Source organism: Arthrobacter psychrolactophilus (assembly GCF_003219795.1).
Classification (GTDB): Bacteria; Actinomycetota; Actinomycetes; order Actinomycetales; family Micrococcaceae; genus Specibacter; species Specibacter psychrolactophilus.
The window spans coordinates 284547-341334 of the sequence record NZ_QJVC01000001.1; the positions used below are offsets into that span (position 1 = coordinate 284547).

Annotated in this window: 51 protein-coding genes (2 of these 51 only partly in view); 27 read left to right on the top strand and 24 right to left on the bottom strand. The window is 63.2% G+C overall.

Annotated elements, in window-relative coordinates; all coding sequences use genetic code 11:
- The 4 genes from CVS30_RS01330 to CVS30_RS01345 form a co-directional block, all read right to left on the bottom strand.
- A protein-coding gene (locus CVS30_RS01330) for an AMP-binding protein (RefSeq protein WP_110483513.1) crosses the window boundary here: on the bottom strand, nt 1-130 show its beginning. Its footprint begins 1013 nt before the window's first position; only the first 130 of its 1143 coding nucleotides appear in the window; its start codon is at nt 128-130; the stop codon falls past the left edge of the window.
- Between the two features lie 26 nt (nt 131-156).
- Entirely contained in the window at nt 157-1110 is a 954-nt protein-coding gene (locus CVS30_RS01335) for a 1,4-dihydroxy-2-naphthoyl-CoA synthase (protein ID WP_110483514.1), read from the bottom strand.
- Nucleotides 1111-1156: 46 nt separating this feature from the next.
- Nucleotides 1157-1591, bottom strand: a complete 435-nt coding sequence (locus CVS30_RS01340) for a VOC family protein (RefSeq protein ID WP_110483515.1) — start codon at nt 1589-1591, stop codon at nt 1157-1159.
- Between the two features lie 153 nt (nt 1592-1744).
- Entirely contained in the window at nt 1745-2179 is a 435-nt protein-coding gene (locus CVS30_RS01345; protein WP_110483516.1) for a DoxX family protein, read from the bottom strand.
- Between the two features lie 172 nt (nt 2180-2351).
- On the opposite strand from CVS30_RS01345, the gene CVS30_RS01350 reads away from it, so the two are divergent.
- The 4 genes from CVS30_RS01350 to CVS30_RS01365 all read left to right on the top strand — a co-directional run bounded on the left by CVS30_RS01350 (nt 2352) and on the right by CVS30_RS01365 (nt 7098).
- Complete coding sequence (locus CVS30_RS01350; protein ID WP_110483517.1) at nt 2352-2960, top strand: GNAT family N-acetyltransferase; 609 nt, start codon at nt 2352-2354, stop codon at nt 2958-2960.
- Nucleotides 2961-2962: 2 nt separating this feature from the next.
- Nucleotides 2963-3661, top strand: coding sequence for a tyrosine-protein phosphatase (locus tag CVS30_RS01355; RefSeq protein WP_110483518.1), 699 nt, complete (start codon nt 2963-2965; stop codon nt 3659-3661).
- 32 nt (nt 3662-3693) lie between these two features.
- On the top strand, nt 3694-4389 hold the full coding sequence (locus CVS30_RS01360) for a peptidylprolyl isomerase (protein WP_110483519.1): 696 nt from the start codon (nt 3694-3696) through the stop codon (nt 4387-4389).
- A 345-nt stretch (nt 4390-4734) separates the two neighbouring features.
- Nucleotides 4735-7098 carry a glycosyl hydrolase family 95 catalytic domain-containing protein gene (locus CVS30_RS01365; protein ID WP_110483520.1) on the top strand — a complete coding sequence of 788 codons (2364 nt, stop codon included), beginning with the start codon at nt 4735-4737 and terminating at the stop codon, nt 7096-7098.
- 21 nt (nt 7099-7119) lie between these two features.
- Here the strand turns inward: CVS30_RS01365 and yicI are convergent, their stop codons facing one another.
- Both yicI and CVS30_RS01375 read right to left on the bottom strand, forming a co-directional pair.
- Entirely contained in the window at nt 7120-9312 is a 2193-nt protein-coding gene (gene yicI / locus CVS30_RS01370) for an alpha-xylosidase (protein WP_110483521.1), read from the bottom strand.
- Nucleotides 9309-11318: a beta-galactosidase gene (locus CVS30_RS01375; RefSeq protein WP_110483522.1), complete on the bottom strand. Its 2010-nt coding sequence runs from the start codon at nt 11316-11318 to the stop codon at nt 9309-9311. The genes yicI and CVS30_RS01375 overlap by 4 nt, the downstream gene beginning before the upstream one ends.
- Before the next feature lie 163 nt (nt 11319-11481).
- On the opposite strand from CVS30_RS01375, the gene CVS30_RS01380 reads away from it, so the two are divergent.
- Nucleotides 11482-12510: a LacI family DNA-binding transcriptional regulator gene (locus tag CVS30_RS01380; RefSeq protein WP_110483523.1), complete on the top strand. Its 1029-nt coding sequence runs from the start codon at nt 11482-11484 to the stop codon at nt 12508-12510.
- On the opposite strand, the gene CVS30_RS01385 is transcribed toward CVS30_RS01380, so the two are convergent.
- The 3 genes from CVS30_RS01385 to CVS30_RS01395 are packed head-to-tail and all read right to left on the bottom strand — an operon-like array spanning nt 12507 to nt 16128.
- Nucleotides 12507-13451: a carbohydrate ABC transporter permease gene (locus CVS30_RS01385; RefSeq protein ID WP_110483524.1), complete on the bottom strand. Its 945-nt coding sequence runs from the start codon at nt 13449-13451 to the stop codon at nt 12507-12509. The two genes, CVS30_RS01380 and CVS30_RS01385, sit on opposite strands and share 4 nt — an antisense overlap.
- Nucleotides 13448-14440, bottom strand: a complete 993-nt coding sequence (locus tag CVS30_RS01390) for an ABC transporter permease (RefSeq protein WP_110483525.1) — start codon at nt 14438-14440, stop codon at nt 13448-13450. Before CVS30_RS01390 ends, CVS30_RS01385 begins: the two co-directional genes overlap by 4 nt.
- A 14-nt stretch (nt 14441-14454) precedes the next feature.
- A complete protein-coding gene (locus tag CVS30_RS01395; protein ID WP_110483526.1) occupies nt 14455-16128 on the bottom strand; it encodes an extracellular solute-binding protein in 1674 nt (557 codons plus the stop codon).
- A gap of 226 nt (nt 16129-16354) precedes the next feature.
- Between CVS30_RS01395 and CVS30_RS01400 the strand changes: the two genes are divergently transcribed.
- The 6 genes from CVS30_RS01400 (at nt 16355) to CVS30_RS01425 (ending at nt 23840) form a co-directional block, all read left to right on the top strand.
- Nucleotides 16355-19195, top strand: a complete 2841-nt coding sequence (locus tag CVS30_RS01400; protein ID WP_181419649.1) for a glycoside hydrolase family 3 C-terminal domain-containing protein — start codon at nt 16355-16357, stop codon at nt 19193-19195.
- A gap of 241 nt (nt 19196-19436) precedes the next feature.
- Entirely contained in the window at nt 19437-20582 is a 1146-nt protein-coding gene (locus tag CVS30_RS01405; RefSeq protein WP_110483528.1) for an ABC transporter substrate-binding protein, read from the top strand.
- Nucleotides 20563-21687: a FecCD family ABC transporter permease gene (locus CVS30_RS01410; RefSeq protein ID WP_110483529.1), complete on the top strand. Its 1125-nt coding sequence runs from the start codon at nt 20563-20565 to the stop codon at nt 21685-21687. The genes CVS30_RS01405 and CVS30_RS01410 overlap by 20 nt, the downstream gene beginning before the upstream one ends.
- Nucleotides 21677-22531, top strand: a complete 855-nt coding sequence (locus CVS30_RS01415) for an ABC transporter ATP-binding protein (RefSeq protein WP_110483530.1) — start codon at nt 21677-21679, stop codon at nt 22529-22531. The genes CVS30_RS01410 and CVS30_RS01415 overlap by 11 nt, the downstream gene beginning before the upstream one ends.
- Entirely contained in the window at nt 22528-23196 is a 669-nt protein-coding gene (locus CVS30_RS01420) for a hypothetical protein (RefSeq protein ID WP_110483531.1), read from the top strand. The genes CVS30_RS01415 and CVS30_RS01420 overlap by 4 nt, the downstream gene beginning before the upstream one ends.
- Complete coding sequence (locus CVS30_RS01425) at nt 23193-23840, top strand: hypothetical protein (RefSeq protein ID WP_110483532.1); 648 nt, start codon at nt 23193-23195, stop codon at nt 23838-23840. Before CVS30_RS01420 ends, CVS30_RS01425 begins: the two co-directional genes overlap by 4 nt.
- On the opposite strand, the gene CVS30_RS01430 is transcribed toward CVS30_RS01425, so the two are convergent.
- On the bottom strand, nt 23837-24595 hold the full coding sequence (locus CVS30_RS01430; RefSeq protein ID WP_110483726.1) for a M50 family metallopeptidase: 759 nt from the start codon (nt 24593-24595) through the stop codon (nt 23837-23839). The genes CVS30_RS01425 and CVS30_RS01430 overlap by 4 nt on opposite strands.
- 168 nt (nt 24596-24763) lie before the next feature.
- Here CVS30_RS01430 and CVS30_RS01435 point away from each other — a divergent pair, with 168 nt between their 5' ends.
- Genes CVS30_RS01435 through CVS30_RS01445 form a run of 3 tightly spaced genes read left to right on the top strand, consistent with a single transcriptional unit; the run spans nt 24764 to nt 27370 of the window.
- Nucleotides 24764-26431, top strand: coding sequence for an ABC-F family ATP-binding cassette domain-containing protein (locus CVS30_RS01435; protein ID WP_110483533.1), 1668 nt, complete (start codon nt 24764-24766; stop codon nt 26429-26431).
- Between the two features lie 10 nt (nt 26432-26441).
- Nucleotides 26442-26738 (top strand): hypothetical protein, encoded by a 297-nt coding sequence (locus tag CVS30_RS01440; RefSeq protein ID WP_146233284.1) that lies wholly within the window; start codon nt 26442-26444, stop codon nt 26736-26738.
- Entirely contained in the window at nt 26696-27370 is a 675-nt protein-coding gene (locus CVS30_RS01445; RefSeq protein ID WP_220033844.1) for a GDSL-type esterase/lipase family protein, read from the top strand. Before CVS30_RS01440 ends, CVS30_RS01445 begins: the two co-directional genes overlap by 43 nt.
- Here the strand turns inward: CVS30_RS01445 and CVS30_RS01450 are convergent.
- A complete protein-coding gene (locus tag CVS30_RS01450; protein ID WP_110483536.1) occupies nt 27341-28213 on the bottom strand; it encodes a serine protein kinase RIO in 873 nt (290 codons plus the stop codon). The genes CVS30_RS01445 and CVS30_RS01450 overlap by 30 nt on opposite strands.
- A gap of 181 nt (nt 28214-28394) precedes the next feature.
- Between CVS30_RS01450 and CVS30_RS01455 the strand changes: the two genes are divergently transcribed.
- Nucleotides 28395-28955: a GNAT family N-acetyltransferase gene (locus CVS30_RS01455; RefSeq protein WP_110483537.1), complete on the top strand. Its 561-nt coding sequence runs from the start codon at nt 28395-28397 to the stop codon at nt 28953-28955.
- A 12-nt stretch (nt 28956-28967) separates the two neighbouring features.
- Here CVS30_RS01455 and CVS30_RS01460 read toward each other — a convergent pair whose 3' ends face one another.
- The 5 genes from CVS30_RS01460 to CVS30_RS01480 all read right to left on the bottom strand — a co-directional run bounded on the left by CVS30_RS01460 (nt 28968) and on the right by CVS30_RS01480 (nt 35572).
- Nucleotides 28968-31151: a S9 family peptidase gene (locus CVS30_RS01460; RefSeq protein WP_110483538.1), complete on the bottom strand. Its 2184-nt coding sequence runs from the start codon at nt 31149-31151 to the stop codon at nt 28968-28970.
- 60 nt (nt 31152-31211) lie between these two features.
- Complete coding sequence (locus tag CVS30_RS01465; protein ID WP_110483539.1) at nt 31212-33194, bottom strand: HNH endonuclease signature motif containing protein; 1983 nt, start codon at nt 33192-33194, stop codon at nt 31212-31214.
- Between the two features lie 152 nt (nt 33195-33346).
- Nucleotides 33347-34180, bottom strand: coding sequence for an SDR family oxidoreductase (locus CVS30_RS01470; protein ID WP_110483540.1), 834 nt, complete (start codon nt 34178-34180; stop codon nt 33347-33349).
- Between the two features lie 25 nt (nt 34181-34205).
- The gene (locus CVS30_RS01475) at nt 34206-34748 is read right to left on the bottom strand and encodes a hypothetical protein (RefSeq protein WP_110483541.1); all 543 of its coding nucleotides are present in this window, start codon (nt 34746-34748) and stop codon (nt 34206-34208) included.
- A 35-nt stretch (nt 34749-34783) separates the two neighbouring features.
- On the bottom strand, nt 34784-35572 hold the full coding sequence (locus CVS30_RS01480) for an isocitrate lyase/PEP mutase family protein (RefSeq protein ID WP_110483542.1): 789 nt from the start codon (nt 35570-35572) through the stop codon (nt 34784-34786).
- Nucleotides 35573-35656: 84 nt separating this feature from the next.
- Here CVS30_RS01480 and CVS30_RS01485 point away from each other — a divergent pair, with 84 nt between their 5' ends.
- Complete coding sequence (locus CVS30_RS01485; RefSeq protein WP_370800232.1) at nt 35657-36856, top strand: MFS transporter; 1200 nt, start codon at nt 35657-35659, stop codon at nt 36854-36856.
- On the opposite strand, the gene CVS30_RS01490 is transcribed toward CVS30_RS01485, so the two are convergent.
- Nucleotides 36853-37755, bottom strand: a complete 903-nt coding sequence (locus CVS30_RS01490; protein WP_110483544.1) for a phosphatase PAP2 family protein — start codon at nt 37753-37755, stop codon at nt 36853-36855. The genes CVS30_RS01485 and CVS30_RS01490 overlap by 4 nt on opposite strands.
- 59 nt (nt 37756-37814) lie before the next feature.
- Here CVS30_RS01490 and CVS30_RS01495 point away from each other — a divergent pair, with 59 nt between their 5' ends.
- On the top strand, nt 37815-38852 hold the full coding sequence (locus tag CVS30_RS01495; protein WP_110483545.1) for an o-succinylbenzoate synthase: 1038 nt from the start codon (nt 37815-37817) through the stop codon (nt 38850-38852).
- Nucleotides 38853-38879: 27 nt separating this feature from the next.
- Nucleotides 38880-40610: a 2-succinyl-5-enolpyruvyl-6-hydroxy-3-cyclohexene-1-carboxylic-acid synthase gene (menD, locus tag CVS30_RS01500; protein ID WP_110483546.1), complete on the top strand. Its 1731-nt coding sequence runs from the start codon at nt 38880-38882 to the stop codon at nt 40608-40610.
- A 50-nt stretch (nt 40611-40660) separates the two neighbouring features.
- On the opposite strand, the gene CVS30_RS01505 is transcribed toward menD, so the two are convergent.
- The 4 genes from CVS30_RS01505 to CVS30_RS01520 all read right to left on the bottom strand — a co-directional run bounded on the left by CVS30_RS01505 (nt 40661) and on the right by CVS30_RS01520 (nt 44868).
- Nucleotides 40661-41431, bottom strand: coding sequence for an amino acid ABC transporter ATP-binding protein (locus CVS30_RS01505; RefSeq protein ID WP_110483547.1), 771 nt, complete (start codon nt 41429-41431; stop codon nt 40661-40663).
- Nucleotides 41431-42402, bottom strand: a complete 972-nt coding sequence (locus tag CVS30_RS01510; RefSeq protein ID WP_245934377.1) for an amino acid ABC transporter permease — start codon at nt 42400-42402, stop codon at nt 41431-41433. Before CVS30_RS01510 ends, CVS30_RS01505 begins: the two co-directional genes overlap by 1 nt.
- Before the next feature lie 4 nt (nt 42403-42406).
- Nucleotides 42407-43342 (bottom strand): ABC transporter substrate-binding protein, encoded by a 936-nt coding sequence (locus CVS30_RS01515; protein ID WP_110483548.1) that lies wholly within the window; start codon nt 43340-43342, stop codon nt 42407-42409.
- Between the two features lie 179 nt (nt 43343-43521).
- A complete protein-coding gene (locus tag CVS30_RS01520; protein ID WP_110483549.1) occupies nt 43522-44868 on the bottom strand; it encodes an isochorismate synthase in 1347 nt (448 codons plus the stop codon).
- Between the two features lie 125 nt (nt 44869-44993).
- Between CVS30_RS01520 and CVS30_RS01525 the strand changes: the two genes are divergently transcribed.
- Genes CVS30_RS01525 through CVS30_RS01535 form a run of 3 tightly spaced genes read left to right on the top strand, consistent with a single transcriptional unit; the run spans nt 44994 to nt 48175 of the window.
- On the top strand, nt 44994-45719 hold the full coding sequence (locus CVS30_RS01525) for a demethylmenaquinone methyltransferase (RefSeq protein ID WP_110483550.1): 726 nt from the start codon (nt 44994-44996) through the stop codon (nt 45717-45719).
- Nucleotides 45720-45752: 33 nt separating this feature from the next.
- Nucleotides 45753-47075 carry a geranylgeranyl reductase family protein gene (locus tag CVS30_RS01530; RefSeq protein WP_110483551.1) on the top strand — a complete coding sequence of 441 codons (1323 nt, stop codon included), beginning with the start codon at nt 45753-45755 and terminating at the stop codon, nt 47073-47075.
- Nucleotides 47072-48175, top strand: a complete 1104-nt coding sequence (locus CVS30_RS01535) for a polyprenyl synthetase family protein (RefSeq protein ID WP_110483552.1) — start codon at nt 47072-47074, stop codon at nt 48173-48175. Before CVS30_RS01530 ends, CVS30_RS01535 begins: the two co-directional genes overlap by 4 nt.
- On the opposite strand, the gene CVS30_RS01540 is transcribed toward CVS30_RS01535, so the two are convergent.
- From CVS30_RS01540 to CVS30_RS01550, 3 genes are all read right to left on the bottom strand, one after another.
- Nucleotides 48172-48768 (bottom strand): hypothetical protein, encoded by a 597-nt coding sequence (locus CVS30_RS01540; RefSeq protein ID WP_146233285.1) that lies wholly within the window; start codon nt 48766-48768, stop codon nt 48172-48174. The genes CVS30_RS01535 and CVS30_RS01540 overlap by 4 nt on opposite strands.
- Before the next feature lie 64 nt (nt 48769-48832).
- Complete coding sequence (locus CVS30_RS01545; protein ID WP_110483554.1) at nt 48833-49252, bottom strand: hypothetical protein; 420 nt, start codon at nt 49250-49252, stop codon at nt 48833-48835.
- A 43-nt stretch (nt 49253-49295) separates the two neighbouring features.
- Complete coding sequence (locus tag CVS30_RS01550; RefSeq protein WP_110483555.1) at nt 49296-49940, bottom strand: trimeric intracellular cation channel family protein; 645 nt, start codon at nt 49938-49940, stop codon at nt 49296-49298.
- A 145-nt stretch (nt 49941-50085) separates the two neighbouring features.
- Here CVS30_RS01550 and CVS30_RS01555 point away from each other — a divergent pair, with 145 nt between their 5' ends.
- The 6 genes from CVS30_RS01555 to CVS30_RS01580 form a co-directional block, all read left to right on the top strand.
- Entirely contained in the window at nt 50086-50799 is a 714-nt protein-coding gene (locus CVS30_RS01555) for a sirohydrochlorin chelatase (protein WP_245934378.1), read from the top strand.
- A 21-nt stretch (nt 50800-50820) separates the two neighbouring features.
- Complete coding sequence (locus CVS30_RS01560) at nt 50821-51882, top strand: thioredoxin domain-containing protein (protein WP_110483556.1); 1062 nt, start codon at nt 50821-50823, stop codon at nt 51880-51882.
- A 137-nt stretch (nt 51883-52019) separates the two neighbouring features.
- Nucleotides 52020-53789 carry a nitrite/sulfite reductase gene (locus CVS30_RS01565; RefSeq protein WP_110483557.1) on the top strand — a complete coding sequence of 590 codons (1770 nt, stop codon included), beginning with the start codon at nt 52020-52022 and terminating at the stop codon, nt 53787-53789.
- On the top strand, nt 53786-54499 hold the full coding sequence (locus CVS30_RS01570) for a phosphoadenylyl-sulfate reductase (protein ID WP_110483558.1): 714 nt from the start codon (nt 53786-53788) through the stop codon (nt 54497-54499). The genes CVS30_RS01565 and CVS30_RS01570 overlap by 4 nt, the downstream gene beginning before the upstream one ends.
- Nucleotides 54496-55440 carry a sulfate adenylyltransferase subunit CysD gene (gene cysD, locus CVS30_RS01575; RefSeq protein ID WP_110483559.1) on the top strand — a complete coding sequence of 315 codons (945 nt, stop codon included), beginning with the start codon at nt 54496-54498 and terminating at the stop codon, nt 55438-55440. Before CVS30_RS01570 ends, cysD begins: the two co-directional genes overlap by 4 nt.
- Nucleotides 55440-56788, top strand: the 5' portion of a protein-coding gene (locus CVS30_RS01580) for a sulfate adenylyltransferase subunit 1 (protein WP_110483560.1). 22 nt of this gene lie beyond the right edge of the window; the window shows 1349 of its 1371 coding nt (coding positions 1-1349); the start codon lies at nt 55440-55442; the stop codon falls past the right edge of the window. Before cysD ends, CVS30_RS01580 begins: the two co-directional genes overlap by 1 nt.

The window sequence follows — 56788 nt, forward strand, 5'->3', positions numbered from 1 at the left end:
CGCTTCCCTCGGGCAGTCCCAGCTCGTCGTGCGGGATGAGTTCGAAGCTGCCGTCGGGCGCGATCTGGACCGCGGGGCCCTCGCCGTGGAGCGCGTCGGAGAGTGCCTTGAGGAGGGGTTCAATAGTCATGGGTACCTATATATAGAAGTGCCGGATTAGAAGTAGTACGGGAAGGAAGACCAGTCGGGATCGCGTTTTTCCAGGAACGCTTCCTTGCCTTCCACGGCCTCGTCCGTCATGTAGGCCAAGCGGGTGGCTTCGCCGGCGAAGACCTGCTGGCCGGCCAATCCGTCGTCGGCCAGGTTGAAGGCAAACTTGAGCATGCGGATGGCCTGCGGGGACTGGCGAGCAATGTCTGCCGCGTATTCCAAGGCGACCTCTTCGAGGCGGGCGTGGTCCACAGCCTCGTTGACGGCACCCATGCGGACCATGTCATCGGCCGAGTATTCGCGGGCTAGGAAGAAGATCTCGCGGGCGTTCTTCTGCCCGATCTGGCGGGCCAGCAGGGCCGAACCATAGCCGGCGTCGAAGCTACCCACGGTGGCGTCGGTCTGCTTGAACTTGCCGTGTTCACGGGAGGCGATGGTCAGGTCCGAGACGACATGGAGGGAGTGTCCGCCACCGGCTGCCCAGCCATTGACGACGGCGATGACCACCTTGGGCATGGTGCGCATGAGGCGCTGGACCTCAAGAATGTGCAGGCGTCCGGCGCGCGCGGGATCGATGGTTTCCTTCGTCTCGCCCTCTGCGTAGCGGTAGCCGTCGCGGCCGCGGATGCGCTGATCGCCGCCGGAGCAGAAGGAATGGCCGCCGTCCTTGGGGGAGGGGCCGTTGCCGGTCAGCAGAACCGTTGCCACATCCGGGGTCATGCGGGCGTGGTCCATAGCGCGGTAGAGCTCATCGACGGTGCCGGGGCGGAATGCGTTGCGCACCTCGGGACGGTCAAAGGCGATGCGCACCGTGGGAAGATCCCGGACGATCTCACCCTTCGCGTCGCGTTCCACCTGGCGGTGATACGTCATATCGCTGAAGTCGAAGCCTTCCACCACACGCCAGCGGGTGGGGTCGAAGATGTCGGATACCTGGTCTGGAAGATTCGTTGCGCTCACGCTAACGATCTTAGCTGGCGGGCGTGCTGGCTGCGTGCCGTACGTCTCAGCTGATGCAGAATTCGTTGCCCTCGGGATCTGCCATGGTGAACCACGCATGCGGGCCCTGGCTGGCCTCCCATAGGAACGTGGCGCCGCGTGCCTCGAGCTTTTCGCGCACGGCGTCTTTGTCGTCGCCACCAAGACGCACATCCCAGTGGACGCGGTTCTTACCCACCTTCTCCTGCGTGCCGCGCTGGAACAAGATCCGAGGCTGGCCCTGCGTGGCATCCGGTCCGGCCGTGATAGCTTGGCCGTCTTTCCACACCAGGACACCGTTGTGGATGAGTGTTTGCTCCTCCGTGGCGAAACCCTGGGCGACCATGGAACGGATCAAGGGTTCATCCGATGGCTCGAGCTGCCAGCCCATGGTTTCCGCCCACCAATCGGCAAGCACGTGGGGATCGCGGCAATCGAGAACTATTTGCAATGAATAGGCCATGGGAAAAGTCTGCCGCGCCCGGCGCGGCGCGTCCAGTGCTGTAGGTGTGACTCCCCGTCGACTAGGCAGATAACGCCCTTTAGATCGTTCTAAGGGGCGTTATCTGGCGAGTCAACGGGCGGAAGCGGATAGTGCGCCTCCTGCGATGCATTTTTATGCGAGAACGCGCATCTTGGAGCTGCTGCGGCCAAAGAAGGCGTGGTCCAGGGAGAACTTGCCGGGGCCAGTCAGTGCCAGAGCGAGGGCTGCGGCACCCAAGATGAGTACGAGCTCGTAGCCGCCGGTTTCGACGAAGACGCCTGCCGAGGCGTGGACCAGGATGATCGCGCCGAGCATATCCAGAACCAGCAGCGCGGCTACGGGACGGGTGGCCAGGCCCAGGATCAGGGCAATGCCGCCGACAAGTTCCAAGGTGGCGATCACGGGAGCGGCGATATCGGCGGCCGGGATACCCATCTGGGCAAAGGCGCCCTGAGTTCCGGCGATGGTCCATTCATTGAACTTCTGCCAGCCGTGGGAGGCGATCAGGAAGCCAAGGACGACTCGGAGGATGGTGCGGGCTGCGGTGTTCAGGGCAATGTTATTCATGGGAATCTCAACGTTTCGTGGGGGTCATGGAAAGGCCTTCAGGGAAAAGCGCCGAGCGTCAATAAATTGAAGCTTCAATCAAAGTATGGCAATTATTGATTGATGCGTCAACTAAAGATCTGGTTGTGGACGGGACTTCAATTGCCGCGGCCCTCTCGGATAGTGTTTTTTCATGACCTCCCTTGAACCGGTGACCCTCCGTGGAAAATACGTAACGCTTGAGCCCCTGAGCTTGGATCATCACGACGGTCTCGTCGCGGCGGCCAAGGACGGCGAGCTGTGGAATCTTTGGTACACCACCGTGCCCCGCCCGGAGGCAATGCACGATGCGATTGAGACCCGCTTGGCGGCTCAAGAGGCCGGGACGGAGCTGTCCTTCACGGCTCGGAAAAACGATCCCGAGACGGGCGAAGCCGGGGAGATCATTGGCCTGACGAGCTACTACGCTATTGACCTCGCCGTGCCGCGCCTGGCCATCGGCGCCACTTGGAACGCGGCCAGCGCACACGGCACAGGAACCAATCCCGACAGCAAGAAACTGCTGCTGGAATACGCCTTTGAAACCCTGGGCTGCGAAGTGGTTGAGTTCCACACGCACTGGATGAACGAACAATCACGCGCCGCCATTGCCCGACTCGGCGCCAAGCAGGATGGCGTACTGCGCGCTCATCGTCGCCTGGCCGACGGCTCGCTGCGCGACACCGTGGTGTTCTCCATCCTGGCCTCGGAATGGTCGCAGGTCCGCAGTGGTCTCGACTACCGGCTAGGAAAACAGCGCTGATCATGTCCGAGGCGCAGGGCCCGAATCCGCACTGGGAAGGTGCCGTCAACGCCCGATTGCTGGCCGGAGATATTTATCGGATGGGACGCAGCGAGTGGCTCACCGAGCACGGTTGGGAACAGCTCTATGACGACGGCGTCCGCACAGTCATCGACTTGCGGAACCCTGCCGAGCGCCAGCGCAGGCCAAGCGACCCGGTGGTGAGCGAGAACGCTTTGGCGAGGTTCGTCGTCGTGCATTCACCGACGGAAGACCCGAGCCACCCGCGCTATGAGAAATTGTTCCACCCGTATATGAACCACCCGCGGCTCTATGCGGACATGGTGGAGCTATTTCCCGAGCGGATTGCCGGTGTTTTCAAGGAGTTGGCGGCGGCGCGGGGCAAGGTCGTGCTGCATTGTTCTGCCGGGCGAGACCGGACCGGGCTGATCGCGACGTTGCTGCTCTCGCTTGTGGGACAGACGGATCGGGCGGCGGATGAGGATGCCCTGGCCGCGCAGGGGATCAACGAGTGGCATTTGGTGGCGCCCGTGAAGCATCCTTATGAGCGGCATCTGGGCTCGGCAGAGTTGGCGGAGCTGGTGCGCGGCCGCGGCGAGGCGGTGGCGGCGTTTGCCGGAGGGCTCGATGTGCGGGCGTTCCTGCTGGCCCATGGCGTCAGTGCCGCAGAGATCGCCGCCGTCATTGCCCGGAGTGGCTAAGCTGCGTGTGCTGATCTCTTAGACTGGTGCGCATGTCTAATCTCGAAACCGCCAAGAAGGCCTACGGTAACTCCAAGAAGATGACCATTTTGGTGATTGCCTTGATCGTGGCCATGATCGCTGTTGTTGGGGGCGGTATGGCTTTGGCGTTGAAGGGCGGCGAAAGTAGCGATGTTGGCGCGGTCGAAACCGTAGTGGCAGGGACGTCCGCGCCGGATCCCGCCACGGCGCAGGACCGCGAATGGACCGGAACCCTGGCGCTCAATGATGGCGAACTGGGTGTGACGCTCTTTGGTGACAAGGCCCCGAAGGCGGTGGCGTCGTTCCTGCACCTATCGGAGAGTGGCTACTTTGACGGCACCACATGCCACCGCCTCACGACCGGTGGCTTCGATATCTTGCAGTGTGGCGATCCGACCGCCACCGGATCCGGCGGTCCTGGCTACACCTTTGGCCCAGTAGAAAACGCACCGGCCGACGATCTGTACAAGCGTGGCGTGCTCGCCATGGCCCGCACGAGCGATCCCAATAGCAATGGCAGCCAGTTCTTCATCGTGTACGGCGACACCACGATTCCCGGGGGCACTGCCGGCGGATACACCGTCTTTGGCGAGATCACGAGCGGCCTCGAGGCCGTCGAGAAGATTGCCGCCCAGGGCACGGTCAGCGGACAGCAAGACGGTGCGCCTGCCGCGCCCGCTGTTCTGGGGGTTGCAAGCTTCAAATAAGTCCCTGGAGCTGGCCTAAATGTCAGACTCGGGCGCTAGTTTCCTTGTAACAAGATAAGGAGGCTCGAGATGGAACCCCTGCCGATCTGCGCCCCGATCGGGCGAGAGCTACTCGAGGGAAGAGCAGCAAGTCCTGCGGAGCAGGTACGCGGCAGGCGATCCGCTTCCGGACATTGCCGAGGCGGTGGGGCGCTCGGTTTTAGGCGCTGGCTGGAAGCTCTTCTCGTTGCACGTTCCAACGATTTCGGGAGCATGTCACAAACGTTTTTTGCCGTGATTTTCTGGAAGCATGGTTGGGGCGCGGAAGCGCTTCCGCGCCCCGTGTACTTATGACAGAAAGTCGCTATGTCTGAACAGCTTTCGGCCGCCGCCCACACGCTTCGCTTTGATGAGCCCGCGCAGGAGTTCACGCAGGCCCTGCCCCTGGGCAATGGCCGGCTCGGGGCCATGTGTTACGGCGGAATCGGCGGCGGGCGCATCCAGCTCAACGACGCCACGGCCTGGTCTGGATCGCCGCAGAGCGAAGCCGCCAACGGGCCGGGCGACGTCGACGGTCCGGCCGCGATTGCCCGCGCCCGGAAGGCCCTCGACGCGGGGGAGTACGCTGCCGCCGAGGCCGAGCTGGCCACCGTGACGACGGGGCACACACAAAGTTACCTACCCTTCGCCGAGCTGCTCCTCGGCTTGAACCTTGGCGAGGACCATGAGGACGCGCAGGACTACCGTCGCAGCCTCGATCTGCGTCAGGCCACGCACCGCCACAGCTACTCCGTGACCGGGCGGAAAATCTCCGAGCGCAGCTATGTCTCGGCAGCCCATCAGGTGCTGGTCGTGGAGCTCGAGGTAACGGGGGAGCCGCTGCCGCACGTGACGGCAGAGCTCACGAGCCAGCTGCGCGTGGAGGAGCGCGAGAATCTGGGCGCCGACACCCTGCACCTTGCGCTGCGCATGCCCACCGACGTGGCCCCGCATCATGCCCATCCGCCCACAGGGGTGCAGTACGATCAGCCCGGCCGGGACTCGCTCCGCGGTGCCGTCGTGATGCGGTGGGAGCATGACGGCCAGGAACTGTCCGACGGCGGGAAGCTGGCTGCCGCTAACGTCTCACGGATGCGCCTCCTCATCTCGAGCGGCACTACCTTTACCGGTCCCGGACAGCCACTGAGCAATGACCCACAGGCGGCATCCGGGCAAGCCACGGCGTGGGTTGAAGCTGCCTCACTGCTCAGCCCTGAGGAGCTCTTCGACGCCCACGTGGCCGCCCACTGCGCGCTCTACGAGCGGGCTGAGCTGGATCTCGGCGAACCCGCCGGGGGCCCGGCACAACCCCTGCCGCTGCGCCTGCGTGAGCATCCCCTAGATCCCGCGCTCGCGGCTCTCCTCTTTAACTACGGCAGATATTTGCTCATCAGCAGCTCCCGCCCCGGCACGTTGCCCGGCAATCTCCAGGGGATCTGGAACGAAGACATCCAGCCGCCGTGGAGCTCCAACTTCACGATCAACATCAACACCCAGATGAACTATTGGGCCGCCGAGGGCGCCAACCTCGCCGAATGTCACGAGCCGCTCTTTGAGTTCCTCGAGGCGCTCGCCGCATCCGGCCGCCACACGGCACGCACGGTGTACGGCCTCGGCGGCTGGGTCGCCCACCACAACTCCGATGCCTGGGCCTTCAGCTCTCCCGTCTCCGGGGATGTCTCCTGGTCATTTTGGCCCATGGGCGGCGCCTGGCTCGCAACCCACCTGTGGGAGCACGTGCGGCACGGGGGCGGCAGCGACTTTGCCGCGCAACGAGCCTGGCCCATCGTCAAAGGCGCCAGCGAATTCGCCCTCGGCTGGCTGCTGCTCGCGCCCGACGGAACCCTGGGCACTTATCCTTCCACGTCCCCGGAAAACCACTTCCGCACGGCGGAGGGAGTCGTCGCATCAGCCTCATTTAGTTCGACGGCGGACATCGCCATCATCTCTCGGCTCTTCCGGGCGGCACTCGACTTAGCCCCGGACGGGGACCCCTTGCGTGGCAAACTCCAGGACGCGCTGCTGTGCCTGCCCAAGATTCCCGTGGCGCCCGACGGCACGGTGCAGGAATGGGCCACGTACTTTGAGCAGCCCGAGCCGGACCACCGCCACGTGTCGCACCTTTATTTTGCCTACCCCGGCGAGACCGCGCTGAGCGGCGAACTTGGTACGGCCGTGTCTAAAACGTTGGACGCTCGTGGGGATGATTCCACGGGTTGGTCGTTGGCCTGGAAGCTGGCGCTCCGGGCCCGGCTCAAGGATGTTGCCGCCGTGGAACGCCTCCTCGCGCTGGTCTTCCGCGCGGCCGACGAGAACCACGGACCGCACGCCGGTGGCCTGTACAACAACATGTTTGCCGCCCACCCGCCGTTCCAGATCGATGGGAACTTCGGCTTCGTGGCGGGTGTCCTGGAATGCCTCGTGCAGAGCCACGCGGGCGAGATCGAGCTCCTGCCGGCCGTGCCACGGCTCTGGCCGGCCGGAACTGCCCGCGGTCTCATCGCCCGGCCCGGCATCGAACTAGACCTGAGCTGGGGCTCAAAGTCTGGCGCCCCGGAATTACTCTCGGCCCGCCTGCGGGCGCGCGCGGCGCACACCGCCGGAGAGGTGCGCGTCCGCTGGAACGGGGGATCCGCCGTCGTACTGGTCAGTGAAAGCGCGTGGACCGAGCTGAGGTTGGAGACCAGCTGATCTCCAACCTCGGGCGAGGACCTAACGCGCGACGGCGGACACCTTGGCGCCGCCCTCGCTCACCTCGGTGACGGTCACGTCAAAGACGGCGCATTCGCCGTCCTGCGTCGGAATGCTCACGACCGAGCGCTGACCCTCGGACGGGGCGAACGCCGTGAACTCGACGTCCGTGGCCCAGTCGTACTCGGGGCGATCGAGCACGGTACCCAGAGGTAGGACGGCGCCCTCACGCACGTAGGTGGCGGACTCGAAGACCGAGAAGGTCTTGTTCTGCCAGCCCGGACCGGTGAGCTGCTCGCCCGTTTCCAGATGCGTCCACGTCCCCGCGGGCAGGTAAAACTGTACGGCGCCGCTGGGATCCATGACGGGTGCCACCAGCAAGTCCGAACCCAACATGTACTGTCGGTCCAGGCCCGCACATCCCGGATCCTGCGGGAACTCGAGGAACATGGGGCGCATCATGGGAGTACCGGCCGAGTAGGCCTCCTCGGCGCTGGCCAGAAGGTACGGCATGAGCCGCATCTTGAGCTCGGTGAAATGCTTCAGTACGGCGCTGGCTTCATCGTCCACAAGCCACGGCACCCGGTAGGAGTTGGAGCCGTGGAGGCGCGAATGCGAGGACAGCAGCCCAAAAGCGATCCAGCGCTTGAAGACATCCGCATCGGGGGTGCCCTCGAAGCCGCCAATGTCGTGGCTCCAGAAGCCGAAACCGGAGGAGGCCAGCGAGAGGCCGCCGCGAAGCGATTCGCTCATGGCGGCAAACGTTGACTCGCAGTCGCCGCCCCAGTGCACGGGCATCTTCTGTCCGCCGGCCGTGGCGGAACGGGCGAACAAGATCGCCTCGCCCTGACCCAACTCCTTGTTGAGCAGCTCGAACACCACCTCGTTGTATAGCTGCGAGTAGTAGTTGTGCATGCGCTGCGGGCTGGATCCATCGTGCCAGCGGACCGTGGTGGGGATGCGCTCGCCAAAGTCGGTCTTGAAGGAATCCACGCCCTGGCCCAGCAGGGTGCGCAGCTTGTCCTGGTACCAGAGGACGGCGTCGGGATTGGTGAAGTCCACCAGACCCATGCCGGCCTGCCACATATCCCACTGCCACACCGAGCCGTCCTCGTTCTTCACGAGGTACCCCAGCTCCATGCCTTCCTTGAAGAGGTAGGAGCGCTGGGCGATGTACGGGTTGATCCACACGCAGACCTTCAGCCCGCGGTCATGTAGGCGGGAGAGCATGCCCTCGGGGTCCGGGAAGGTGGCCGGGTCCCAGATGAAGTCAGACCAGTGGAAGGCGCGCATCCAGTGGCAGTCGAAGTGGAAGACAGACAACGGCAGGCCGCGCTGTTCCATGCCGTCGATGAAGGACATGACGGTTTCTTCGTTGTAGTTGGTCGTGAATGAGGTGGACAGCCAGAGACCGTAGGACCAGGCCGGAATGCGGGAGGGGCGCCCCGTCAGCTCCGTGTAACGCGCGAGGATGTCCTTGGGGGTGTCGCCGTGAATGACAAAGTACTGCAGCTTCTGGCCTTCAACGCTGAACTGGGTCCGGGAAACCACCTCGGAACCCACCTCGAAGGAGACAGCCTCGGGATGGTTGACGAACACGCCGTAGCCGCTGTTGGTGATGTAAAACGGCACGTTCTTGTAGGCGAGATCGCTGGAGGTGCCGCCGTCTTCGTTCCAGATATCCACCGACTGGCCGTTCTTGACGAAGGCGCCGAAGCGCTCACCCAAGCCGTAGACATTGGTGCCAATGCCCAGCGTCAGCTGTTCGTGCATGAAGTGCTTGCCGTTGGCGTCGCTGATGGCGCCGATGCTGCGCGGTACGGAGCTTGTCAGCACGTGTCCGCCAGCCATGAAGTCCACGCCCCAGGCGCCGTCGGTCTTGATGCGGGCGCTCAAATCACCCGAGGCAAAGGTGGCCAAACCATCGGTGATCGTGATGTTGACGTTGGGGTCCGTGTCATTGATGTCAAAATGCGGACCAAGGTCTAGGGCGCCCTGAAAGTGTTCGATCGTCACGGAGATGACGTCCGGCAGCGGTGAGGCGAAGGTGACCGTGAGCTGCGGGCAGTTCAGCGCATCGCCGCGAGAGGTGATGCCCTGCGTCGGGGCGTACACCGAAAGTTTGTTGCCATCGGCCACAACGTCGGAGACATCGCGGGGGTTCAGTGCCGTGATTCCGGGGCGGTGCATCCAGTAACCGTCGGTGAATTTCATGAATATACTCGATTCGTCTTTTGAGAAACAACAGTGGCCCCGTACGGGGGAAGTGTGATGGTGGTGTCCGCCAGCTCCACGGAGGTGCTGGTGGAACCATGGTTGAGCAGGAAGAGCCGACCGCCGCGCTCAACCGCCTCGACGTCGTCGGGCAGTCGCGCTGGCACGGGGAGCTCAATCCCCGCAGCCTGAACGGCGGAGAGGACCAGCGACTCCAGGGCGGCCGCGGGAAGATCTGCGCCGATGTAGCGGGCCTCACCGAGTCCCCAGACGTTACTTGTCACGGCAGGCTTGCCGGATAAGCGACCGGAGGCAAAGTAGGCCAGCGTCGTGGTGTTTGCGCCATGGACCTCGAGATCCTCCGACCACAGCGTGGCCTGAGGATCTCCGCCGTCGTGCGATGCCGAGGGGCTGGTAAAGATGATGGGAACCGGGGCGGCCAGCGGAAGCCATTCCTCGCCGGAGACACCCAACACCTCGGAAAGCACCCGAGGGAATCTTGCGGTGGCGAGTTTCGCCTCCCGATCGGCAACGGCGCTAAACGGCCCCACGAGAAGCTGCCCGCCGTCGGCGACAAAGTGCGTCAACGCGGTGGCCTGCTCTTGCTCAACGATGAAGAGATGGGGCAGCAACACCAGATCAAAACGGGCCAGATCAGAGTTGGGATGAACCACTTCCACGCTCAAACCATGACGCAGCAGCGGCCGGTAGTAGGCCAGGAGCTGATCCATGACCTTGAGCCGCTGGGAGGGACGGGCCTCGGATTCGCCGGCCCACCAACTGGACCAATCAAAAAGAATCGCGATCCTGGCCTGGCTTGAGGTACCCGCAATGGCGCCAAGCTGGGCCATTTCGCTTCCCAAGGCCGCCGCTTCGCGGAACACGCGGGTCTCAGCGCCAGCCAAGGGGACAACAGCCGAGTGGAAGCGCTCGGCGCCAAACGCCGATTGCCGGAACTGGAAGAAGCACACACCATCGGCGCCACGCGCCACGGCCGACAGCGCGTCGACACGTAAGGCACCCGGTTCCTTGGCAACGTTGTGGGGACGCCAGTTCACGGCAGAGGTGGCGGACTCCATGAGGAGCCATGGCGCTCCCTGGGACATGCCCCGGCACAGATCGTGGGTCAGTGCGCCCATCTGCCACGAGTCTGGATCGCCGGGATCGGTATACCAATCGTTGGCCACAAAGTCCGTTTCCGAGGCCAGATCAAAGTAGTCCATGCCATGGAAGAAGCCCATCATATTGGTGGTGACGGGATGCTCGGTGTCGTAGCGCCGGATGATGTCCCGTTCGGCACGGAAGAGCGAGACCAGCTGATCCGAGGTGAAGCGCTTGAAATCAAGTTCCTGCCCGGGGTTCCTGATATAGGGCGCTGTGCGTGGCGGCAGGATTTCTTCCCAGGTGGAGTACTGCTGCGACCAAAACGTGGTGCCCCATGCCCGGTTGACGCCCGCAAGGGAAACATGACGATCCATGAGCCAACGGCGGAAGGCGCACGCGGTTTCATCGTCATAGCTGATCTGACCCAGCTCGTTGCCCACATGCCACAGTGTCACGGCAGGGTGTTTGGCATACCGTTCGGCCAGCTTTTCGGTGATCCGTGCGGCGGCCTCGCGGTACTTTGCCGAGGACGGGTTGAACTGATTGCGGGAGCCGTACCAAAGGGTGTTGCCGTCCGCGTCGACGGGCAGGGTCTGGGGGTATTTCTTACCCAGCCACGGTGGCGGCGACGCTGTGGGGGTGGCAAGGCTGACCCGAATGCCACCGGCGTGGAGCAGGTCAAGGATCTCATCCAGCCAAGCAAAGTTCCAGCGGCCTTCCTCTGGCTCCAGTTGGGCCCAACTAAAAACACCGACGGTGACGAGATTGATGCCGGCCCGTTGCATGAGGGCGATATCGTCCGGCCAGCTTTCGCGCGGCCACTGCTCGGGGTTGTAGTCAGCCCCAAAGATCAGTCCGTCGCTCGGCATGGACGGAGCCAGTCCGAGGTGGTGCTTGTTCATGAAGTTCCTTTCAGAACGAAGGTAAGATGATCGAAATTGTTCGATTTAATTTCGATGATGTTTGCGAAGATCATCTGATAAAGCCGCTAGATGTATGCTCAGATATATTCGAAGCGGTTCGCTTCCACGGAGTGCCTGCTTAGGCAGAAACAAGGAGTGTTGCATGGCCACGATGAACGATGTCGCCAAGGCGGCCGGAGTATCCACCAGCACCGTTTCTTATGTCCTCAGTGGCAAACGAACCATCTCCCCGGAGACCAAGAGCCAGGTGCTAGCCGCCATCGACAAGCTGGGCTATAGCCCCCATGCCGGTGCCCGTGCGCTGGCCTCGAATCGGTCCAATGTCTTGGGGCTCGTGGTGCCTCTGCGCGAGGACGTCAACGTCAGTGTGGTCATGCAATTTGTGGCCGCTGTGGTCACCACGGCCCGCAACTTTCAACAGGATGTCTTGTTGCTGACCCAGGACGACCTTGGCGGCATCGAACGAGTCACCTCTCAATCCGTCGTGGATGGATTGGTCATGATGGACATCGTGGCCCGCGACCCGCGAATCCCCTTGTTGGCCAAGATGAACAAGCCGGCCGTTTTGATTGGTGTCCCCGATGACGCCCACGGACTGAGCTGCATTGACTTTGATTTCGCTGCCGCATCGCGCATTTCTGTCCGCCATCTCGTTGACCTGGGCCATCGCCGGATAGCCTTGATCGGTTCCCCTCAGGCTTCCCTCGAGCGTCATGCAACGTACGCCGACAGGGTTCGGAGTGGATTCGAAGAGGCGTCCCGGACCGCTGGCGTGGAATTCTCCAGCCGTGCCTGTGAAGCTAACCCCACGGCGTTGGCCGAGGCCTTGCGTGAACTCGTCACGGGACCGCAGGGCGCCACCGGCCTGGTGGTTCATAATGAAGCACTCATGCCACTCATGCGAGACACCCTCGCCGAGATGCAGTTGCGCATTCCCGAGGACGTCTCCGTTGTGGCCATCGCCCCGACGGATGTGGCGGTCTCCAGCACGGTTCCGTGGACGGCCGTGAGTATCCCCGCGCATGACATTGGCCGAACCGCCGTCGAAATGGTCATGGAACGGATGCATGAGCAGCGCGCGGCCGAGGTGCGGCTCGTGGTGCCCGCTCTGGTGCAGCGGTCCACCACAGTGGCGGCGCCGGGAAGCTCCAAGAGCGGGCCGGTCCACTAGCCCTTCACCGCGCCGATCATGACACCTTTGGTGAAGTGCTTTTGAACGAACGGGTAGACAAACAAGATCGGCACCATCGCGACAACGATGACGGCCATCTGCAGCGCCAAGGACGCCGCGACGCCCTGTCCCACGGCGATCTGCCCGGGCACCGAGACGCCCTGCAAAACGTAGGAACGCAGGACCACCTGAAGTGGGTTCTTGGAGCTGTCGTTGATGTACAAAATGGCGTTGAAGAACGCATTCCAATAGCCAACGCCGTAGAACAAGGCGATGACAGCGGTGACGGCCTTGGACATGGGCATGACAATCTGGCCCAGAATGCGCCACTCGCTGGCACCGTCGATCCGGGCGCTGTCCAGGATGCCCTGGTCAATGCCCATGAAGAAGCCACGCAAGATGATGATGTTGAAAACGGAGATGCAGCTCGGCAGGATAAGTGCCGCGTAGCTGTCGATCATGCCCAAACCTGACACGAGCAGGTAGGAGGGGATCATGCCAGCCGCGAAGAACATGGTGATCAGCAGGACGAAGAGCAACGGCGTGTGGGCCAAGGTGCCGGGCCGGGATAGGCCATAGGCGCATAGAACCGAGACCACCATGCTCAAGATCGTTCCGACGACGGTGATGCCCACGCTGACCATGATGGCTCGGGTGACAACACCTCCCGTGAAGATCTGGCGGTAAGCATCCCAGGTAATTTCACCCGGGATGATGACCAATCCGCCGGCGTTGGTGATGGTGGACTGCGAAGAAATGCTCGTCAGGATGATCGTGTACAGCGGTAGCAGCACGGCGAGCACAACGATGATCAGGGTTGCCGACTTCGCCGCTTTCACGGCTTTTGATGGTTCTTCTTCCCATGCGGCTCGGCTCGGGCCTTCGCTTCCGGGCCAGCGGAGTCCGCTAACTTTTTTTGATGATTTTTCGATGGTGGTCATGATTTGGAGTACACCCCTGCTTCGCCGAATAGGTGGGCAACTTTATTGGCCCCGAGGATGAGCGTCAGCGACACCACACCCTTGATAAGTCCGGCGGCTGCAGCATAGCTCCAGTCACCGTTTTGGACACCGGTGAAGTACACGAAGGTGTCGAGTACCTCGGAGGCGCCGGCACCCACAGCGTCACGTTGCAAGATCAGCTGCTCGAAGCCAACTGACAAGGAATCGCCGAGCCGCAGAATCAACAGCAAGATGATGACGGGTCGCAGGCCGGGCAGCGTGACATGCCACATGCGGCTCCAACGGTTGGCGCCATCCACGGCAGCGGCCTCGTACTGCGAGGGATCGATGGCGTTGAGCGCTGCGAGGAAGACAATCATGCCCCAGCCGGCATCCTTCCAGATGGACTGGGAGGTGATCAGGAACAAGAAGGTGTCAGGGTTGGTCATGATGTCCAGGCCCTGCCAGCCGTTAGCCAGTAGCTGCTGGTTCAGGAGTCCGGCACCACCGAGAATCTGCTGGAATACGGCAACTACCAGCACCCAGGAGAAGAAATGCGGCAGGTAGACCACGGCCTGAATGGTGGCGCGGAGGGCCGGGCTGACCAAGGAATTGAGCAAGATGGCCAGGGCAATGGGGATAGGGAAGAAGAAGATCAGCTGGAAGGCTGTTATGACCAGGGTGTTCCTGACAGCCACCCAGAAGTTACCGTCACTGAGGACCCTCGCGAAGTTGTCGAGCCCCACCCAGGGGCTGTTGGCTATGCCAACAAAGGGCGAGTAATCCTGGAACGCGACCACGTTGCCCATGATGGGAACGTAGGCGAACAGTGCCAGCAAAAGGATCGCCGGCAGGGTCATCAGGATCATGGACTTGTCGCGACGAAGGCGAGCTTTCAGGCCCAAGCCGATGCGCACCTCGGGCTTTTCTTTGCCGCGGCGCGCTGTTTCAGCGGGGCGGGAAGTTTCTTTAGTCAGTGTGGAAGTCATGGGTGGCTGCCGGATCACGCGCTCAAGAAGCCGGTGTAGAACTCACGGAGCTCATCGCCACCGTTCTTCTTCCATGTGGCAATTTCGGTGTCCAGGTCGCTGATCTTCTTGCGGCCGCGGGCAATGTCCTTGGCGAGATCATCGAAGGGCTTGCCGAGTGAGCCGAACTTGTTGGGCTCCTCGATCTGCAAGCCAAAGAACTGCTCCTCGACGACGAATGGGGCCTGACGGGCTTCCCATTCGCTGGCGGTCTTGACGTAACCCGGGTACTGCACCTTGGAGTTGACCACGGGCGGGCTGACCAGGAAGGAGTAGGTGCTGGTGACCTCCGCCAAGCCCTTGTCGGTGGACTGGGGAATGTTCTGGCTGTCCTTCGTGAAGTGAACACCCTCGACGCCGTAGTTGATGAGCTGGTTTTCCTCGGTGCCGAACGGTGCGGCGAAGAAGTTGGCGAGGCTGAGCATTTCCTCGATCTTGGCCGAGTCACTGTTCTTCTTAATGAAGCTGAAGATGCTCGCAGGTGAGCCGCGGAACAAGGTGGGGTCGCCGCCGTCGGGCGCAAAGAAGTCCATGGGGGCCATGTCGTACTTGGGGTTCGTGGGGAGAACGCGGCCCAAGGATTCGTGCCAGCTGCCGAGGCCATCGCTGGCCATGAGGGAGGCGCCGGATTCAAAGCGCGACTTGGACTGCTGCTGGTTCCCGGCTACTGCGTCGGGGTGGACGGCACCAGAGGCGAAGAGCTTTGCGATCCACTCAAGCGCTGCGCGGTATTCATCGGTCTCAATCTTGTTGACGAGGGCGCCATCAACGAGCTTCCACTTCGGGGCCACACCAAACATGATCTGCGCGCCCGACCAAACATCCTCGGAACCCCAGCGCTTCTTGGCCGGGTCGGTGAGCTCTTTGGCGATGGAGATGTACTCGTCAGCGGTCTTGGGTGCCTCGAGGCCGAGCTCGGTGAAGACGTCCTTGCGGTAGAAGAATGCGTCCGTGATGAGGGTGCTGGGGTACGGCAGGCCGTAGAGTCCGCCCGCAAAAGCGCCGTACTTCCAGGCAGCCGTGGGGAGGTTGGCGAGATTGGGGTACTTCTTGATCTTGTCGCCGGCCAAGTGGGGGGAGAGGTCCTCAAAGACGCTCGTGACGGCCTGGCTGAAACGAGGAGGCAGGTTCCAGGAAGGGATAACAACCCAGTCCGGCACATCCTTGGGAGAAGCGAGGACCGTCTGGATCTTGTCACCGTAGCTATTGCCGTCGTTGACCTGGAAGTCGACGGTAGCACCGATGGCCTTGTTGACGGCCTGGTAATAGCTGTTGTCAGCCAGTGCCGGCGGAACTGTCCACCAGGCCGGGGTCATGGCCTTGTATTTGCCGCCCTTACCGGGAACCTCGGTGACAGACTTGACGAGCTTGTCCGGAATCGTCACGTAGCCAGGTGTTGAACCATTGACGCTGGCAATGTCCGGGGTGACCAGATCCATGGGAATGAAGCTGGGAACGACCTTGGCAACAGATTCGGCCAGACCGGAGGAGGAGGTTACCTGAGCGGTTCCGGCACCCTTGCCGCACGAGGTTAAAAGACCTGCAGTGCTCAGGGCAACGGCGGAAATTCCTGCCAATCCCAAAAATGACCTGCGGTTGAATTTCGTGGCGCCGAGCCCTGCTGCGGCGCTTGAGTCGTGTTTCTTCATGAAAGTGTCACTCCTTTGTGATGGTGGGTACAGATGTTCAACGTTGCGGAAACGAAGGCACGTCGAACTGTCGATGCGCTTCGATTGAGTTGAGCCTAGATCATGTGTTGCCCATCACGCAACAATAAATTGTTCGTTGTAACTCAGGCTTTATCGATGCAAGAATGGACGGAATTCCAAAAGCAAGCGTTTAAACACTTCTTGTCAAGAAATGTCGAGGACTCACATGAACACCACCCCTGCCGCGCCCTCCTTGGCGCCCGCTCGCGCCACCGCACACGAGATTGCGCGCGACTTATTGGCGCAGTTGACGGCGGGCGAGAAGCTGGCCATGTTGCATCAGCATTCGCCGAGCATCGACCGGCTCGGTATCGCAGCGTTCCAGACCGGAACCGAGGGTGCCCATGGTGTGGCTTGGCTCGGGAAGGCCACCGTTTTCCCGCAGCCCGTAGGTCTGGCTGCGACCTGGGATGAGGAGCTTTTGGAGCGCGTGGGCCAGGCCGTTGGCCGCGAGGTACGGGCGAAGAACACCGAGAATCCTTCCATCAGTCTCAATGTCTGGGCTCCCGTGGTGAATCCGCTGCGGCACCCGCTGTGGGGGCGTAATGAGGAGGGCTTCTCGGAGGATCCGGTGCTCACGGGCCGCCTCGCCTCCGCCTTCTGTCAGGGTTTGCGCGGTTCCGATCCCGAGGTGTGGCAGACCACGCCCACGCTCAAGCATTTCCTGGGCTACAACAACGAGGTCGATCGCAATGTGTCCTCGACCCAGCTCCGTGCCCGCGTGCTGCACGAGTACGAGCTCCCCGCCTACAGTGTCCCGATTGCCGATGGTGCCGTTGGCGCCGTCATGCTGTCCTACAATCTCGTCAACGGCATGCCGGCCCACGTCTCGGATCTTGTGATCGAGCATCTGCGCCAGTGGCCTGGCGGCGCTGATCTGGCGATTGTGACGGATGCCGGAGCGCCCAAGAGCTTGTTCACCGCCGAAAAGTACCTCCCCGATGCGCCCTCTGCCTATGCCGCAGCCCTCCACGCCGGCGTGGACAACTTTACCGACGACGGCGCGGATTCGGCGCCCTCCATCGCCTATCTCGAGGCGGCTCTCGAGCGTGACCTGATTTCCATGGACGACGTCGATACGAGTGTCTTGCGGTTGCTGCGCCTTCGCGCGGCAACAGGAGAGTTCGCCGACGGTGGTTTCCCTGCCGTATCCCTCTCGGCCGAGCAGGCCCGCGCCCATCGCGAGTTGGCCCGCGAAGCGGCCGCCAAGTCGGTCGTTGTGCTGGCCAATAACGCACCCTCCTCTGGTGCGGGACGTTCGACGGCGGCACCCCTGTTGCCGCTGTCGGCCACAACCAAGAAACTGGCCGTCATCGGCGCTCTCGGAAGCCATGTGCTGACCGACTGGTACAGCGGAACCCCCGAATATTCGGTCAGCCTGGCCGCGGGCCTTGGTGGGCTGTACCCCGACGTTGTGGCTGTTGGCGGCCACGATGTGGTGGCCCTGCGCGGCATCCGCACCGGCGCCTACCTGGGTACCCCGGGGGAGAAGTCCTCTCTGGCGGCAACGTCCACGAGCGTCGGGGAAGAGGAACTCTTTGAGCTCCAGGAGTGGGGCCAGGGCGAGGTGACGCTCCGTTCCAAGGCCAACGGCCTGCTGCTGACGGCCGGAAATGACGGCTACCTCTACCCCAGCGCGAGCCGCGTGGGCGGCTGGATCGTTCAGGAAACCTTCCGGCTCCACCGCGATAGTGCCGGGGCTGTGCGATTACAGCACGTGGGCACCGGAAAATGGGTCCACATCGAGGCGCACACGGGAAGCGCGCTGCTGTTGCCCGGAGATATCGAGGTGGCTGATCGTTTCACCCTGCGGATTCAGGAAAATGGTGTCGAAGCCGCGGCGCGGGCCGCAGCGGCAGCCGAGGTCGCCGTCGTCGTGGTTGGTAATGACCCGCACCTGGGTGGGCGAGAAACGCTGGACCGCACCACGTTGGAGCTCTCCGCGCGAGACCAGGAGTTGGTGCGCGTTGTCCAGGAGGCCAATCCCAACACGGTGCTGACCATCATTTCCTCCTACCCGTACGCGCTAGGTGAGCTGGCGCAGGTCCCGGCCATCCTGTGGTCCTCCCACGCGGGGCAGGAGCTGGGGCACGGGCTGGCCGCCGTCATGTCGGGCGCCGTGGAGCCGTATGGGCGGCTCCCGCAAACGTGGTTTGCCAAGGATGCGGACCTGCCGGACATCTTGGACTACGACATCATCAGCGCGGGCGCCACCTACCAGTACTCGGCCGCCGAGCCCTTGTTCCCCTTGGGGCACGGGCTCAACTATGCCGAGGTGGAGTACGACGAGTTGGACGTCCGGGATGCCGGTGAGCAGGGCCTCGAGGTCTCGTTGACCGTGCGTAATACGGGGATGCGGGATGTTGCCGAGCTCGTGCAGATCTATGCGGCCGCGCCCGATCATCGTTTTGAGTTCCCGCGTCGGCTCTTGCTGGGGCACGAGCGGGTGCGTCTTTCCTCGGGGGAGCAGCGCCGCGTCACGATTCGGGTGGCCCGCGAACGCCTCGCAACCTTCAGCGTCACGGCCCTGCGCATGCTGACCGAGCCGGGGGAATACTTCATCCTGGCGGGCCGCTCGGCTGCGGATCTCCGGCTGTCCGCGACGCTCACACTCGAGGGCCCGGCCAGCCCGCAGCGTCAGCCCCGGGACACGATTCGGGCGGAACATTTCGATGCCGCTACCGGCGTGGAATTGGTGCCGGAAACGCGCCTCGCCGGGACCGCTATTTCGCTGAGCCCCGGACATACGCGGGCCGTTGCCGAGTACCGGAACTGGGCCTGCGCTCCCTCGGGGTCAGGCACTCTTCGGGTGGTGAAGAGCGACGGCGGACGGGTCTCCTTGGAGCGCGCCGGAGCGGTGGGTAGCTGGTTGCCTTGGGCAACGGTCAGCATTCCGGCGGGCTTCGAGGGTGCGGTTGAGCTCGAGCTGCCGCAGCACGAAACCGCGGCGGACATCCGCCTTATCGTCACCGGAAAGCTCGTTGTGGCGGACTTCCGCCTGGGGTGAAAATGAGACCATCATCACGCCATGGAGGATCGCAACAGTGCTTCTCTAAGGCTGCGGGTGCGCTCTTGGGTGCCCTTTAGTGGGTGTGCCTATAGCAGATCCGCGGTGGATCCTTTACGCAGAGCGGTGCATAACTATCGGAGAAGAGTCGTAATAGGCAAGTATTTTGTGAGCTAATGGCAAAGCTGTGCTTAGATTTTCAGTTAGGTAAGGTTTGCCTATTCTGATCGGAGCTCCCGCTATGTTGTCCCCTCACGCCGTGACCACCCACGGACCGTCCCGCCGTGCACTCCTAGGAGGGGCCGGACTCGGACTTCTCGCGCTGACCCTCGGAGCCTGCTCGTCGCGGGAGACCGTGGCGACCACGGGTGAGAGCACCGGGGATAACTCGGGTGCCTTTACGGTGACGGATATGCGCGGCAAGGAGATTCACTTCTCCGGCCCGGTCCAGCGGATCGCCACCACGATCATGCCCTCGCCGCCCATGATTGCCGCCGTTGACGGTGGCTACTCTAGGATCGTGGGCATCAACGAGGCCACCATCCAGTCCAGCAAGAAGGGGCTCTTTGGCGAGATTTTCCCCGAGGCCACCACCACGACCACGATTGCCCCGGCGAGCTTCGCGCCCAATATCGAGACCGTCACCTCGCTCAACCCCGATGTGGTCTTCCAATGGGCCGATCAAGGCGACGGCCTCGTGGAACCGCTGGAAAACGCCGGGTTCACGACCTTCTGCCTGCTGTATGGGACCCAGGAATACCTGGAGAAGTGGGTCACCATGGTCTCCGCGATCCTGGGCAAGTCAGAACGTGGCGCCGAGATGATCGAGTGGATGCACGCGGATGAAGCTCGCATCAAGGGCGAGCTGGCCAGCGTTACAACACCCGTGCGAGTCGTGCACCTGAGCCGCTCCGGCGAAGGCTACTCCGCCACCAACGGCAAGTCCTATATGCATCATTGGATGACGCTTGCCGGTGGCAAGAACATGGCGGAGAACAATCTGAGCACCAATAACGTGGTCAGCGCCGAGCAGCTCATCGAGTGGGATCCGGAAGTCATCACCCTCGACAGCATCGACGGGCTCCTGCCGGAACATCTCTACACTGACTCCGCCCTGTCTTCCCTGACGGCGGTCAAGAACCGTCGCGTCTACAAGGCGCCCCTGGGTGCCTACCGCTGGGATGTCCCGGGTGCCGAATCGCCGCTCATGTGGCAGTGGACCACCGAGCTGTTCCACCCGAGCCTGACGAGCCACACGCTGCGGGCCAGCACCACCGAACGCATCAGGTACCTCTACAACTATGAGGTGTCCCAGAAGCAGCTCGACGCCGTCTTCCGTGTGGATGTCAACAGCGACAGCGCTGGCTATGACATCTTCAACGCCTGAGATGAGCGTTGTCGAACACGAGCCGACGGTTGCCCCAACCCCGTCGCTTCGGAAGAAGCTGCTGGTGCAGTCCCACCCGATCCTGCTGTGCGTGGTGGTCCTGCTCGTTGCCGCCGTCGCCTCCATGGCCGTGGGGCGTTACTGGGTCCCGCCGAACGAGATTCTGCGCATTGTCTTTCATCGAATCCTAGAACTGCTGCCCCTTGTCGATGAGGGCCTCATCCGGCAGACGTGGACCCCGCAGGAAGCCACCGTGGTTCTGGATGTGCGCCTGCCCCGCGTGCTGCTGGCCTTCATCGTGGGCGGCGCACTGTCCCTCGGCGGCGCCTGCCTGCAGGCACTCTTTCAAAATCCCTTGGTCAGCCCGGACATCGTCGGCGTCACGGCCGGGGCGTCCTTCGGCGGCGTCCTCGTCTTGGTTCTGGGTCTCTCCGGCGCCGCCATGGTGGGCGGAGCCTTTGGCTTTGGCCTGCTCGCGCTGACGGTGGTGCTCTTGCTGGGTCGGCTCGGCAACGGCGAAAAGACCCTCATGATCGTGCTGGGCGGGATCGTCGTGGCATCCTTCTTCAACGCCCTCGTCTCCTTCATGACCTACATCGCCGACCCCTACTCCGAACTGCCCTCGATTGTTCATTGGCTGCTCGGATCGCTGGCCTCTGCCGGTTACGACAAGGTGCTCATCGCGCTGATCCCGGTCGGCATTGGGGCTTTGATTGTGCTCGGGATGCGCTGGCGCCTGAACGTCTTGTCTTTAGGGGACGACGACGCAACCGCCTTGGGCGTGAACCCTCACCGCTCCCGGATGCTCCTGTTGGCAGCGGTGGCCCTCATGACGGCCGGCACGGTCGCCGTGGCAGGGGCTGTTGGCTGGGTTGGCTTGGTGGTCCCGCATCTGGCCCGGCTCTGGGTCGGCACGGATCACAGGGTTCTGCTGCCCATCTCGCTCCTGCTCGGTGGCAGCTATCTGATCTTGATCGACACGCTGTCCCGCTCCCTGAGCAGCAGCGAAATCCCCTTGGGAATTCTGACCGCCATGATCGGCGCACCGGTGTTTGTGGTGCTGCTGGCCCAAAAGAAGAAGAAGGCCTGGCTCAATGGAAACTAGCCTCATATCGCGGCCCGAAGCTCTCAGCACGGACGAGGTCCTCCTGGAGGTCAACTCCGCAAGCTTCCGCTACTCCGCTCGTGGCCCCTGGCTGTTCAAGGGACTCTCACTCACCGTCTCGGCCGGTGAAATTCTCTCCATCCTTGGGCCCAATGCACGGGGAAAAACCACCCTGCTGAAATGCCTCGCGGGACTTCTGAAACCCGTGGCAGGACAGGTCAGCGCGCACGCCGATATTGGCTACGTGCCGCAAGACCATGGCTCCGGTGCTGCCTTCCTCGTCAGGGACATGGTCCTCATGGGCCGCACCCGCATGTTGCGTCCCTTCCAGGTACCTCGCGCAGAAGACCGGGAGGCGGCCACCGCGGCCATGCTTCGAGTGGGGGTCGAGGACTGGGCGGACCGCGAATATAGCCAGCTCTCGGGAGGTCAACGCCAACTCGTGTTGATTGCCCGCGCCGTGGCCTCAGGCTCGCGAATCTTGATTCTGGACGAACCGGCGTCGGCCCTGGATTTACGTAACCAGGCCAAGATCCTCGCGGTGCTGGGGCAATTGGCCGAGGACGGATTCGCCGTGGTCATGACAACACACCACCCCGACCACGCCCTTCACATCTCCCGCAATGCGCTGCTTTTCGTGGGAAGCCACGACACCCGCTGGGGTCCCGTGGAGGAAATGCTCAGTGCTTCGGCCCTGAGCGAGGTGTACGGCCTGCCCATCTGTCTGCCCCGCGTCTTGACCGACTCGGGAAGCCGCCATGTCGCCGTGCCGGACTTTGGCCAGGGCTGCCGCGTCAACCGCATCACCCCGGTCACGATTGAAACTTCAAAGGAGAACTTATGAGCCTGTTCCGAATCGGCGGAATCCCCGGCATGATCGAGAGTCGTGACGGAAGCTGGCCGCAGGCCATCACCCACGTCGACAGCTATGCCCTCGATGATCCCGCCACCCGCGAACTCATCCTTGGCGCTCGCGGCCTCATCATCTCAGGCGGTGCCGATCATCTCTTGCTCGCCAAGTACCGGGACGAACTGAGCAACTTTGTGCGCAACGGGAGCCGCGTGCTCATCAGCGGCCATGTCAGTATCCCCTTTATCGAAGGGCTGGCACGGTGGTCCAAGCTGGAGTTCCGGAACCCGTCCGACGTCCGCCCGCAGCCGCTCGCGAGCCACCCGATCTGGCATGGCGTTGACTATCAAGAGTTGGAATACCGCACCGGCGTGCCCGGGGCGCACAGCTATCAAGAGCTGGAACGCATCGGCGTGGCCGGATTCTACGGCCGCGGCTACCACGTGAATCTTCCGGAAGGTGCCAGCGTCATCACGGGCATCGGAGCCCTGGCCCTGCCCCTGGACTACGCCTACCGTCTCGGCGCGGGAGAGGTCGTGGTGCATGGTGGACTGGATCTGGAAGGCGTGTGCGACGAGCACTACTCCAGCAAAAATTTGGGCCCCAATCTGGTGTCCTGGTTGAGTGCGGCAACACTTCTCGAAGGAGCACTGGCATGAAGCCCCCACGCATTGGACTGCTGCACTGCGGCACCTTCCCGGCCCTGCGAACTCTCGAGGACCCTGCCCTGACGCCGTACCGGGTAGAGGGTATCTACTTGCCGGATGCGGATCCGCTGGAACTTGCGGGATTCGACGTCGTACTGGTGGGCGACAGGCTGCATCCGGGGCAGCGCGCACGCTTTGAGCCGGCACTCCGGGCGGCCCTGGCGGATGCCGGCAAGACGGTGATTGTGTTGGGGGAGAACACCGTGGAGCAGTGGCTGCCGAATCTGGCCTACACCTTCCGGCCCACCGTGTACTGGGCCTGGCGGACGGGAACTGACAACGGGACCCGGCTGCGGTTGCCGGACGATCCGTTGTGGGATTACTTCACGCAACGGGCCACGGACTGGCATCATCACGGGCTCTTGCATCCGCCCGAGGGTGCGCGGTCGCTCGTGACGATGGAGGAGGACGGGGCGGAAATCGGCACCATCATGTTCATCGACGAGGTCAACCAGGCCGCGCGGCTGCTCGTGACGACCATGGATCCGGTCTACCACCACGGTTCCGGATTCATGCCCGGGGCAACCCAGTTGCTGTACTCGCTGCTGCGCTGGGCCACGGTGGCTCATGTGGCGGACGCCCGCGTCAACGCCTAGAAACCGAGGATGCCCCACACAAGGTAGCCGGAGTAGGCGGCCGATCCGGCGATGATGATGGCGAATCCGCTCAGCCACAACCACGACGGCGCCCCGGTGGAGCGGAAGAGAATATAGGCGTCGGAGCTGGCCACCTGGTTGCGGCGGCGGGTATGGACCGCCGCAACCTTGAAAAAGTCGCGAATCGAGCCGATGCCCAGGGCGATCCCCAGCGCCAGAATGACGTAACTGACGGTTTGCGGGCTGGCGAACACCACGAGGCATTGGGCGATTGCGGCGCTCACGAGAGCCACCACAATCGCAGTGATATTGCGCAAGAAGATCAGCGAGACAAGCAGAATGAGGGCGCCCGCGGATGCCGCTGCGCCCGCCCAACCGGCCGATACCGACCAGACGAGTGCCAGCCCCACGACGGCAGGCGCCGGATAGCCCCAGAAACCCGACCAGGTGGCGCTGAAGCCACGGCGGCCACTGCTGACCAATTGCCCGGAATGATCCAGGCCGATCTTCAAGCCGTGGATAAATCGTCCCGTCATGAGCGCGGCAAAAGCGTGGCCCAGCTCGTGCACAAAGGTCACATAGAGGCCGAACCAGCGCCACGAGATCCGGGGGATACTCAGCACGACGGCCAGCGCCACAATGGACAGCAAAAACCACGCGGAGACGTCAGGGACCTCCGCCCGGGTGAAGCCATTGAGGACGGCAGCCCACCAATTCGTGGCGGCATGTCCTAGCTCTCCGGCAGCATTACTCATACCTTGCAGCGTAAACGATGAAACTGTGGGGCCCTTGACAAGCCCGCCCTGCGCCATGCGAGACTAAGAAAGTTCGCATCCCCTCCGTGAGGAAATCCAATGAAGATTTGGTTCGCTTTCGCCTAATCGCGCCGGTAGCTCCCGGCGCCTTCACGTCCGAGGAGAACCATGCAGAACACCCACCCCATTTCGCTGTCCCAACTGACCTTTTCATGGCAGGACGGCACCGAAGTCTTTACCGAGCTGAGCACGATTTTCGCCGCCGGCCGCACGGGCCTCGTGGGCCCCAACGGCACCGGGAAAACCGCGTTGCTCCGTCTGATCGCAACAGAGCTGACGCCCTCGAGCGGAACTGTTGTGACGACGTCGTCCATTGCTTATCTGCCCCAAAAACTTACGCTGCACACGCAGCAGAGCGTCACGGATCTGCTGGGCCTGAGCGCCAAACGCCGGGCCCTCGCCGACGTTCTTGCTGGCCGGGAGGAGCGCATGAGCGAGAATCTGGAGCTCATCGGCGACGATTGGGACCTCGAGGAGCGTGCCGTGGCGCTCTTGGCCGGATACGGGCTGCCCGCCATGGGGACCGAGTTCCTCGACCGCACCGTCGGCACGCTCTCCGGTGGTGAGGCCATGATCGCCGCGCTGGCCGGGCTGGAGCTGGGCGCGCGCCCCATCACGCTGCTCGATGAACCCACCAACAATCTGGATCGCACCGCGCGGGAGCGGCTGTATCAAGCGGTCGAGCGGTGGCGCGGCACACTCGTCGTGGCGACGCATGATCGGGCGCTGCTGGAACGCGTGGATGCGATCGCCGAGTTGCGTCCCGTCCGCAACCGGGCGTGGACCGGTGAACGCGTGCAGCTGCTGCGCCACGGCGGCAATTGGGACAGCTATACAGAGGCGCTCGAGTCGGAGCGGGAGAGTGCGCAGCGGATGGTGCGTGACGCCGGGGCGCGCCTGGCCACCGAGAAACGCCAGCGCATCGAAGCGGAAACCAAGATCGCCCGGAGGGCCAAGCAAGGCCGCAAGGCCGCCTCGGGCATGCCCGCGATTCTGGCCAATGAACGCCGAAAACACGCCGAGCAATCGGCCGGTAAGGCGCGCGGAACTATGGGGGAGCGCGAATCCGAGGCGGCCCTGGCACTGGCGGACGCCAAGGACGCGCTGCCCTCGGAGACCCGGATTCGCATCGCACTGCCGGATACGGGGGTGCCGTCCGGGCGGACCGTGCTCGATGCGCCCGCCTCCCTCGTGAGTCTCGGTCAGCTGTACGACGGCGGGACGCACCTTGAGCACGATGCTCGCCTCTCGCTGCGCGGGCCCGAGCGCGTGACGCTGAGCGGTCCGAATGGGGTGGGCAAGACGACGTTACTCAACGCCTTGGCGGTCAACGCCTCGGTTCCCGTGGGGTATCTGCGGCAGCGAATTGCCGCCGGAGTGGACGATTGGGAGGGGCTCGAGGACACCCTGTCGGTACTGGAGAATGTCCGTGCCGCGGCGCCACACGCGGTGTTATCTGATGTTCGGGAACAACTGGCGCGTTTTCACTTCCGAGGGGAGTTGGTCAATCAGCCGGTGGGGGAGCTCTCCGGTGGCGAGCGGTTCCGGGTGGCCCTGGCCAGAATCTTGTTGGCGCAGCCAGCGCCGCAGCTGCTGATCCTGGATGAGCCAACGAATAACCTGGATTTGGCTTCCGTGGAGCAGCTGCTCTCGGCTCTCGGGGATTATCAGGGTGCCTTGATTGTTTCAAGCCATGACGAGGCATTCCTGGAGCTTTTGGCACCCGAGCGGGAGTGGCAATTGCGCCGTGGCGCCGCGGCGGCGACGAACAGCTAGGGTGGAGCGTGTGATCGAGCCTACAAGTACTACCCGTCGTTTTGAACTGACCCTCCACAAGCCGTGGTTTGGCTGGTTCCCCAAACCCACCGTCGTGGTGGATGGCGTGGCTCAGCCCTCGCAGTGGGGGACCCGGAATTGGAAGGTCCCGGGCACCGAGCCGGTCACCGTCAGCATTTTCCTCTTCAACCGACTCTGGAAGTTTGGCGAGGCGGACTTCACGGTGGCCGCGGGCGGCTCCGGTTCGTGGCGTTACTCCGCGCCGTGGCTGCCATTCCTGCCAGGAAAGCTGCGGCCCGCCGCGTGAGCCGGAATGAAGCAGCGGTAGAACACCAGATCTGCTTTGTGGGCGATTCCCTCGTCGCCGGCATCGGGGATGAAACTGCCTTGGGTTGGAGCGGTCGGCTGGTAGCCCGGCAGGCCGCCGTCGGCCATCCTGTGACGGGCTATAACCTAGGCATCCGCGGCAATACCTCGGCACAGATTCTCGCCAGATGCGTCAATGAGGTCGAGCTGCGGCGATCGCCCCGGCGGCCCACCCGGGTGGTGCTGTCGATGGGTGTCAACGACACCACGCACGTTGACGGCGCGCCACGGGTTCCCCTGGCGGAATCCTGCGCGAATCTGACGGCCGTGCTGGATGCGGTGGCCGGCGATCCCGTGCTTGTCGTGGGACCACCGGCCGTTGCCGACGATGCGCAAAACGATCGGATCAGGGAGCTCACCGGCCGCTATCTTGAGCTGTGCCGCGGCAGGGGAGTTCCGTATGTGGAGGTTTTCCACGTGCTGGAGTGCCACCCCGTGTGGCGCCAGCAAGTCTTAGAAGGCGACGGCGCGCATCCCCGATCCGAGGGTTACCAGGCCCTGTACGAGCTGGTGGCTCCTACCTGGGATCGGTGGCTGGGAGCCTCACCACGCGGCGGCGAGGAGCTCCCCTAGGAGATCTCCGTCGTCGACCTCCAAGCCGCGCGAGGTGAACCAGGCGCACATGTTCTTGCAGTCCCGGGCCAGCAGTTCCGCGCCCTGCAGATTGCCCGCCAGGTCCACGAGCTGGGGCAGATCGATAATGACGAGTCGCTCGCCCGCGGCCAGCACGTTATACGGGGAGAGGTCGCCGTGCGCGAACCCCATCCGGGCAAAGGCGTGCATGGCCGCGACCAGCTGCTCCCAATAACTGTGGAGCAGTTCGGACCCCGGGTGGGTGGCCTGCAAACGCGGAGCCGCAACGCCGGGATGTTCTGGGTCCTCGATGAACTCCATCATGATCTCGGTGCCGCAGATCTGCACGGGATACGGCACGGGGATCCCGTGCTCATAGGCCATCCGCAGGTACGTCCACTCGGCGTCGGCCCAGCGGGCGGCCTCCACTTCGCGGCCGTAGCTGCTGCCGTTTTTGATGGCCCGGGCATCACGGGAGCGCCGAACACTGCGGCCCTCTGTGTAGGCGCTGGAGCGGTGGAAGAGGCGTTGTTCGGCGGAACGATAGCGCTTAGCGGCTAACACGGCGCTGCGGGATTCGGTGGCTCGTTCAACGAGGAAGACGTCAGCTTCCTTGCCGGTTTTCAGCACACCAAGATCGGTGTCGATGGCACCGGCGTCCTCAATGACGAACGCGGGGTAGGGGCTGGGTCCGCGCATGAGCTTTTCCAGTTCGGGCCAGGTGGACCAGCGCTGGTTATCGGCGAGGGAATCGTCAAGGACGTTCCAGTCGAGCGAATCGCGTGCGTCGCGGGAATCGCGGGAGAATTTTACGTAGTGCTGTTGCTCAGCAGAATACTTCATGGGTGAATCGACTCCTGGGGAGGGTGAAACGAATGTTTTGGGCACGAAGAGCTACGAAAACAGTCATTGGGTCCTCCTTAGGGTCGATTCGGCTAATGCCTATTCATCTGATCACGGCGATGCGGGCAGTGTCAACGGTTGTGGCGATGACGTGGTTGGATGTCTGCGGTAGTGTCCTAGCATGATTGACATTCCGTACCCGCTCACAACGCAACGATTGATCCTGCGGCGCTTTCACACCGACGATCTTGACGCGTACTTCGCCTATCAAAGCCTGCCCGAAACCGCACGGTATCTCTACGGCGAGGCGCGCTCGTACGCCCAATGCATGGCACGGATCGCGCAGTATGTCGAGGGCACCTTCACCGGCCCCGGAGACTGGGCCACCTTTGCCATTTCCGCGCAGGACTCTCCGGAGCTGATCGGAGAGATCGCGTTGAAATGGAACTCCGGCGGTAAACCTGAAGGCCAGGGCGCGCCGGAACGGGTGGGGGAGATCGGCTGGACGCTGGCACCTGCCGCACAAGGCTTGGGGTATGCCACCGAGGCAGCGCAGGCTGTGCTTGACCTAGCCCTGAAACAGCTGGACTTTTACCGCATCGAGGCTCGGCTGGACGCCCGCAACCACGCATCCGCAGCCATTTGTGAACGGCTGGGGATGCGCAGTGAGGGCGTCCTGCTCAACAATATGTACCTCAAGGGTGAGTGGACCTCTGAGACGGTGTACGCCGTCGTGCGTTAATTGAGCGGCCCGCTAGCGCAGCTCGGTGGCGCCGATGGCATCGGCCAGGAATGCGTAATCCCAGGCGCGCGTCTTCCAGCCTTCGTAACGGCCGGAGGCGCCGCCGTGGCCGCCATCCATCTCGATCTTCATGACGATCGGCTCCGATCCGGTGGAGACGGCGCGCAGTTCCTGAACCCACTTTGCTGGCTCCACATACAGCACGCGGGTGTCGTTGAAGCTCGTGACGGCCGCGATCTTGGGGTACGCCACGGCGCGCACGTTCTCGTACGGTGTGTACTCCTTCATGTACTTGTACACGGCAGGATCCGTGATGGGGTTACCCCACTCTTCCCATTCCAGGGCCGAGAGCGGCAGTTCCGGGTCCAAGATGGTGGTCAGGGCATCCACAAACGGCACCTGCGCCACGATGGCGGCGTATTTTTCCGGGGCCAGGTTCGCCACGGCGCCCATGAGGAGCCCGCCTGCAGAGCCACCCATGGCGGCGATCTTGGCAGGATCAACCCAGCCCGACTGCGCCAGCCAATCCGTGGCCGCGACAAAGTCGGTGAAAGTGTTCTTCTTGTTCAGTTTCTTGCCGTCCTCGTACCAGTGACGGCCCATTTCGCCGCCGCCGCGCACGTGCGCAATGACAAACACCACCCCGCGGTCCAGCAACGACAAGCGCGGCACCCCAAACCCGGGATCCATGCTGACCTCGTAGGAACCGTAACCGTAGATGACGCCGGCATTTGTGCCGTCCTGGGCCAGATCCGCGCGGCGCAAGACCGACAAGGGAACCAGCGTGCCATCGGCCGCCGTAGCCCATTCGCGGGTGGCTCGGTAATCCTCGGGACGGTAGCCGCCCAATACGGGGGTTTCCTTGCGCAGCAGAAGTTCGCCCTGATCGGCGGCGCCAGCCACCGGCAGAACATAGTCATACACGCGCGGCGGCGTGAAATCTGAGGTGTAGACGAGACGGATCACGGGGGACTCAAACTCGCTCCCGCCCATGGACGCCGTGTACAGCTCTTCATCAAAGACAGGTTCGACGGCGGACGCCTGCTCCGCAGTTCCCAAACCTTCCAGCGCGGTCACCTGAATGCGCTCAATCGTGTCCTGACGCAGCGAAACCACCATATGGGTGGCCGTGACGCTGGCGCCGTTGATGCGGACCGAGGGGTCGTGGGCCACGACGGTATCCCAGTGCTGCTCGGCGAGAGGCTTCGCGAACTCCGCCGCATCAACCAGGGAGATCATGGAGTTCACGGCGTCCCGGTCGTGAGTCAGGAGGATCTTTTCGACCCCAGCGCTCAGGAAAGGCTCGGCGTCGTACAAGATCTCGGCACTACGGGAGATGAGGGTCTGCAAGCCCTTCTCCGGTGCGGCGAAGTCTAGAAGGCGGGTTTCGCTGAACTCGGAGCAGCCAATGCTGATCATGAGGAAGCGACGGTCTGCGGAGAGGTCGAAGCCGGTCCACATGGCAACGTCGTCCTCCTGGTAGAGGACCTCATCGCTGTCCACGGGGGTGCCAAGAACGTGAGTCTTGACCTGGTAGGGGCGCCAGGAATCGTCGGCCACCATGTAGAACAAGGTGGTGCCATCGGGGGAGAACGTCAGGCCGTAAAAGACGTTCTCGATCGTGTCGGGCAGCAGCTCGCCGGTGCGCAGATCCTTGATGCGGACCGTGAAAAGCTCGTCGCCTGCGTTATCGACGGCGTAGGCATACAGGTTGCCATCGCGTGTGACGGCCGCGCCGCCGAGGGAGAAGAACGGCTGGCCTTCGGCCTCGACGTTGCCATCGAGGATGATTTGTTCGCCCGGAACGTCGACGCCCGGCTCCACGAGCGGGGGAGTCCAATCGGCCAGGGTGCCTTCGCTGCTGGCAGCCACGCGGCACTGGATACCATACGCCTGTCCCTCAACCATGCGGGAGTAGTACCACCAGCCATCCTTGCGGCTGGGAACAGAAAGATCTGTTTCCTGGGTACGATTCTTGATCTCGTTGAAAATATCCTGACGCAGCTGCTCCTGGCCGGCCGTCATGGCATCCGTATACGCCTGCTCGGCATTGAGATGAGCCACGACCTCGGGGCTTTCCTTCTCACGCAGCCACTCGTAGTTGTCCACAAAAGTGTCTCCATGATGGGTGCGCTCGGTCGGGACCTTTTTAGCGATGGGGGGAGTGGGAGCTGCTGCAGCATCAGAGATCGTCATGGGATCCACTGTATAGATCACCGCCTGCCATGGCTTCGGTGTATGCCAACAGCGGAGCGCTCAGCTGCCGCGGTGGTAGGTGTTGCGACGTTCCCTGCGGTTGATGTCCTCACTATAAGGAGGAGTGAACCAGGCGATGTTGCCAATGAGCCGAACCGTCCAGCCCCTGTCGTGGAGGTAATGGTGGTGGCGGCTGCAACACAGGACCCCGTTATCGACGCTGGTGTCGCCGCCTTCCTGCCACGGGATGATGTGGTGGGCTTCCGTCCATTGCGGCGGTGCCATGCAGTCGGGGAAGGCGCATCCCAGATCCCTCGCCACGAGGATCTTGCGTTGGGCGAAGGTGAACAAGCGCTGGGTCCGGCCAATGTCGAGAATGCCGCCATTGCTGTCGACGAGGAGCTCGGTGGCGTCGGCGCCGCACAGATCTTGTTCGAAGAGCGACAGGGGGACGCGTCCGCTATAGGGTGCGAAGATGGCCCCGCTGCTTTCCTTCCTGTCGAGGTCTTCCTGCGTGAGGGAGAGATACAGCTGAGGTTTCAGGCCGCCGTTGAGGGGTAGCTTGTCGGTGCTCGCCGCCAATTTGAGGCAGTCGATCATGCCATCGAGGAGCTTCTGGGCGTCGCTGCGCCGATCTCTGGTGGCGGGGTCTGTGCTGTCGGGATCCGTGGAACTGAGCCCGAGCAGCCGCTCACCTGAGCCAGGTTCCGGCACCCAGATCCCGTTGACGAGGCGCGGCCAGGGATCGGCGGGCTCGGTGCTTGATGGCGCCGGGCTGCCCCACCAAAATGGTGCTGGCGCAGGATCCGGGGAGGGCGCATCCACATCCTCAGCCGTTTCCGTGTGCGGCGCTGGGGTGTCCCCTGCTCGAGGGATCCAACCGGTGTTCATGCCTGACAGATCGGGGAACCAGAACCAACGTTCACCCTCGTAAACGGGTGGGATGGCCCACTCTGGTGCATCCGGTGGCTTAGCGGGGATGTCTTCGGGCTTCAGTGGTTGTCGCCACCCTTGTGTGGGGAACGGGGTTCCACGTGTTGGCCGTGGCGGTGGTTCAAAGCAGTCCGCTCCGGTGTCGCCCGTGTCTGCCGTCCAGAGTGGCTGTCCGGAGTTTTGTCCGAGGCTTTGCTCGGGAACGGCTGTCTCCGAGTCCCCCGCGCTTTCGCCCGCAGTGCCGCCCTCAAAATCACTATCGCCAAGGAGCTGTTGCAGAAGGTCGCCCTGCTGATCGGCGGGGTCTTTGCGCTTGAGATTGCTGGCCCACCCGATGTACGCCATGGTGTGTTCGTACTGTGGGATGGTGAGATAGCCATCCATGCGCACCCAGCCCTTGTAGGCCTTGTGGAAGAACAAGCCTTGTTTTGCCAGACGCTGGGATTCGGACGGTTTTTCCCCGTCAGGGTTCAGCAACGCCATGGCGCGAATGCCAAGATGTCGCAGAAAATACGGTGGCTCATCCTCGGCATGCTGGGTCAGCGTTTCTTCCAGCGATCGAGGCTGATCATCCGGAATCTTTCCCGCACGGGCCAAGGCCGCGGCTTGATCGACGAAGCCGGAGATGATGAGCGATTGCTCCATCGAGACCTTCCCCGAGAACAACGCCGAACCTAGAACTTCTTGGCGTTCGGTGGCCACGAAAGGCAGGAAGGCATCGGACTGGGGGAGGACTCGTTCGGCCAAGTGAATGCGTCGGGTGGCCTCGGAACGGCTGAGTTTGAGGGATGAGCTCAAGTATTCGGCCGCGGTGCGTGCCCCGACATCCTGAAAACGGCCCACGGCAACGCGCTGGGATAGCTCGCCGGCCGCCTGCACCATCAGACCTTGGAGGTAGCGGTTGAGATGTTCGAGATTTTGAGCCCAAGCGGCGGCATCGTGATCCGTGAGTGAACCGAGCTGGACCCCGAGTGGAGTCTCGAGCTGAGAGTCGGCTGCCGTTCGAACAAGCGAGCCAGCAAGGGCCAACAGCTGGTGGATATGTTCACCAGCCGCCTTGCCATCTCGAGGGGAGCCGCCTTGCCCCGGCCTCATTGCCGTTGTTTCCATGTATCCAACATTACCGACAGGGTCTGACAAAGTACGACGAAAAAATTAGAATGTGAATAACTCTCGAAACTATTCGAACTGTGGAGGAATCGCCCCTAAGAATCCCTCAGAAACCCTCAAGAATCCCTGATAATCCGCCACAGTTCAGGCAGTTACTTGCGCCCCGTGAAATGCTCCATCGACTTGTAAACACCAAAAACGCGCCCCGCCACAACGTCCCAGGCGGCGATCGGCAGGATCCCGCGTAGGGCCGTGCTCAGCTTCACCGTCCACGGCATCATGAGCATGGGCGCACCCTCCTTCATGGCCTGCCAGACGCGTTCGGTGACTGCCTCAGGCTCCATGAGTGGTGTCATGAGGGGCCCGCGAGCACCCTCAAACATGCCCGTCTTGATGTACGACGGGCAAAACGTCGTGACCTTGACATGTTGGTGACCGGCCTGCGCCAACTCCAGCCGCAGCGAGTCACTCCAGCCAATAACCGCCCATTTCGAGGACGAGTACACACTCATCCGGGGATTGGCGAGCAGCCCGGCCGCCGAGGCGACATTCACAATCCGTGAGGTTCGTCCGCCGTCGATCATTCCCGGCAAAAATTCTCGCGTGATGTGCATGAGCGCGAGGGTGTTGATGGCCATTGTCGCGGCAATGTCGCTGCGCTGATCGTGTTCCCAGAAGTATTTGCCGCGCACAATTCCGGCGTTATTGATCAAAATATCCGGGTTCCCCACCTCGCTGCGCACTTTCTCCGCGGTGGCTTCGATGTCCTCCAGCTTGCTGACATCCACCACATAGCCGTGGATCGCCGAGCCCTGGCCACTGAGCTCGGCCACCGCGGCATCCAGCAACTCGGCATTGATATCCCACAGCACCACATGCGCGGTACGGTCTTTCACGGCCAGGTGGGCGTACATTTTGCCCATGCCCATGGCGGCGCCCGTGATCATGACGGTGGCATTGTGCAGGGATTCAATGGTGCTGGGCATGGCACGTCCTTAGGGCAGAGGGGACTTACTGGGTTGAAGCCCGACGCCGGACACTCACGACCCAGCCAATCGTCGCCACCCCGAGGGCTAGGAGGACAAACGCCTCACCGGGGAAGTCAAAGACCCGCAAGGCAATGGCCGCGACCAGGTAGGGCAGTGCTGCACACTTTAGCGGGGTGTGCTTCAGGCGGCTACCCCAGGCAAAGAGCATGAGGGCAAAGAACAAGCTCAGCTCAAAGCGAGCCGACCACTCGACAAAGAAAAACATCGCCCCGACAATCACCAAAACGCCTGCCGCCGAGATGCTTTGCCGGCGAGCCTCGGTGCCCTTCGTGAAGGACAGCGGCAGCCACAGGAGTGCGGCGCAGATCGCCGGGAGCAGCGGCGTCAGGAAGAATACGGGAGCACTGATCGTCGCGGGGTCGCCCGCGCCAAGGAACAACATGAGTGCCGAGAGGAGGGCGCCGAGGCCTGCCGTCAGGAAGACCAGCCCATTCACGGCCGGGGCTTCCTCGACGGCAATAGCGGTTTCGGCGGCTTCAGCCCGGAGTGAGTGGTGATTCTTCATTCCCCCATCCTCCCAGCTTAAAGCGGCGCCGAATTTCAGTTCAAGGTGCGGGTGCCCTCCGGCAGTGAGCCGTTATTGAGCAGTGCGGTGGCGGCGTCGGCCAACGCCGTCAGGGCCACGCGCTGGGTCCACGGACCATAGGAGATGCGGGCCACCCCCAGCTCCTGAAGTCTGGCGGGGGAGAGTGATCCTGGGACATTGATGACGCTGACCTTGCCGTGCCCGATGCCGGCCACGAGCGCCTGCACGGTGGATTCGTCGAGTTTGCCGGGCACGAAGATGCAGGAGGCACCGACCTCCAGGTAGGCGCGGCCGCGTTCGATGGCGGCCTCGAGGACCTCGCGCGGGTCGTGGTCGGCACCCAGAACGAATGCATCAGTACGGGCATTGAGGACAAAATCGATGCCCTCCGCAGTTCCTGCGTCCGCGGCAGCCTTCATCTGCGCAACGGCCTGTGCCAGTGGGCGCATCTGGTCCTCGATATTGGCCCCCACGATGCCAACGCCAATGGCTCGACGGACGGTCTCGCCCGGGTTTCCGTAGCCGCGGTCCAGATCAGCGGTGACAGGGAGATCAGTTGCTGCCGCGATACGGCCCACGGCGTCCAGCATGGTGGCCAGCGGGATGTGCTCGCCGTCTGCGTAGCCAAAAGATGCGGCAATGGAGTGTCCGGCCGTGGCCAGGGCTTGGGTTCCGGGGAGATCGGAGATGACCTTGGCCGTGATGGCATCCCAGACATTGACCAACTGCAGAATGTCCGGGGCTTGATGGAGGCGGAGTAGCTCGGTGGCCTTGGACGCGGTGTTTTCCGGTGTGGGGTTCATGGTTTCAGCGTAGCCCCGGCCCGGCCACAAGTCACCGGTCAACTAAGCGGCAAGGCAATGGCGGACAGGACTAGTGTTGGGACAGTGAGTAAAACAGCTGAACCCGGAGACTTCAATCTGTGGTCCATCGCCGTTCCGGCATTTGGCCCATCCCTGTTGTTTGGCATTGGTGAGGGCGCCATCTTGCCGGTCATCCCGCTCAGCGCCCGAGACATGGGCTCATCCCTGGCCGGAGCCGCACTCGTCGTGGCCTTGATCGGCATTGGCTCCTTGATCAGCAACATCCCCGCATCTATCGTGACGGCCAAATTTGGTGAGCGTATTGGCATGCTGGGCGCCTCCGCGCTGAGCCTGATCGCCATGTTGATCTGCGTTTTTTCTCAGGAGCTCTGGACATTCGGGGTTGGTGTCTTCCTTATCGGTGTCGCCTCGGCCGTGTTCCATCTGGCCCGCCAAAGCTACCTGACCGAGGCGGTCCCGCCGTTCATGCGAGCCCGCGCCATGTCAACGCTGGGCGGGGTGGGACGCATCGGGCTCTTTGCCGGGCCGTTCATCGGCGCCCTGCTCATCCACCTCGTGGGGCTCACTGGTGCGTACTGGGTTGCCGCGCTCGCCGTCGCGGCCGCGGGTGCCGTGGCCTGGGGTCTGCCCGATCTGGTCAACGCCGATGGCCCCGCGCCGCAAGGGCCCAAGATCACCGTTGCGTCCTTGCTGGCCGGTCACCGGAAGGTGTTCCTGACGGTGGGCATTGGGGTGCTGCTGGTCAGCTCCGTACGATCCTCGCGCCAGGTGGTCGTGCCGCTGTGGGCCGACAACCTCGGCCTCAACCCGGCCGTGACATCCCTGATCTATGGGCTCTCCGGCGCCATCGACATGCTGGTGTTTTACCCGGCAGGCAAGGTCATGGATAAGAAGGGGCGTAGCGCCGTAGCCATCCCCTCGATGGTGCTCATGGGGATCTCGCTCCTGCTGATGCCACTTACCACAGGGGCCGTCTCGCTCCTGCTCGTCGCCCTGCTGATCGGCTTCGGCAATGGCATTGGTTCCGGGCTCATCATGACCCTGGGCGCCGATTATTCGCCGCGCCACGGCAGGGCGCAGTTCCTGGGGATCTGGCGGTTCCTTGCAGACACGGGCGGCTCCAGCGGGCCCGCGATCCTAGCGGGGCTCACGGCCGCCGTGACCCTGCCGTTTGGCATCGCCGCGACGGGACTATTAGGGCTGGGAGCCGCGGCTGTTTTGGGGTATTCCCTTCCCCGCAACACAGTGAGCGGGCGAGACTAACGCCCGTTCCGCCGTCGTACTGGCAAGGTCAGCAGCAGCGTACTGGCAAAGGTCAGGCCGTAGCCAACCATGACAATCTGGCCCACACCCACGAGGAAGAAGCTCGTGGTGCTACCGCTTTCCGTGCCCATGACCGAGCGGTAAATGAGGGCGGCCGCGACTCCCGCGAGGACCGTCAGGAGCCCCGTCAGTACGGTCCAGCCGCGGGCCGAGGCCCAGTGTTCGGCCGAGCCGAGCCACACATTCCAGGCGGGGCCGCTGCGCATGACCAGAAGCGCGGCCAGGGCCGTCCAGAACGCGACGACGAAGAACGCCGCCACGACGTCGGCCGGGCGATGCCACTGGTTGATAAGGGTCGAGATGCCGGCCATGATGGCGTAGCTGCCGCCCACAAAAGCCGCGGCGGGGCGCCAGCGCGGGGAGACCACCAGGAACACGGCCGCCGCGGCGCTGGCGGCGAGCGTGCTGTGCCCGGACGGCAGCGAATTTAACGTCAGAGTGTTGACGCCGAGGTCGGGACGGTCGGGCAGGAACGCCTTGATGAGCTGCGTGGACAGGTTCGCGCCCGCCATGGCCACGATCGCGATCCCCGCAGCCTTCCACCGCCGCCGCGCCAGGGTCACGAACAACACCACGAGCGTTGCGATCACGACCGAGGTGAGCGGCAAGAGATCGAGCATCTGTGCGGTTTGCGCGCCGATGCGTTCCCGGGCCACCGCGGCCTCCACGAGGGCGGATTCGTCGATGAATTGTCCCGTGGTGGTTTTGACAAAGAAACGGTAGCTCAGGATTAACCCGGCCAAACTGATGAGCGCGGCGGTCAGGAACGGCCAAGCGGCGACGCGCGCGCCAGTGCGGCCCGGCAGGCCTGGACGGGGGGATGCGGCGTGGGTATTCATCGCTTCTAGGTTCCCACAGTTTCATGGGAGCTTGCTGACGTTGGGGATACAGTGAAGGCATGGTTGCTCTTCCAACGCTTGAGACCTTGATCGCCTCCGCCCACGTGGTGTCCCTGCCGATGCGGGTCAAATTCCGGGGTGTCGTGAGCCGGGAGGTGATGGTTTTTGCAGGCCCCGCCGGGTGGAGTGAGTTTTCTCCTTTTGTGGAGTACGACGACGAGGAATCCTCGCGCTGGTTAGCGTCGGCTATCGAGGCTGGCTGGGTGGGATACCCCGCCGCTGTGCGTTCCACCATTCCCGTCAACGCGACTGTCCCGGCGGTATCTGCCGCCGAGGTGCCCGATGTTTTAGCCTCCTTTGATGCGGTGCACACCGTGAAAATCAAGGTGGCCGAGGCCGGTCAATCGCTGGCCGAGGACGCCGCCCGCGTGGGGGCCGTGCGGCATGTACTGCCCGAGGCGAAGATCCGTATCGATGCCAACGGCGGCTGGAGCGTGCCGCAGGCCGTCACGGCGCTGCGCATGCTCAATGTCTTTGGGCTGGAATATGCCGAACAGCCCGTGGCGAGCATTGCCGAGCTCGCGGCGGTGCGGGCGGCGCTGCAGGGCTCCGTGCTCATCGCGGCCGATGAAAGCGTCCGCAAGGCCACTGACCCCCTCGCCGTGGCCCGCGCGGGAGCCGCCGATCTGATCATCGTCAAGGCCGCGCCGCTCGGGGGAGTCCGGCGGGCACTGGAGATTGTCGCCGAGGCTGGACTTCCCGCCGTCGTGAGTTCCGCCCTGGATTCCTCGGTGGGCATCCGCACGGGGCTGGGCCTGGCCGCCGCGCTGCCGGAGCTGCCGTACGCCTGCGGGCTCGGCACGGTCTCGCTCATGGCCGGCGATGTCGCGTCCCCGAGCCTCGTGGCCGTGGGTGGGGGCATGGAGCTGCGCGAGGTGGTGGGCGATCCGGAACTGCTGGAACGCTTCGCCGCCCCGGCCGAACGCCAGCAGTGGTGGCTCGAGCGGCTCCGGCGCTGCCACGCCCTCCTCGCCACCCCTAACCCTGCGCCACCCAGCGAAAACGGCGGGAGCGGCGCGGGTGCGCGGGGTCGATAGAGTAGATGCGTGACTTTACTTAGCTCCATGGATGCCGCCCGATACGCCCTCGACGCCCTCGAACACGCAGGGCTCGCCCATGTTGTCGTGGCGCCCGGCTCCCGCAGCGCCCCGCTCGTGTACGCCCTGGCCGAGGCGGAGGCCGACGCCCGGATCACCACGCATGTGCGCGTGGACGAACGCGTGGCCGGCTTTACAGCGCTCGGCCTGGCCCTGGGCTCGGGCCTTCCCGCCGCGGTCGTGACCACCTCCGGCACGGCCGTGGGGAATCTCCTGCCGGCCGTCATGGAGGCCAATCACAGCGGCACGCCCCTGCTGGTGCTGTCCGCGGACCGCCCCGAGGAGTTGCGCGGCACGGGCGCCAATCAGACCACGCAACAGCTGGATCTCTTCGGCGAGCACGTGCGATTTGCCACGGACGTCCCCGCCGGCGAGGATCCCCGCGGCGCCATTTCCACGGCCCTCAACGCTGCCATGGGTCGACTCGAGGGCATCCCGGCCGGCCCCGTGCAGGTCAATCTGGCGTTCCGCGACCCCCTGACGCCCGCCCTCGACGGCTCCGAGTGGGAACGCCTCCTGCCGCAGATCGAGGCTCCCGCGTCGTTAATGGTCGACGCCGGAACCCCCCTCGGCGACACCGCCACCCCCGCCGCGTCCCCCAGCTCCGCGACGGACGCCACGGTGGTGCTGCCCGCGAGCAGCCACCGCACCGTTGTGGTGGCAGGGCACGGCGCGGGCCCCGAGGCAGAATACTTTGCCCGGCTCCTCGGCCTGCCATTGCTGGCCGAGCCATCCTCCAACGCCCGCTTCGGCCCGAATGCGATTGGCCCGTACCGCCTGCTCGTGGAGCGGTTCGGTCCCGAGAGCGCCCAGCCCATCGAACGCGTCGTGCTCTTCGGCCGGCCCACGCTCTCGCGCCAGATCAGTAAGCTCCTGGCCGACACGACGCTCGAACGCGCACTGTTCCTGCCCGCACCGGTGTCGTGGTTTGAGCCCGGCCACCGCACGGAATTGATCCTGACGCAATGGGATCAGCTCGTGGGCTTTGCCGGGACGGGCCCCGAGGGGTGGCTGGAAGCATGGCAGGCAGCCGCCGCGTCGGCCGAGTCGTCGCTGGCCGCCGTCATCGCGGAGCAGGCGCCTCCGAGCGGTGCGGGCCTGAGCGGCATCGAGGTGGCCCGCTCGGTGTGGGCGCGGGCGCAGCAGGACGCCGGCAGCAATCTCATGCTCGGCTCCTCCAACCCGGTCCGCGACGTCGACCTGGCGGGCACCCCCACGGCGGCCAGCAATGTCACGAGCTTCGCCAATCGCGGGCTGGCGGGCATCGATGGCACGATCGCCACGGCGAGCGGTATCTCCCTGGCCACGGGTGCGCCAACGCGCGTGCTCCTGGGCGATGTGACCTTCCTGCACGATTCCGGAGCCCTCAACATTGGCCCGCTCGAACGCCAACCTCAGCTGCAGATCATCGTGCTCAACGACGGTGGCGGCGGCATCTTCTCCGTCTTGGAGCACGGAACACTAGCGAAGGCTGCGAACTATACGGCCGCCGTCGAACGTTTCTTTGGCACCCCGCACACCGTCAAGCTGGCGGCATTGGCGGCCGCCTACGGCTGGGACCATGTCCTGGTCAGTACGACGGCGGAACTCACCTCCGCGCTGGCCTCACCGGTGCGGGGGCGCAGCGTGATCGAAGTGCGCGCGAGCCGTGAGGGACTGCGCGAACTCCACCTGAGTATCGCGGCGGCACTTAAATAACTAACCCGGGCCCTTGCGGACCCGGGTTAGTTGCGAAAGCCTGAAGCGCGCTAGAGGACGCGGCTGAGGAACTCCTTGGTGCGGTGGTGTTGCGGGTTGGAGATGATCTCGCGCGGGGGACCGCTTTCCACGACGACACCGCCATCCATGAACGTCAAGGTGTCGCCAACCTCGCGGGCAAAGCCAATCTCGTGGGTCACCACGATCATGGTCATGCCCGACTTGGCCAGGTTCTTCATGACCTCCAGGACGTCGCCCACGAGTTCGGGGTCAAGGGCGGAGGTGGGCTCATCGAAGAGCATCAACTCCGGTTCCATGGCCAAGGCTCGCGCAATGGCGACGCGCTGCTGCTGACCGCCGGAGAGCTGTGATGGGTAGAAGTCGGCGCGATCGGACAGGCCCACCATTTCCAACAGCTCGAGAGCTTTCAGCTTCGCGGCCGCCTTGGATTGGCGCTTGACCTGTGTGGGTGCCTCGATGACGTTTTGCAGCGCCGTCTTGTGCGGGAACAGGTTAAAGCGCTGGAACACCATGCCGATTTCGCGACGCTGGGCCGCGATGGACTTTGTGTTGAGATCGTGCAGCTTGCCGTTGACCTCTTTGAAACCAATGAGGTCGTCGTGGACGTAAATCCGGCCGGCGCTGATGGTTTCCAGCAGGTTGATGCAGCGCAGGAGCGTCGACTTACCGGAACCCGAGGGGCCGATGATGACGGAGACCTCTCCCGGCTTGACGGTCATGTCGATGCCCTTGAGCACGTGGTGGTCACCAAAGAACTTATGAACGCCCTGAATCGTGACGAGTGGCTTGTCTTCAGTCATTACTTGCCACCTTCTGTGGTTCCGTTGGTGGTGTTCATGGGGTGCGCGTGTGCGGCAGCCGCGACCTCAGTGGCCTTGACGGGTGCCTTCATGACGTTGTCAACGCCCTTGCCGTAGTGCTTTTCAATGAAGTACTGGCCCACCATCAAAACGGAGGTGATGACCAGGTACCAAATAGCGGCAACGATCAATAAGGGGATCGGCAGGTACGTCCGGTTCGCTAGGGTGTTGCTGACGAACGTCAGATCCAAGGTGAACGGGATAGCCAACACCAAGGAGGTGGTCTTGAGCATGCCGATGGTTTCATTGCCCGTGGGCGGGATGATGACGCGCATGGCCTGCGGCAAAATGATCCGCCACATGACCTTTGAACGACGCATACCCAGGGCCTCGGCGGCTTCCATCTGGCCGTTGTCGACAGACTTCAGGCCGGCGCGGAAGATCTCCGCCAGGTAAGCGGACTCGTTTAAACCAAGACCCACAATGGCGCCAAAGGTTGCCGTGATGAGGGTGGAGGTGTCAAAGGAGAACCACTCCGGACCGAACGGAACCCCGAGGATGATCTTGGGGTACAGGGTTGAGACCAGACCCCAGAAGACCAACTGGGTGTAAACCGGGGTGCCGCGGAAGAACCATACCCAAACCCAGGAAACATACCTGAACAAGGGATTGTCCGATTGCCGCATGAACGCCAAAACGATGGCCAAGACAATCGCGATGATCATCGAGGTGGCTGTCAGGATCAACGTCCAGCCAATGCCATTGATGATCAATACATCGAAGAGATACGTGCGGACAATGTCCCAGCGGAAGCGGGTGTTTGTCACCAAGCTTTGAATCATTAATGCCACCGCGATCAGAATGATCGCGGCGCCTATCCAGCGCCCGGGATGACGGACGGGAACTGCGTTAATCAGTTCCACGCCGTCATGCCGGGCGGAGGCAGGAGCCTTAAGAGATGAACGGTTCAAGGTATTAACCGACCGTCGGGTTCAGAACAGCCTTGGTGACGCCACCGCTGGAGTTGTTCCAGTTGTCGAGGATCTTCTTGTAGGTGCCATCTTCGATGAGCTTGTTCATGACCTTTTCGATGACCTGAGCGAAGGCGACGTCATCCTTGGCAATGGCGATGCCCTGCTCGGCAGCGTCGTAGGTCTCGCCCAGGGTTTCCAGCTGATCGTTGGTCTTAGCCAGCGCGTTGTTGATGATGGGGGTGTCGGCGCTCATGGCGTCGATCGTGCCACCGACAAGGCGGGTGGTGACATCGGTCTGGTTCTCAAGAGAAATCACGTCGATGGGGGGCTTGCCGTCGGCAACACACTTGGCCGAACGATCCTTCACATCGGGATCTTCCTCGACGGTTCCGGTCTGCACGCCCACCTTCTTGCCACAGATGTCATCGAGGCTGAAGTTGTTCGGGTTGCCCTTCTGGACGGCCCACAGGATGCCGGCGTTGAAGTAGCTCACGAAGTTCACGGCCTTCGAACGCTCCGGGTTGATCGTGAAGGAGGAGATACCCAGATCGTATTTGGCGCCAAGGCTCGGCAGGATCGAGGCAAACTTTGCGGTCTGCACATCGGCGGTCTTGCCGAGCGTGGCGGCAATGGCCTTAGCCAGGTCCACGTCGTAGCCGATAGGGGTCTGGCCGTCCTTATCCAGGAACTCGGCCGGCTCGTATGAGGTGTCGGAACCAATGGACAGGCTTGGCTTGTCCTTGAGAGCTGCCGGAAGCAGGGCAATCAGCGCATCGTCCTTGGAAACCGTGGTGGGGTCAAACGTCACAGGCGCCGCGGCGCCGCCACTTGTGTCGGTGCCACCGTCCTGGGATGCAGTGGTGCAGCCTGTCAGAGCCAAAGCTGCGGCGGCGGCAACGGCGGCCAAGCGAATGGTCAGCCTCGATGAGATTTGCATGGTTATCCCTTTGTTTCTTGGAGCGCTTGATTCATGGGGCACTGTCTATAAACAACTAGTGTATATGGCTGTGATTTGCATCACGGTAAACTACATTTGACTATTGAACAACTTATTGGCCGCCTAGGCAAGGGATGCGCGGAGGAAGCTGTCCGGGATTCCGGACGATCCGAGGCGGTTTAGGGGCGATGTGCGAGGTTCAAAGCCTGCAGCATGGGACGGAACTTAGCCCACGTTTCGGCCAGCTCGGCGGCCGGATCAGAGGCCTGAACAATCCCGGCGCCAGCGTATAGGCGGACGTGGTGGGCATCCTCGAGCACGGCGCCGCGCAGCGCAATGCCCCACTCGCCATTACCGGCACCATCGAGCCAGCCAACGGGCCCGGCGTACGGTCCGCGGTCCATCTGTTCCAGTTCAAGGATGAGTTCGCCAGCATCCTCGCGGGGTGTCCCGCACACGGCCGCAGTGGGGTGCAGGGCCTCAACAAGCGCCAAAGACGTGGGGAGATGGCCGTTGGAGCTCGCCAATTGGGCGGTCACGTCCGAGGCCAGATGCCATACATTGGGCAGCTCGAGGATGAACGGTTCGGCCGGAAAGGAAAGGTCCGTGGCAAAGGGTGCGAGCTGCCGTGTCAGGGACCGCACGGCAAAGTCGTGCTCCTGACGTTGCTTGGCCGAGCCACCCAAAACGGTGGCGGCAAAGCCCGTGGATCCAGCGGGTTCGTCCTCGCGGTCCAGGGTTCCGGCCAGCACGCGGGCCTGCGCCGTGGCGCCGTCGACCTTGATCAAGATTTCTGGGGTGGCCCCGACGAGGCCGCGGACCGCGTAGGTCCAGCATTCGTCGTAAAGGGTGACCAATCGTTGCAGAATTGAGACGCGCTGCACGGGTTCCTGCAGTGTTGCGAGCACATCGCGAGCCAGCACCACCTTTTCCAGGCCTCCGCGCACAATCGCCTCGACGCCAGCGGCGACAGTGTCTTTCCACTGTTTTTCGGTGAGGGCACCGGAACTCACGCTGCCCTCGGAGGGGGCGTCCGACGTCGAGCCTTCCGGGGCAGAAGGAGTTGGTGCCAGGCCGCGCAAGAGTTCCAGTGCGGATTCTCGCGTGGGGGAGGAACCGTCGATCGTGAGCTGGGTGAGCCAGACCGTGCCGCCCGCGAAGCCCACCACCAGGGCGGGGACAATCAGCAGCGACTCGTAGCGACTTGTTTTGGAAAACGCGAAGGAGCCAAAGGCCATGGCGCCGGTTCCGGGAATGCGCACGGAATCCTCGACGGTGGCGGAGGCCAGCAGCTCCTTCCACCACTGTTCGGCGTCGGAGAAGCGATCCGGGCCGGAGCCGGAGAAGGAGGCGATCTCGCCAAACCCCAGCAAGCCCTCGCCACGGCGCAGCCACGTTAGGGGATCCACGTCGGAATTCTTGCTCAGAAAGCTGGTGGCGCCCGTGATGCCGAGTTCACTCAGCGTGGCCGGGTCAAGGGCCGTGGTCAGGGTGCGTAGCGGATGGGTGCCCAAGGAAGCAGTCATGATGAGTCAAGATTACTCGCCCGGGGCGCAAAGCGATGAGCCGGGTGAGTTCGGCCCCGGTGTGATGTGCCACAGGAGGGAGTTCGTAATGCGCGAAGCGAGGCAAAGTTTGAGACACTAAAGAGGTGAATCGTGCATCCTTGGATAAACGTCCGGAAGAAATGGCAGCCATGTTTGACGACGTGGCCCCCAACTACGACCTCGTCAATGACATTTTGTCCTTGGGGCAGACACGTCGCTGGCGCCGCATCGTGGTGGACGCGGTCGGCGCAGAACCGGGCCAGCGCGTCTTGGATCTGGCCGCCGGGACGGGAACCTCCAGCGAGCCGTACGCGGATGCCGGCGTGCACGTTGTGGCCTGCGACTTCTCCGTCGGCATGCTCAAGGTTGGCAAACGCCGCCGCCCCGACATTGACTTTGTCGCCGGCGACGCCACGAATTTGCCCTTCGCCGATGACTCCTTTGACGCCTCCACGATCTCCTTCGGGCTGCGCAATGTCGTGGATCCGCAGAAGGCCCTGCGCGAGATGCTGCGCGTGACCAAGCCCGGCGGCAAGCTCGTCGTGGCGGAGTTCTCGCACCCGAGTTTTTCCCCGTTCCGCACCGTCTATAGCGAATATCTCATGCGGGCCTTGCCGCCCATCGCGAAGAAGGTCGCCTCTAATCCGGCCGCGTATGTGTACCTGGCAGAGTCGATCCGGGCCTGGCCCAATCAGGAAAAGCTCTCCGGATGGCTCAATGAGGCCGGCTGGGAAGCTGTGCAGTACCGAAATTTGAGCGGCGGCATTGTGGCTGTGCACCGCGCCACGAAGCCCCGCACCGCGGCCGCCCCCACCGTCGCCGCTGACTAATAAACCCGTTGACTTAAAGGAACCCCACTCACCGTGAAGGTACTTGTTGTAGGTGCCGGCCCCGCCGGATCCACCGCGGCCTATCACCTGGCATCCGCCGGGTTAGAGGTCACCGTGTTGGAAAAGACCCGTTTCCCGCGCGAAAAAGTCTGCGGTGACGGCCTGACCCCGCGCGCCGTCCGCGAGATGCAGCTCATGGGCCTGCCGCACGACCCCTCCGAGGGCTGGCGCCGCAACAAGGGCCTGCGCCTGATTGCCGGCGGCCGCCAGATTGAGGTGCCCTGGCCAGAGCTGAGCAACTTCCCCAATTACGGGCTGATCCGGACACGCCTGGGCTTTGATGAGTCGCTCGCCGCGCACGCGCGCTCCGCCGGCGCCGAGATCCTGGAGGGCCACTCGGTCTCTACGGTGTTGACGGACGACGCCGGAACTGTCGTTGGTGCCAGGGCGTCACTTTTGGACGACTCGGGTCGCAAGACGGGCGAAAGCAAGGACTTCTTTGCCGATATTGTCCTAGCCGCCGATGGTAATTCCACCCGTACGGCCGTTTCGCGGGGCTTCGCCAAACGCGATGACCGCCCCATGGGTGTTGCTTACCGTACCTACTTCACCTCGCCGCGGCACGACGAGGAATGGATGGAAGGGTGGCTGGAGCTCTCCTCACCCGACGGCAAGACGCTGCCCGGCTACGGCTGGGTCTTTGGTGTTGGTGACGGCACGGCCAACGTGGGCCTGGGGATCCTGAACTCCTCCAAGGAATTTGGCAAGCTCGACTACCGTCAGGTGCTGCGCGATTGGACGGCCGGCATGCCCGCCGAGTGGGGCTTCACCCCTGAAAATCAGGTGGGCCCCATTCGTGGCGCCGCACTGCCCATGGGCTTCAACCGCACCCCGCACTACTCGGATGGGCTGATGTTGCTGGGCGATTCCGGTGGTATGGTGAGCCCCTTCAACGGCGAGGGCATTTCCTATGCCATGGAATCGGGCCGGTACGCGGCAGATTTCATCGTCCGTGCGGCCGGCACCAATTCGGCCCTGGCCGCCAACCATGCGCTCTCGGGATACTCCGACTTCATCAAGGATCAGTGGGGGAGTCACTTTACCCTCGGGCGGGCCTTTGCCTCCTTGATTGGCAATCCCGGAATCATGAAACTGGCGCTGCGCACCGGGATGCCGCTGCCGCTGCTGATGCGTTTCGTGGTTCGCCTCATGGCTAATCTCACGGACACGAGCGAACGTGGTTTTGAGGATAGAGTGATTCATCTACTGGAAAAGTTGGTTCCGGCCACCAGTAACCAGCAGGCTCCTCGAACGTCCAAGCAAGAATCCCTACCAATAGTTAGTGTTAAGCAGTGACTACTTCCGCGAACCATAGCTGGACCCCTGCAGGTCAAGGGCGCCCCGAACAGCACGATCCGAACCCCAGCACCATGGCTATTGCCACGGGGCTGCAACTGCCGGCCGGTTTCTCCGCCGTCGCAGAGGACGCCGATCTGGGCCCTTCCATTTCTTTGGGGATGGCAAAAGTGGAGAAGGTGCTGCGGGAAGCTATTGCGCATTCCGATCCGCTGGCGGATGCCACGAGTCGCCACCTGGTCGAGGCTGGCGGCAAGCGTATTCGCCCCCTGCTGGCGCTTCTTGCCGCCCACTTGGGGGATCCGGAGCGTAAAGAGGTTGTGCAGGCCGCCGTCGTTGTTGAGCTGACGCACCTGGCCACGCTGTACCACGACGATGTCATGGACTCGGCGCCGTTCCGTCGCGGAGCTCCCACGGCGCACGAGGTGTGGGGCAATACCGTCGCCATTTTGACCGGTGACTTGATCTTCGCGCGAGCCTCGATTTTGGTTTCCCAGTTGGGCGGCCGGGCCCTGGAAATTCAGGCCCGCACCTTCGAGCGCCTGTGCCTGGGCCAGTTGCACGAGACCGTTGGTCCGCGCGAAGACGAAGACCCCGTCGAGCATTACCTCTCGGTCATCGCCGATAAGACGGCATCGCTCGTGGCCGCCTCCGGCCAGCTGGGTGCGATCTTTGCCGGTGTGCCCGAGGAACTGCAAAACGTCATGCTGGAATACGGCGAGAAGGTGGGTGTTGCCTTCCAGCTGGCCGACGACGTCATTGACGTCACGGGCATGAAGAAGGTCTCGGGTAAGTCGCCCGGAACGGATCTGCGCGAGGGCATTCCCACCCTGCCGGTCCTGCTGCTGCGTAAGGCTGCTGCCGCCGGTGACGCCGATGCCAGCGCTGTCTTGGCACTGGTTGACGGCGATCTTTCCAGCGACGAGGCCCTGGCCGAGGCTGTTGCGGCGCTGCGCGAGCACCCCGTCACGGTGGAATCCTGGGCCGTGGCGCGGGAATGGTCGGACTCGGCCATCACCGCCTTGGCCCCCATGCCCGAGGGCATCGTCAAGAGCGCGCTCATGAGCTTTGCCGAAGCCGTGGTCTCCCGCGACGTTTAGCTCTTGGCTCCCATCCGTGGGAGGTTGAAGGGGCTGGTGCCTTCTTCGCTGTCGTTCCAGTGTGTGGGGGCACCACGACGGCGGATCTCGGCTTCGGAAGCGGTGGCCAGTCCGGCGTCATCAACCGTAAGTAACATGCCGCTGTGCTGGAGATTAAAGAAACGGATGGCGATCCGCCGCCCGTTCACCTGCCATACGCACGCCTGAATCAAGGGGTCGTGCCACGGGTTGCGGCCCTCGCCGTAACGTGTGGTGAAGCGCTGCCGGAAGTCCTCAAAGCCCTGCCGGGTGGCGGGGTTGTCCGTGTTCATATCGGTGTAGAGCTGCAGGCTGATCCCGAGAAAACGGCCGTTGAAGGTGTTCCAGGACGAGGAAATTTCGCCCGGCTGTTGTGTGCTCAAGGAGTAGTGAGCCAGCGCCGAGGCCGGCTCGGCGTCATCCCAGCTGGCGCCCGAGACAAAGTTCAGGCGTTGGAAGAGGGCTTTTCGTTCGGCGTCCGAACGAGGCCAGATACCCTCGACAAGTTTTTCAACCAGACCTACAATCACGGCCGGGTCCGGAGTTAATGCGCTTGTTGGCTCGTGTGCATCCATAACGCAACGCTACCGCCAGCGCTAGGATATTCCCAGAGCTGGCGGGTGTTGACTTAGGCGCTTTTTAGTCTTCTTCGGTGAAGACCCATTCGAGCATGTCAAAGACAAACTCGCTAAAGGTTCCTTCTTCGTTGATCCACTCGCCCGTGGCGTTGTTGCGGCGCCAGACGATGGGGTCCGGGACCTCGGCCTGATCGGCCAGCATGCCCCAGGTGTAGGCCTCATCCTCGTCCTCAAGGAACAGCAGGTAGCCGTCTTCGATTTCGAGTTCTTCCGGATCCCAGAAGTAGTAGTAGGCTTCCATGATTTCTTCGTTGTTACCCACGGCGTGCAGGAATTCACGCAAGGCCAGGGGAACCGTGATCTGCAATTCGCTAAAGACGTTGTCCAGGTCAGCCCATTCGATCCCGTCGGCTTTCTGCCACGGTTCCTCCAGGTACTGGGGTACGAGGCCGCGGAACTTCTCTACGAACATGTCAGACATTCAAATCTCCAAAGAATTGGCGTGTACTTCTCTGCCCTCAAGTCTAGCCGCGGCCAGCCTTGCGTGGTGTCCAGCTGCGGGCCGCGAGAGGAGCATGCCAGCCATAGCGCAGGCTGAGGATCCGGAGCAGGAACACCACCGCCGCGGCGGCACCTCCTGTGAACAGATTCAACCAGCCCAACTGCCACAAACCACTCGCTAGAGCCGCGCCAATAAAGGCCGGGATGGCGTAAAGATCCTTCGGATCAAAGACGCTGGGCACCTCATTGGCCGTTATGTCACGGAGGATGCCGCCGCCCACAGCCGTGGTGACGCCTAGGAGAATCCCGGCGCCGGGGTTCATTCCCGCATCAAGTGCCTTGAGCGTTCCTGTGACACAAAACAAAGCCAGCCCACCGGCGTCGAACATTAAAAGCAGCCGACCGCTGCGCCGGACATTTTTCAGCGTGAAGTACACCAGCGCGGAAGCTACGAGGGCCGGCACGAGGTAGATGGGGTTGCTGAAGGCCGCCGGCGGGCCCTGATTTAAGATGACATCGCGCACCACGCCCCCGCCAAGACCTGCCATGGAACCGAGCAAGACCGAGCCAATCAAGTCAAAACCCTTGCGGGCGGCGAGCAAGCTGCCGGAGACGGCAAAAAAGAACACGCCTACGAGGTCAAGCAGGAGTGAGATGTCAAGGCTCATAAACGCCTTCTTTGGCTCGGACTGGCAACTGTGAGGGAGGGCGCTGCCAGCGTACTGGCAGGAAAGGTGGGAGGCAAGAGTTCTGTGGCCGTGGCCCGGTACCGTAGATTGGCAGCAGAAAATATCGCGGAGAGGACATTGACTCATGAGTCAAGAGACCGTCATGATTGCCTGCGCCCATGGCACCAACGATGCCGTCGGACAGCAACGAATCAACCAGCTCAGGGACGAGATCGCCGTGCTGCGCCCGGGGCTGAGAGTGCTGGAAGCATACGTCGATGTGCAGAGCCCGGAACTGCCGCAGGTTGTGGCCGATGTGCCCGCCGATGTGCCGCTCGTCGTGGTGCCGCTCCTGCTGACCGTGGGTTTCCACGTCCAGGTAGATATTGCCCAGGCCGTTGCCGGACGTTCCCATGCGGTGGCGGCCGCACCCCTGGGACCCGATCCGCGGCTGGCGAAGCTTCTGGATGAGCGGCTGGGGGAGCTGCCGAAAGACTGGGGCATCGTGCTGGCCGCGGCAGGGTCATCCCGGCCAGAGGCCGCCGAACAGATCGAGGTGCTGGCCGCCGACCTAGCCGTACGCCGCCCCCAACGAGTCCTTGCAGCGTATGGCGCCAGTGCGCGTCCCTCTGTTCCCGAGGCTGTTGCGCAATTGCGGGCCGAGGGTGCGGCGGGCGTTGCCATTGCCTCCTATCTGCTGGCACCGGGCTATTTTCACGATCAGCTTGCTACCGCGGGAGCCGATCTCGTGGCCGAACCCTTGCTGCCCGCACGGCTCGTGGCCGAACTTGCCCTGGAACACTTTGATCGGGCAATTTCAGCAGCAGCACGCGAGACTGAAAGGATAGCGGAAAGCTAAGAACTCAAGGAAAGGCACATCGTGGGGGAAAATCCACAGCACAATCCAGACAATACGCAGGGGTGGCCGCCCCCAACACCTCCTAGTCACTACGGTCAGCAGCCGTACTCGCCCTTTGCCGCCCCGCAGCTGAAGCCGGAGACCACCAACACCTTGGCCATCGTGTCGTTTGTGTTGGCCTTCTTTGTCAGCATTGCTGCGGTAATTACGGGGCACCTGGCCCTGAGTCAGATCCGTCGCACGGGGGAAAAAGGCCGAGGCTTTGCCCTTGCCGGCGTCATCCTCGGCTACGTTTCGATGGCCACCACGGTAATTGCCGTCATCGTCGCGATCACGTTCTGGGGCGTCATCGGCCCGGCCTTCATGGGCGAGCTGGAGAAACAAGGTACTCCGGTCACCGAGCAAGGCACTGCCTCCGAGACCCTGACGGGCACGGCCGGCATGAACGCTTTTGGCGGCATCACCTTCGGTCCGCAGGGTGCCGTGATTGCCCCCAGCACCCAGGCTGAGGACATGAATTACCCGAGCCTCGAACTGGCGGAAGGCGGGTTAGCGGACCTGGGTATCGCCGCCTCGGCGGATGGTGAAGCCGTGCAGGCCGTTGTGTACCTGGACTTCATGTGCTCACACTGCGCCGACTTTGAAAAGAACAACGGGGCGGCGCTGCGGCAATGGCGCGATCAGGGCAAGGTCACCGTGGAATACCGGCCAGTCGCGTTCCTCAATGACGCCACTGACGGTAGCTATTACTCGTCGTTGTCGGCGGAGGCGGCGGCCTGCGTGGCCGATACCTCACCGGAAAAATTTGAGGCCTTTGCCGCGGAACTCTTCGCCCATCAGCCGGCCATGAATACGGCAGGGCTCGATGACACCGCCCTCGCAGAACTGGCGAGTGGCGTTGGCGCAGAGGACATTACGGATTGCCTGTACGACTGGGACATGACGGATTTCGTGAGTGGATCGACTTACCTCGCCACCAGCTATGAGATCACCTCGGTCCCCGCCGTTTATCTAGACGGACAGAAATGGGACGGCACGGACTTCGCGGCCTTTGGCCAGAAGGTTCTGGACGCTAAGAAGTAGCCGGGCCTACCGGCCCCGGGCGGGGTCCTGCAAGCACAGCGGGGCCCCAAATGGGGTGTATGACGAAATATTGCCCAAGGTGAAGTTGCGTTTCATTTGTTGTTTGTCCGGCAAGGGGTGCAACCTACGCTCGTCATATGACACAGACAGCTCTAGCCGGAGCGAGCGCCTCTGGCACTGCCGCCGCGACAGATTCCGCCGCGACACCTGCCAAGCGAACCGTTCGGGCACGCCCGGCCGCCAAACCCCACGGACAGTGGAAGGTTGATGGCACCGCCCCGTTGAACCCCAACGAGGTGTGGAAGCAGGAAGACGGCGGGCTGAGCGTTCGCGAGCGGATCGAAACCATCTATGCCGATGGCGGTTTCGACAGCATCGAGAAGACCGATCTGCACGGCCGCTTCCGCTGGTGGGGGCTGTACACCCAGCGCAAGCAGGGTATCGACGGCGGTAAGACCGCAACGCTTGAGCCGCATGAGCTCGAGGACAAATACTTTATGCTCCGCGTCCGCATTGACGGCGGCGCCTTGACCACCGAGCAGCTGCGCGTCATTGGGCAGATCTCCACGGAGTTTGGTCGCGACACCGCCGACCTCACCGACCGCCAAAACGTGCAGCTGCACTGGGTGCGGGTTGAGGATGTGCCGGAAATCTGGAGGCGCCTCGAGGCTGCCGGGCTGTCCACCACCGAAGCGTGCGGCGACGTGCCTCGCGTCATTTTGGGTTCTCCCGTGGCGGGCATTGCCAAGGACGAGATCATCGATCCCACGCCCCTGATCCAGGAGGTCAGTGCCCGGTTCATCGGTGATCCCGAGCTGGCCAATCTGCCCCGCAAGTTCAAGACCGCCATCACGGGCCACCCTTCGCAGGACGTGGTCCACGAGATCAATGACTTCGCCCTGGTGGGCGTCATCCACCCCGAACTCGGTGCCGGCTACGACCTCTGGGTGGGTGGCGGACTGTCCACGGCGCCGCGCCTGGCCGAGCGCCTCGGCGTCTTTGTCTCGCCCGAGGTGGCTGCGGAGGTATGGCTCGGTGTCACGAGCATCTTCCGCGACTACGGCTACCGCCGCATGCGCACCAAGGCTCGCCTGAAGTTCCTGCTGGCCGATTGGGGTCCGGTCAAGTTCCGCCAGATCCTGGAGGACGAGTACCTGGGCCACAAGCTGCCCGACGGCGATCCCGCACCCAAGCCCACGTCTCCCGGCGATCACATCGGCGTGCACGAGCAGAAGGACGGCAAGTTCTTCATCGGCGTGACGCCCACCGTGGGACGGGTTTCGGGCACCATCCTGACTGCCGTGGCGGACGCGTTGGAAGCTCATGGCTCCTTCCGGCTGCGCACCACCCCGCACCAGAAGCTCGTCATCCTGGACGTGCCCAAGGAACAAGTGGAACCGCTCATCACGGTGCTAGAGGGCCTGGGTCTCTCAGCCCGCCCCTCGCTGTTCAAACGCTCCACGATCGCCTGCACCGGCATCGAATACTGCAAGCTGGCCATCGTGAACACCAAGGACACCGCGGCTACGGCCATCAGTGAACTGGAAACGCGCCTGGCGGATCTGGTGGACACGAAGGTGCTCACCCAACCGATCGCGCTGAACATCAATGGCTGCCCCAACTCCTGCGCCCGCATTCAGACGGCGGACATTGGCCTCAAGGGCATGATGCTTCCCACGGACGACGGCGGCACCGCCCCCGGCTTCCAGGTTCACTTGGGTGGTGGCTTGGCCACCGACAACCGGGTTGAGGCTGGCCTGGGCCGCACCATCCGCGGCTTGAAGGTCACCGCATCCGAGTTGCCCGACTATGTGGAGCGCGTGGTACGCCAGTACGTTGGCGCCCGCACCGACGGAGAAACCTTTGCCGAGTTTGCCCACCGCGTCGATGAGGAGCTGCTGAAATGACCATCTCAACACTGCGTTCCCACGACGAGCTCAAGGCCATCGCCGAGGCTGGCGCCGCGGAACTGGCCTGGGATGCGTCTGCCGAAGAGGTTATCGCCTGGGTAGTGCGAAACTTTGAAACTGGCGCGTCCGCCGTCGCCTGTTCCATGGCCGATGCCGTGCTGCCGGCCCTCGTGGCCGATCAGCTGCCTGGCGTGGACGTCTTGTTCCTGGATACGGGCTACCACTTCCCGGAAACCTATGCGACGCGTGATGAGGTGGCCGAGAACCTGCGCGTGAACATTGTTGACGTGCTGCCGCGCAACACCGTGGCGCAGCAGGATTCGCTGCTGGGCAAGAACCTGTATGCCAGCGATCCGGCCCAGTGCTGTGCGTTGCGGAAAGTTGAACCGCTGAGCCGTTCCCTCTCCGGATACGAGCTGTGGTTCACGGGTGTGCGCCGCGACGAGGCCCCCACCCGCACCAACACCCCGCTGGTGGTGTGGGATGAGAAGAACGGCCTGGTCAAGGTCAATCCCGTCGCCACGTGGACGTACGAGGAACTCCTGAGCTACTCGGATGACAACCTTCTTCCCGTGAATCCATTGCTCAGCCAGGGCTACCCGTCCATCGGCTGTGCACCCTGCACGAACAAAGTGGCCCCCGGCGCCGATCCTCGGTCCGGACGCTGGGCCGGAACCTCCAAGACAGAATGCGGACTACACGTATGAGCACCCAATTGACAGACACCCCGATTGCGGCTGTCGACATCCCGCTCGAGACCTTGAACTCCCTGGATCTGCTCGAGTCCGAGGCCATCCACATCATCCGTGAGGTGGTGGCCGAATTTGAGCGCCCCGCGCTGCTGTTCTCCGGCGGCAAGGATTCGGTGGTCATGCTGCATTTGGCCACGAAGGCGTTCTGGCCGGGCAAGGTTCCCTTCCCCGTCTTGCACGTCGACACTGGCCACAACTTCCCCGAGGTCATCGACTTCCGCGACCGCACCGTAGAGCGGCTTGGCCTGCGCCTGGAGGTGGGTTCCGTGCAGGACTTCATCGATTCGGGTGAGCTGGCCGAGCGTGCCGACGGCACCCGCAACCCGCTGCAGACCGTGCCGTTGCTGGACGCCATCGCCAAGAACAAGTTCGATGCCGTCTTTGGCGGCGGACGCCGCGACGAAGACAAGGCCCGCGCCAAGGAGCGCATCTTGTCCCTGCGCGACGAGTTTGGCCAGTGGGATCCGCGCAATCAGCGCCCCGAGCTGTGGAATCTGTACAACGGCCGCTACACCGTGGGCCAGCATGTGCGCGCGTTCCCCATCAGCAACTGGACCGAGCTGGACATCTGGCGTTACATCGCCCGCGAAAACATTGAACTGCCGGGCCTGTACTACGCCCACAACCGTGAGGTGTACGAGCGCGACGGCATGTGGCGTGCCGTGGGTCCGGTCTCCGAGCCCCGCCCCGATGAGGAAGTCGTCATCAAGCAGGTTCGCTACCGCACCGTGGGCGACATGTCCTGCACTGGCGCCGTAGCCTCCGACGCGGTCACCGTCCACGACGTGGTCCGCGAAGTTGCCGCCTCCACCCTGACAGAACGTGGCGCCACCCGGGCCGATGATCGCATCTCCGAGGCCGCCATGGAAGACCGCAAGAAAGACGGCTACTTCTAATGAGCACTGTTACCTCCCTCGAGCAGTCAACCCTGTTCCGCTTCGCCACGGCCGGCTCCGTCGACGACGGTAAGTCCACCCTGGTGGGCCGCCTGCTCCACGATTCCAAGGCCATCCTGGCTGACACTCTCGATGCCGTCACCCGCACCTCAGCGGACCGTGGCTTCGGCGGTGAAAACGGCAGTACCCAGAAGATCGACCTGGCGTTGCTGACCGACGGTCTGCGGGCCGAGCGCGAGCAGGGCATCACGATCGACGTGGCCTACCGCTACTTCGCCACGGACCGCCGCAGCTTCATTCTGGCGGATTGCCCCGGGCACATTCAGTACACCAAGAACACGGTGACGGGCGCGTCCACTGCGGATGCCGTCGTCGTACTTATTGACGCTCGCAAGGGGGTCCTAGAGCAGACGCGCCGGCACCTGTCCGTGCTGCGGCTGCTGCGCGTGCCCAACGTGATTGTGGCCGTGAACAAGATCGACCTGGTCGCGTTCAGCGAGGACATTTTCCGCACCATCGAGACGGATGTGAAGGCGGTGGCAGCGAGCATCGGCCTCAACGACGTGGTGGTCATCCCGGTGTCCGCGCTGGAGGGCGACAATGTGGTGGAGCGATCCGCGCACACGCCGTGGTACACGGGCCCGAGCCTGCTGGATCTGCTGGAAACGCTGCCCACCACGGACGAGCTGGAGCGCGGCCTGGAGCCCTTCCGTTTCCCGGTGCAGTTGGTCGTGCGGCCTCAGGGTGCGCTGGCTCCCGAGCTTTTCACCGCGGACGACGGCGGAGCCTCCTTCCGCGATTACCGCGCCTACGCCGGGCAGGTGGCCTCGGGCTCGGTCTCCGTGGGCGACGCGATCACGGTTCTGCCTTCGGGGCGCACCGCGACGATTGCCGGTATCGACTTTGCCGGGCGCTCTCTGGAGCGCGCTGTGGCGCCGCAGTCGGTGTCGCTGCGCCTGAGCGAGGAGATCGATATTGCCCGCGGCGACGTCATCGCCGCCTCGGGCACCTTTGGCGAGGTCAGCCAGGACGTGTACGCGGAGCTGTGCTGGCTCTCGACGAAGCCGCTGCGCGAGGGTTCGAAGGTGCTGATCAAGCACGGCAGCAAGACCGTTCAGGGGCTCATTCGCGCCGTGACGGGCAAGCTGGATCTGGAATCCTTTGCCTACGAGGCGGCGTCCGGGCTGGATCTGAACGACATTGGAACGGCCCAGATCCGTTTGGCGTCGCCCCTGCCGATCGAGACGTATGCGCTGCACCGCCGCACCGGCGCGTTCCTCGTCATCGACCCGCAGGACGGTAATACGCTCGCCGCGGGTCTCGTGAAGGATCACCCCGGCGACCACGA

Excerpts from the sequence above, each read along its gene's own strand:
- CVS30_RS01340 (WP_110483515.1), bottom strand. The coding sequence starts at position 1,591 with ATGGCCTATTCATTGCAAATAGTTCTCGATTGCCGCGATCCCCACGTG.
- CVS30_RS01345 (WP_110483516.1), bottom strand. The coding sequence starts at position 2,179 with ATGAATAACATTGCCCTGAACACCGCAGCCCGCACCATCCTCCGAGTC.
- CVS30_RS01350 (WP_110483517.1), top strand. The coding sequence starts at position 2,352 with ATGACCTCCCTTGAACCGGTGACCCTCCGTGGAAAATACGTAACGCTT.
- CVS30_RS01355 (WP_110483518.1), top strand. The coding sequence starts at position 2,963 with ATGTCCGAGGCGCAGGGCCCGAATCCGCACTGGGAAGGTGCCGTCAAC.
- CVS30_RS01360 (WP_110483519.1), top strand. The coding sequence starts at position 3,694 with ATGTCTAATCTCGAAACCGCCAAGAAGGCCTACGGTAACTCCAAGAAG.
- CVS30_RS01365 (WP_110483520.1), top strand. The coding sequence starts at position 4,735 with ATGTCTGAACAGCTTTCGGCCGCCGCCCACACGCTTCGCTTTGATGAG.
- yicI (WP_110483521.1), bottom strand. The coding sequence starts at position 9,312 with ATGAAATTCACCGACGGTTACTGGATGCACCGCCCCGGAATCACGGCA.
- CVS30_RS01375 (WP_110483522.1), bottom strand. The coding sequence starts at position 11,318 with ATGAACAAGCACCACCTCGGACTGGCTCCGTCCATGCCGAGCGACGGA.
- CVS30_RS01380 (WP_110483523.1), top strand. The coding sequence starts at position 11,482 with ATGGCCACGATGAACGATGTCGCCAAGGCGGCCGGAGTATCCACCAGC.
- CVS30_RS01385 (WP_110483524.1), bottom strand. The coding sequence starts at position 13,451 with ATGACCACCATCGAAAAATCATCAAAAAAAGTTAGCGGACTCCGCTGG.
- CVS30_RS01390 (WP_110483525.1), bottom strand. The coding sequence starts at position 14,440 with ATGACTTCCACACTGACTAAAGAAACTTCCCGCCCCGCTGAAACAGCG.
- CVS30_RS01395 (WP_110483526.1), bottom strand. The coding sequence starts at position 16,128 with ATGAAGAAACACGACTCAAGCGCCGCAGCAGGGCTCGGCGCCACGAAA.
- CVS30_RS01400 (WP_181419649.1), top strand. The coding sequence starts at position 16,355 with ATGAACACCACCCCTGCCGCGCCCTCCTTGGCGCCCGCTCGCGCCACC.
- CVS30_RS01405 (WP_110483528.1), top strand. The coding sequence starts at position 19,437 with ATGTTGTCCCCTCACGCCGTGACCACCCACGGACCGTCCCGCCGTGCA.
- CVS30_RS01410 (WP_110483529.1), top strand. The coding sequence starts at position 20,563 with ATGACATCTTCAACGCCTGAGATGAGCGTTGTCGAACACGAGCCGACG.
- CVS30_RS01415 (WP_110483530.1), top strand. The coding sequence starts at position 21,677 with ATGGAAACTAGCCTCATATCGCGGCCCGAAGCTCTCAGCACGGACGAG.
- CVS30_RS01420 (WP_110483531.1), top strand. The coding sequence starts at position 22,528 with ATGAGCCTGTTCCGAATCGGCGGAATCCCCGGCATGATCGAGAGTCGT.
- CVS30_RS01425 (WP_110483532.1), top strand. The coding sequence starts at position 23,193 with ATGAAGCCCCCACGCATTGGACTGCTGCACTGCGGCACCTTCCCGGCC.
- CVS30_RS01430 (WP_110483726.1), bottom strand. The coding sequence starts at position 24,595 with ATGAGTAATGCTGCCGGAGAGCTAGGACATGCCGCCACGAATTGGTGG.
- CVS30_RS01435 (WP_110483533.1), top strand. The coding sequence starts at position 24,764 with ATGCAGAACACCCACCCCATTTCGCTGTCCCAACTGACCTTTTCATGG.
- CVS30_RS01450 (WP_110483536.1), bottom strand. The coding sequence starts at position 28,213 with ATGAAGTATTCTGCTGAGCAACAGCACTACGTAAAATTCTCCCGCGAT.
- CVS30_RS01455 (WP_110483537.1), top strand. The coding sequence starts at position 28,395 with ATGATTGACATTCCGTACCCGCTCACAACGCAACGATTGATCCTGCGG.
- CVS30_RS01460 (WP_110483538.1), bottom strand. The coding sequence starts at position 31,151 with ATGACGATCTCTGATGCTGCAGCAGCTCCCACTCCCCCCATCGCTAAA.
- CVS30_RS01465 (WP_110483539.1), bottom strand. The coding sequence starts at position 33,194 with ATGGAAACAACGGCAATGAGGCCGGGGCAAGGCGGCTCCCCTCGAGAT.
- CVS30_RS01470 (WP_110483540.1), bottom strand. The coding sequence starts at position 34,180 with ATGCCCAGCACCATTGAATCCCTGCACAATGCCACCGTCATGATCACG.
- CVS30_RS01475 (WP_110483541.1), bottom strand. The coding sequence starts at position 34,748 with ATGAAGAATCACCACTCACTCCGGGCTGAAGCCGCCGAAACCGCTATT.
- CVS30_RS01480 (WP_110483542.1), bottom strand. The coding sequence starts at position 35,572 with ATGAACCCCACACCGGAAAACACCGCGTCCAAGGCCACCGAGCTACTC.
- CVS30_RS01490 (WP_110483544.1), bottom strand. The coding sequence starts at position 37,755 with ATGAATACCCACGCCGCATCCCCCCGTCCAGGCCTGCCGGGCCGCACT.
- CVS30_RS01495 (WP_110483545.1), top strand. The coding sequence starts at position 37,815 with ATGGTTGCTCTTCCAACGCTTGAGACCTTGATCGCCTCCGCCCACGTG.
- menD (WP_110483546.1), top strand. The coding sequence starts at position 38,880 with ATGGATGCCGCCCGATACGCCCTCGACGCCCTCGAACACGCAGGGCTC.
- CVS30_RS01505 (WP_110483547.1), bottom strand. The coding sequence starts at position 41,431 with ATGACTGAAGACAAGCCACTCGTCACGATTCAGGGCGTTCATAAGTTC.
- CVS30_RS01515 (WP_110483548.1), bottom strand. The coding sequence starts at position 43,342 with ATGCAAATCTCATCGAGGCTGACCATTCGCTTGGCCGCCGTTGCCGCC.
- CVS30_RS01520 (WP_110483549.1), bottom strand. The coding sequence starts at position 44,868 with ATGACTGCTTCCTTGGGCACCCATCCGCTACGCACCCTGACCACGGCC.
- CVS30_RS01540 (WP_146233285.1), bottom strand. The coding sequence starts at position 48,768 with ATGGATGCACACGAGCCAACAAGCGCATTAACTCCGGACCCGGCCGTG.
- CVS30_RS01545 (WP_110483554.1), bottom strand. The coding sequence starts at position 49,252 with ATGTCTGACATGTTCGTAGAGAAGTTCCGCGGCCTCGTACCCCAGTAC.
- CVS30_RS01550 (WP_110483555.1), bottom strand. The coding sequence starts at position 49,940 with ATGAGCCTTGACATCTCACTCCTGCTTGACCTCGTAGGCGTGTTCTTT.
- CVS30_RS01555 (WP_245934378.1), top strand. The coding sequence starts at position 50,086 with ATGAGTCAAGAGACCGTCATGATTGCCTGCGCCCATGGCACCAACGAT.
- CVS30_RS01565 (WP_110483557.1), top strand. The coding sequence starts at position 52,020 with ATGACACAGACAGCTCTAGCCGGAGCGAGCGCCTCTGGCACTGCCGCC.
- CVS30_RS01570 (WP_110483558.1), top strand. The coding sequence starts at position 53,786 with ATGACCATCTCAACACTGCGTTCCCACGACGAGCTCAAGGCCATCGCC.
- cysD (WP_110483559.1), top strand. The coding sequence starts at position 54,496 with ATGAGCACCCAATTGACAGACACCCCGATTGCGGCTGTCGACATCCCG.